Origin of the sequence: Leptolyngbya sp. CCNP1308 (assembly GCF_034932455.1) — a bacterium.
Lineage (GTDB): Bacteria > Cyanobacteriota > Cyanobacteriia > Phormidesmidales > Phormidesmidaceae > Nodosilinea.
Map to the genome: position 1 here is coordinate 1 of NZ_JAYGIH010000008.1, position 56,777 is coordinate 56,777.

Here is a 56,777-nt window from a genome sequence, read left to right on the forward strand (position 1 = left end):
AGAAGCTAGAGAATCACATTGGTGCGATCTGGACGTTCATCCACGACTACAATCGCCGCGTCAGAGAGAAGTTGGCAGAACGGGAATCGCCTACGTTTTCCTCTGTCCTTTACTAAAGTGCACTACCATCTCGGTTTCTAGAACCAGGGGGACATCGGTCTACCGTCCTAGTTTTTAAGATACAAGGGGGATCTCCACTTTTGCTACAAGAAATAGGACTTTTCAAACATCCTCTTAGGTTCATTCTTCCTCCTTCTGTTGCGCTTTCTTCTTAGCATAGATACTGCGCATGTGTTTTTTCACAGTATTTGGCGTAATGCCCAACTCAGCGGCGATCTGTTTGTAGGTGCAGTTGCTCTGCTGCAAGAGCCATACTTCCTTTTCTCGGGGAGTTAATCCGTAACGTTCCGCCTCTTCAATGACGAGATTAAGAATAGCCTGCTGTCGATCCTCAATGGTGATCAACAACCAGGGATGGCCAATGACATCGAGATTCAGCCAGCGGGAACAAATGTGAAGGGTTGTTACAGCGTTGGTGAAAATATCAAATTCAATCAACCAGTTCTGGTCAGGAAACAGGTGCCGACTCTGCACCAGCGATCTATAAATATGCCAGATTTCGTTGGGAATAGAATTCTGGGGGTTCTCCGACTGCTTTAATCGACCCAAGATTTGGTATGCCGCTTCGCTAGCATAAATTAGCTTTTGCTGATCGTCAAAAACTAAAATGCCTCCGATGAATTCTTCTGCAAAAGCCCTGCTAATTTGGTATTTACTGGCTCCTTCGTAATCAATATCGGGTAAAATTTTCTGCCCTAAATATTCATCAATTAAGACTCTAAAGTTTGGTTTGAGAGTAGATGATTCCATAGTTCTAGGGCTCAGATAAAACCTGCTAATGCCTACAAAATCTCTCGTATTTCCAGGAAATTTCTATACTCTGATTCCATCATGGTTTGAAAGGAGGGATAGCGATCGGCTCCAGGCAACCAATCGCCAAAAAACCAGGCTTCCCATTCCTGTTGACGGTCAACCACCCTTGGATTTAGAAGATAAATGGAAGACTCTCCCTTTTCGCTGATGCATAAACAAGCACTCAAATACTCGGCCCTGATCTTGCTACAATCTTGTTCCTGGCCGTAGGTAAAGTACTCGTCATCGGAAATAGAATGGCCACTCGATGCTCCATTGTATGGATTGTCAGATGGCATTAGAGATTGGCAATAACCAAATTTCTGATTGAAGGATATAATCCACTCAGCATGCCTCACAGCAAACCACTCAACCTCCTCTACGGCCAGAATGCGGTAGATAAAAGGGGTGGTTTGACGCCAGCCATTGCTGACTTTTAAAAACTCTCGATAAGAGGGAGGCAGCCTAATCGAGAGTCGGGCCTCCACCGCTGCTATCTGTACTTCAGAGGCCCCAGGGAAGCCAAGCCATTCAGACTCCACAACTTCTGAATCAAGATGATCTAATTCCTGGGTATGAGTTAGATAGTCTTGACTCCAGTTTTTGAGAAATCCCTGCCAATCGAAGCTACTCATGGCCAGCGCTCATAATATTTTTTGTCCGGCGGTTGAGCAGTTTAGATGACTTGAAGACGTGATATTTCATGGATAGCTAGGGGAATGTCAACGCCTTGGAAGGCAATTAAAATCTGTAACCGATAGAGGCCCGATGGCAAAGCAGTTGCCGCGATCGCAGTCTGATATTGGGTCTGGCCATTGGTCAGTACCCGAGGCGGGCTTTTGCCGAGGGGTATTGTGAGATGGGGGTAGTTTAGGGTTTTGGCAAAGCCTTCTAGGCTGTAGCTCACGTCAGACGGCAGAGTCCTTTGCACTAACTCAGGGAATTCAAGACCAACCCCGACTTGAAAGGGCTGGTTTGCTTGCAACGACCCAGGAAAGCCAGCATCTTCGGCAAGCGCCACGATTGGCAGGCTCGTTTCCGGTGGCTGTAGCAGCATCACCTGACGCACCTGTACTATCAGCTCCCGTTCCGGGGGTGGAAGTTGGGGTGGAGGTAGAGGTGGGGGTGGGGGTGGCACAGGAATCTGCTGCTGAAACCAGGCCCGAAGAGAATCGCTCACGTGCTCGTCTTCAGGGAGATGGAAGAAGACATGGCCAACATGTTGCACCCAGGCCCGCAGGGAATCGCTCGCCTGATCGGTAAGCACCAGGGAAGCCTTGGAGACTGGATTGAACAGACGCCAGCGGTGAACCGCTTCCTCTCCGTGGGTTTGAAATTCTAGCAGCACCGTGGCCTGGGTTTGCCACTCCTCGGCGATCGCGTCGGCAGACACCTTCTCCGCCTCCGCCATGGCCTCTCCTGCGGGAAGATGATCGGGAGCCGGAAAAATCGTCTTATCTGCCTGCTGGGTTCGGGGTTCAACCTGTTGCCGAGTCTCCGCCTCAATTAATTGACGGGCTTGGGCGATCCAGGCAGCCGCATTGGACCGGGTGATTGGGTACCCCGCGTCCCGGAAGGCAGATTCAATGGCTGCTGCTTCAGCTGCGGCCAAGTCGAGCACAGTAGCGATCGCCAGCAACGTCTGAAGCTGCTGCTGTCGGGTCGGGCCGATGCCCTTAATCTGATTCAAAGAATACTCGTTCGAGGGGGGTGAGCCGCTAGGGGGAGTCGTCATCGTTCGTTCTCCACTAAGGCCAGGCAAACGCAAGGTTGCCTGATATGGCAAGGGTCGAAGAAAACTGGCAGGCACTAGTAACCTGCAAGTGTGGGAAATTTGTCTGGGCACCTCAGACGGCTGTGCCAATCCAGGTCAGGGGGTAAGCCGGTAGGCCATCAGCGGCTACCCTGCCCCTAAAGCCGTTTAGGAAAAGGGCTGGTTGGCAATTTGTACCCGGCGCTCGCCAATGTAGCCATAGCCAAAGATAAACTGGCCGCAGCGGTGGGTCAGAGGGCCGACTTCAACCGTAGCCCCTACCAGGTAATAGCCCTTGGTCAAACCCAGATCCTGAGGTTTGAGGATGGTGCCGACCCAGTACTTAAAGACATCTTCTTGGGAGGTCGCCACCACCTCAAGGTCTTTTTCTGCGGAGGCAGCACCCAGCCCTTCAAAGTGGAAGTAGGCTTTGATAGTCACCCCCAGGCAAAGTAGCAGACGGGTCAGAGGGCTTTGATCAAACTTGATCACTAAACCCACTCGCATATCTTCGTCCAGGTCGATGATGTGCTTAGACTGCTCAGGGTGAGGGCCCCAGGGGGGGAGTTGCCCTCTCATTCCCGTGGCTTTGAGATGGTAAAGCTCAAACTGACTTTGGCCAAGAATTTCTCGACTATAGGTTTCGGTATCGGTAACAAGCCCCCCTTGAGCTGGCAACTTTAGGGCCATCTCTGTAGGCGGGTCAACAATTTCGACGGGCAAAACCACTTCTGATTTTTGCTCAATTGTAGGCAGGGTCGTAGTCATAGAGGTATCCTCTTTATTTCGACGTGAGGTCATCAAGCAAGCAAGCGGGAGCCGAAGCTCCAAACCGAAGGATCAGTTCAGCGATTGCTTGTACCTTAGATAGTTGCAAAGTGGCCAAGGTTTGAAAATTCCCCCCTATGGGTACCGTGCTACAAACCCTGGCAAATCCAACTGGGTCACAGGTCTAGGGTCAAAAGAAGTCTAATGATCGGTAAAAGTCCTACATACAAACGGCCAGAGCCTTGACTAGGAAATCCCAGTGCCCCAGGGTTTGTAGCAATTTCACCATGCTACCGCTGGCCTCAAATATCTCAGTAGTTACACGGATATAGTAGATATCGTTGGCTGAATGCGAGCAATATCCTCAATATTGGCTAGAGTCGCTACCTAACCTGGCGTGACTTCATCATGGAACTGAGGGGTAATCCTGCGGGCAAGGGCATCAATGTTAGCTTTTTGCCCGTATTTGATGATGGGGGCAATCGGCACTTAGGGCAGTTCATAGGTAAGTAGCGTAGGAGGCTTAGGGGCGTGGCTATGGTGCCATAGCTGTAATCGAGCGCCCTTAAGTGCATACACAGGTGAATCATGTTCAATAAAAATCCCTTTTTAGATCTGGATCTAGTCCTTGAACAGGCTCTCACTAACTATTCTGACAATGCCCAAGAACATGACCTATATCTGGTCTTAAAGCAAATTATCCCCAGCATTTTGGATGGGGTAATTTTGTTTGATGAACACAACCATATGATTTACGCCAACTCGAAAGCTACGGCAATCATCCAGAAATTTGCCCGAAATGCCCCGTTTTTAGAGGACATACCTGCGGAAATTGCTTACATTAAACGATTTATGGTAGAGGCTAAGGAGAAGTTTTCTCACCAAAATTGGCTTAACCAATTTACAATCTTTGTAGATTGTCTATCCGTATTTCATGTTCACGGTCGCTGGATTCAAGATAGCAGCTCTGGGCAAAACTACTTGCTATTAAAAATGGAAGATCAGAACCAATTCTCCCAAAATCTTGCTCTAGAAGAGGCCAAGCGGTTGGGTTTGACCCTAAGGGAACAAGAGGTTTGGTTGTTATATCGGGCCAACTATACCTATAAACAGATTGCTGAGACGTTAAATATTACACCCAACACCGTTAAAAAACATATGAAAAGCATCCTGGTTAAACAGCGATCGGTCAAAGGGTAGTCTCTAGGGTGACCCTATTGATCCAAGGCGGTTCACTAAAATCAAGGAATGTATTGATTTATACTTTGTCTTGCGGTGGCCTCCACCCCTAAGTTACCTCAATAACTACGTTGCCTGACCTAGAGCGCTGGAGAGGTGGGGTACCCAAGCAGGGTAGTAAGATCGCGATCGCTGATATGTTTCTTTACGTTTTTAGGCCCTAATTGGCTGTTTTCGCTCCTTGTTAATTGCGCCCAATCAATGAATACAGCGCGTTTTATAGGGGCGAGCATTCAATTGGGTTGGCGCAGGCGATTTGGAAAGTTAATGTACCATCCTCAAACATCTCCAAGATTAAGTAATTCGTCAGGATGAGGTTTGTGATGGGTGATGGGGGGTGCATCCCAGTCTTGCAAGACTCACCTTGAGAAGTAACCGTTCAGATACGCACACCGCTGTTGCAGCACTTGTTGTACGTTGCCTTCACCCCACTGAGACCCCGAAATCTTCAGGCGACGCCAATCTGCTTGACCGTTGACTCAATCTTCCCCGAGCCAATGGAAATGCCCTCGGCTTGATAGAGGCATAGTTAACGATGCGGGGTCGATGTTTGGCCAAGTACGCGATCAAGCGTTCTGCCCGCTCATGAGGCCAGTCATCAAACTGCTTGACGGCACCCTCAACACCGCGCCAGAGACAGGCTTCGACGGCGTTCAACTGCTGCTGTGACCCGCCAATATGGCCTAATTTTTCCATCAGGTGATACCAGACTAGAATTTCCAACCGCTTCATCGAGGCATCCACCTGGGCAAAGAGGTTCCAAATCCCGTCGTGACCGTCGCCTAGGCACACCAACGGCAATGCCAGCGGTTGCTGATTGACCCAGGCCACCAGCGTGTTATTGGCCTTCAAGAACGTGGCAACACAGTACTGGTGGAGGTTGACGCCCTTGTAGTCGCGCCATTCACTCGGTTGGCCTTGGGGGGCCGCAAGCGCACCTTACCGCCATCGATACTCATCTCTTTAACGCCACCATCCACTGCCTCAGAGGGGAAATCCTGGCGGTGCACTAGCCGTTGCTGGGTGCTCTTGGATACCGACAGGCCGGTGAGCACAGCTATATCCTCGGCCGTATTGTCATAGGACTCGTTGGCACTCAGCAGCAGGCAACACCGCTCGAGGTGCGGACTCCACTGGGTTCAGGCCTTGAGCCCTAGCCGATGTCCTTGCTGCTCACTTAGACTCAATCGGCCAATGACGCTGGTGATGCTTCGCTGACGGCCTCGGGTTGTGCCGCTGCTCGTGCGGATAAAAAACGGCCGAGTCCTGGCCCCACATGCTCCAGCAAGTGGCCACTCACTGCTTTCTCGATTCCCTCTAGAGTCTTCACCGCTTCTGGATCGGTCTCTTCGTAGAGCAATGCGGCTAACTCCTGCGTGAGTTCTTTCAGGCGGGCTTGTTTGGATTCATCCATGGGGCTGACCGGTAGAGCAAACGATGCCCAAAGCTTAGCGCTCGTACTACCGTTCAAGAACAAGCATTAATGCTCATTACATAACTAGGATGTACCCGACTCTATAGCTATAGTCAACTGGTTTAGGACATCCAACCCCACTAGAACCGTTCAAACGTTCGAACGTTCGTTTTTAGGGGAAATGTCTTACCCAGACTGGCTACAGCTACAAAACGTCGTTTATAGCCTCACAAGATACAGAATGGCGTTGAACACGGCCTTCAGGCAGAGACGTATAACAAATTTCATCACTCAAGTATTTTAGGCAATCACACTTTGCTACATAGCTAGCTGATTTGGGGTAGCGCTTGCTCCACTGGGCCAAAGATTCTATCTGTCAACTTCACATACCAAGCAGCGGCCTGCACCTGAATAATGTAGGCCATGGCAATAATCAGGGCAATTTCTGACCCCTGTTCGCCCCCAAAGGCGGTGATGGCGATCGCCAGCGCAATGGACAGATTTCGCATCACCGTGCCGTAGACCAGGGCGATCGCATCCCCCCGATTAAACAGCAGCTTGCCCATCAGAGTACTGAGCACAAAATTGCCCAGGTACAAAATCGCTAGCGGCACCAAAAATGACACCAAGATCATAGGTTTGCTCACAATGGCCTCGGCCTTCAGCGCCATCGCCACAAACACCACTCCCAAAACCCCCAGGGTCGAAAAGGCGGGGAACTTCTGCTTTAGGGACTTGTTGTATTTGTCTGCCCCCACGACGCGAATCAGCAGTAGGCGAGTGGCGACCCCCAAGAGCATGGGCAAAAACACAATCACAATGATCTGGCGAAAAATGTCGGCTAGGGGAATTTCAATTGCCGCCCCCATCAGCCATCTTGCATAAAAAGGAGTGGCGATCGATCCTAAAATTAGGCCGATCACGGTCATTTTGACCGCTGCGTTCAGGTTGCCTTTGGCAAAGCCCGTCCAGGAAATGGTCATGCCGCTGGTGGGCAACAGCGAGGCCAGCAGCAGGCCCAGGGCGACCAGGGGGCGATCGGCAAAAAAGAGCTGCCCTATGCCAAAGGCAAAGAAGGGCACAACGGCAAAATTGATCAGTTGAGTGACTAATTGGAGTTTGTAATCCTGCCCAGAAAATACCTTCTGAATTTGCAGGTTAATCATCATGGGGTACACCATGAGGAAAGTCAGCGGAATGATTAAAGCCTTCAGCGGGGCGGGATTCGTGATGTATCCCACGACAATGCCTAAAATCATAGAGGCCGGAATCGCCCAGATTAAGTTTTTCTGAATTTGATCCAACAGCTTCCACATCGAAAAAATCCTTTCAAAAATAAAAACCTAGGGACTGATGGCTGATTGAATAGCCTCTTTTACGTCGGGAATAAACACCGCGTACATGCCGCGCAGATCGCCCACGTTAAAGTCGTAGGCCAAATCTTGAGGATAGCCATCTTTGACAAACTGGGGCCGCCGATCTTGCTGGCCGTGGCAGGCCAGGCAACTGGCCTCGACATTGATGCGGCGGTAGTAGCGATCGCCGACCTGTCCGTCAATGGTGGCTGTTTCCCAAAAGCCCATGAGTTCGGGCTGTTGTTCAAATTGGGCCAGGGCCATGCGGGAGTGGGGCGTGTCGGGAGAATGGGCCGGATTGCGATATTTAGCGGCAATTTGCTTCACCTGCCAGCCGTTTTCTTTGCTCAGCTCCATGGCTTTCATGCCCACGGGGCGGCAGACTTCTTTCATGGTCTCCTTCGTGGGCACTTCGGTCTGGCCTTCTAAGGTGGACGCCAGGCCAGAACGCAGCAGGTCTAACTGTTCAATTTCTTGGACGGCTTTGGCCAGTTCAGCGGGGTTAACCGCCGCCCAGGCAGAGGCGGGCTGGAGCAGCAGGACGGCGATCGCCATGCCAATGCAAACAACCATTCGATAAAGTTGCGTCATAAATGATCTCCTGAATATTTCCGAGGTTTAGGCACTGGCGGGGGTCTCTTGGGGAGAGGCGGCGATCGGTTTGACCAAATCGACGCCAAAGATCGCCCGCAGCCCCAGCCGTTCGTACCAGGGCACGGCGGCCCCCAGGCGCATTTTGGTCATGAAGTACTGCTCAAACAGGGCCTTGCCCCAGACCACCCATTTCCCCTGAACGGCGTAGGAGTAGCGGCGTTTGCCGGTAGCGGGGTCAGGCAGGACTGGAGCGGCCACGTAGAGAATGCCGGTTTCGCCAAATTCGGCGAAACAAATGGCCTCTAAGGTTGGAGTCTGGAGCGGTTTTTGGATGGCCCCCAGCTGCACGGCGATGTTGTGGGCGACGGCCATGCCCATGGCTTCGGTCATTTGTCCACTCTTTGGTAGGCCAATCGGCACGCGGAACTGCTCGGGCTGAGAGAGACTGACGCCAACCCCCAGGGCGTAGACCGAGGGAAAGTCGGAGTGTTGGTAGGTGGGCAGCACTGGAATAAAGCCCTTTTGATTGCCCAGCCCTGGGGTATTTTGAATGAACGATGCGCCCCGAAAGGCGGGGAGAATCATGGCGTACTGCTGGGGCAGGATGCGGCCATCGTCGAGGGTGATGCTGTCGGGGGCGATGGCGGTAATCGCTGCATTGGCGATCACCTCGACGCCGCGTTTGCGCAGCAGGGCGACCGTGAGTTTCTGGGCATTTTTAACGCCGCTGATGCCCAGGTGCCCGACGTAGGGTTCGGGGGTGACCAGAGTGAGTGTGGCGCGATCGCCCAGTCCTCTTTTCCGCAAAATCTGCTCCGCCATCAAGATAAATTCGTAGGCTGGCCCAAAGCAGCCCACGCCGGGAGCAGCCCCCACCACTAGCGAGCCGGGGTTTTCTAAAAACTGGAGCCACGCATCCCTGGCTTCGAGGGCGTGGCTGGGGGCGCAGATGGAGTGGGTGTAGCCATCGTGGGGCCCAAGTCCAGGGATGGCGTCGAATGCAAAGCTTGGCCCCGTTGCGATCGCCCCATAGTCGTAGTCAATCGTTTCGCCAATGTCTAGGGTGATGCGCCGGGCGTGGGGGTCGAGGGCGGTGACCTTGCTCTTCACCAGGGCGACGTTGTGGCGCTGAGCCAGGGGCTCTAGGTCGAGCTGAAAGTGATCGAGTGGATCGATAGCCAACCCGACCCGCGCCAAACCCGGAATAAAAGTGAATTTAGGCTGGTCAGAGATCAGCGTGACCTGGTGCTGCGACGGCAACAATTTCCGCAGTTCGTAGGCGGTGGGCAGCCCGCCTAGCCCGGCACCAATCACAACAACGTGAGCCATGGGAAAACCTCGATACGATTTTCAATGTATTGAGGCTGCATCGAACTCTCTGACCGCTGGGGCAGTCTGCGCTGGCCAGACCTTAGCGGCAGCGGGCTTAGCAGAAGCATTGATCTTAAATCGTTAAATAACTATTTGGCTATATTGTTGCATGTAGATGTCCTTTCGGTAACCCCAGGGGTGCTAGAGGGCGGCAGCACTAGGCACCCCGCTGTGGTCTACTCGGTCAGCAGGCTCCTCAACATCTAGGCAGTCTTTTCGTGCACCTGCATGCGCTGGGTGAGCAGGTCTGCGGTCGGTTCATCGTGGGCCTGCTCGACGGTTGCAAAGAGCGATCGCGCCGTGCGCACCACCGCCTCCTGCCCCTCCACTAGTTTGCGGATCATCTCTTCGGCATTGGGCACGCCGTCTTCTTCGCCAATGGACGAGAGCGCCGCAAACTCTTTGTAGGTGCCGGGGGCTGGAAACCCCAGCGCTCGAATGCGCTCGGCGATTATGTTGACTCAGTGAGCGATTGCCATTCTTCAACCACCTCAGGCGAGACATTTAGCGTGATCTCAGCTTGGTCGAGCGTTGGCAGCGACAGCTGTAGCGGAATGCCTAGTTCTAGCTGCATCAAAATTGGCTGTAAGTCATACTCTGCCGCATTGAGTTCGATCTGGGTTTTATCCGCAAACATCTCCTGGGATATATCGGTGGCCGTTAAGGTTTTACCCAGCGAGTCGGTAAGCGTTAGCGGTTGCGAATGATCGAGTTCGGCTGTGCCTGGAAATCCAACTATACGCAGGTAGATAGTGGCTTTTTTGGCGAGATGAGTGCGTTTGAAGGCGATCGCCTGCCAGCTATTACCCTGCTGATCTTTGAGCGTTTGGCGCGACTGGTAGACGATCTGCCCTGGGGCTTCTTCTAACTGACGCAGGGCGGCCTGGGCGGGGGCGATCGCCACATTAGTGACCACCGTTAAAACGAGGATTCCGAGGAGAAATGCTGAACCGATAGAACGTAAAATAGTCTGCATATTTACTACAATCGGGATAACATCTGCATCAGACTTTTCTCCTGATATGAACTTAATCTGACCCAGGCTAAATCAAGCCAGGGCCTTTGTGACGCCAATCATGTTTCATGGTTAGTTTGCCGTCTTCATCTTCAGATAGCTCTTGCAACTCATGGGCACGTTCTGCCTCTTCTTGGGCGGCTTGCTCGCGCAGGTCTCCAGGCACATTGACGTACATTTCTGGCTCAATCGCGTAGTTATTGATCAAGCCCTCTTTGTCTACGGTGTAGCCATCTTTGGTGTGGATCGATTCTCCGTCAGGTTCGCCATGGGGAGTGTGGCCAAAATCCTTGCCTTCTCGATGCTGACGGGCAGCAGATTCAGCCGGAATCAAGTGTGCGGCATACTGGGGAATATGCTCTTGAGAATCATTTTGGGTATTCATTGATTGGCCTTTTGTAGTGTTTTTGACGCTGGTCTATAACAAGAAACAAGCCTTAAAATGCCTCCTTTTCTACAAAATTCTGACAAGCTACTGATTGATTTTTTGAGTGAATTGGATGAACTGATTGAGTTCGATATCAAACGTGATCAGAGCTGCTTGGTTATAGCGCTCTAGTGTAGAAGATGGGTCGTTTTCAAGGGCTAACGCGCCAGCGGACTGCTAGGCGATCGCCAATCCTCTTCCCCCTAGAATCCTTATGCATCAGAGGTTTAGCAGGATTGCCCAAATCTGTCTTGCTTAACTTTAGCACTTTATAGCTAATTAGCTATATAATGTTGATTAAGTTACAAAACTATGCCGAGTTGCCTGGAAAGTCAATGCTTCATGACTGATCCAGCGGCTTGAAATCTATTCAAATTGGAGATTTTGCTATGAAAACGAATGTCGGTTTGCTGGATCGCCTGATCCGCTTACTGGTGGCGTCAGTGCTGCTTTATCTAGGGCTGTTTCTCTACAGCGGTTCTGCCCTGGGCATTGGTTTGGTCGTGGCTGGCGGTGTGCTACTGGTCACCGGGTTGGTGGGCTTCTGCGGTCTCTATAGCCTGCTGGGCCTGCGCACTAGCCAAACCCGCGAACAGATCTAGGCTCTCATCCTCATAATTTTTGGAATTACTTGGAAATCAAGATGACTTACCACTTTAGCAAAGTTGTTAATGCCTCTTTTGAGCAGGCGATCGCCCAGGTGACCGAATCGCTCAAACAAGACGGCTTTGGTATATTGACCGAAATTGACGCCCAGGCCGCCTTTAAGAAAAAGCTCAATGCCGAGTTTCGCCCCTACAAAATCTTGGGGGCCTGCCACCCGCAAATTGCCTACGAAATGCTGCAACTCGACGACAAAGCCGGGGTGCTCTACCCCTGCAATGTGGTGGTGCAAGAGCACACCGATGGCCGGGTCGAAGTCTCCGCCATTGACCCGCTGAGCATGTTTTTGCCGGTCGATAGCCCTAAGGCAAGGGACATTGCGATCGCCGCCAGCGAGAAAATGCAGCGGGTGATCGATCGCCTCCCCGCCGCCCAGTCCAATGCCACGCCCCACGAATACGCCATCTAAGGCACAAGGTTATTTATGGATACAAGTCTTCCAATCGAAGGCCCCTCCCTATCGCGGCGGCAGTTGCTCAACTTTTTAACCGGGGCCACCGTTGCCGCCACTGCTGGGTCTGCCCTCTATGTCGCAGGTAACGTCTTCGTTCCCCCATCTGAGAAAACAGGGCCGGGGGGAGCCATTCTGGCTAGAGATGCGCTAGGAAATCTAATTCCTGCCTCTCAGCTCTTGGTCGAGCCACCGGGAACGCGCGCCCTGGTAGCCGGTTTGGCTGGAGAACCCACCTACCTAATTGTCACTGAAGACAGCACCCTAGACAACATCGGCATTGTCGACAACTGTACCCACCTGGGCTGCACCTTCCCTTGGAACCCATTGGATCAGCAGTTTCAATGCCCCTGCCATGGTTCGCTCTATGCCCCCGATGGCTCGGTAGTACGGGGGCCAGCTCCTCTACCGCTCAAGATTGTGCAGGTCAACGTCAGTGATAACAGTATTTTGCTCTCACCCTGGACAGCAACTGACCCCCGCACGGGCAAGCAGCCCTGGTGGGTTTAAGCTTGCCCGCTCGAACCATGTTCCAATTCTCTGGTGTCTCATGATCCAGTCTTCTCAGTTAATCCCAGCTGTGGTAGACCTATCTCCTACAGACCTGGCTCAAGCGCCCAATGCTCCTCTGGTGATTGACGTGCGTAGCGGGCTTGAATATCGCACTGGCCACGTTTCAGGAGCGCGAAACCTCAGTCTGCCTCGCATCCTACTCGGCTTGGGGGTATCGCGCTGGTTTTTACCGCAGTGGTTTCGAGAACTTTCCCCCGATCAGCCCATTGCGGTGATCTGTTTGACCGCTCACCGCAGCCCTATTGCAGCGAAACAGCTCGTTAAAGCAGGCTTCACAACGGTCTATAACATTACTGGCGGCATGGTGGAATGGCGGCGATTAAGTTTGTAGAAACGAACAGTGCCCGTTGGCACAATCGGTATAGACGGTTTTTGGCCTGGGGTATGGCCAAGGCTACTGAGGCCGATGAGCAGACTATTCAGCTGCAAGATTGCTCCGACTACGCCACCATGGCAGACCTGAAACAATCGCTATTGGGCCATTTGCAGGGGAATGTGTTAGAAATTGGCCCCGGAGCCGGGACGAACCTGGCCTATTTCTCTCCAGATATTCATTGGATTGGGGTAGAACCCAACCTGTTTACCCATCCCTACATTCGTCAAGAAGCTGAACGTCACGGACTGAAAGACATCGACTTGTATGGTCAACAGGCGGAGCAATTGCCGGTCGAAGATGGCACCCTGGATGCCGTGGTGAGCACCTACGTGCTGTGTTCTGTGACAGACATTGATGCGACCCTAACGGACATTCAACGAGTGTTGAAACCTGGCGGCAAGTTTGTTTTTATGGAGCATGTTGCCGCGACCGATGACACCTGTACTCGCACTGTTCAGGATGGCATTACGCCGATTTGGAAGACGGTGTTTGACCACTGCCATCCCAACCGAAAAATCTGGGTAAACCTGGAAAGCGCAGGGTTTGCAACAGTAGACTATCAAACCTTTCGACTATCCGTTCCAGTGGTTAGCCCGCATATTGCTGGGGTAGCAACCCGAGCATCAATCGACCCTGAGACTGAATTGGTGCACAGCCAGAGACAATCTAGACAACCTATTTCAGGAGATATCCATGATATTTAAACAGTCAGTGCGAGCCGCAATGCTGGCTCTCGTCCTGGGGGTTTGTCTGTGGTTGGGGGTGGGGCCAAACTTGGCTATAGCAGCACCGCTGTCAGGAGCTGAATCAAGCGTTCAGGATAGGGTACAAACTCTGCCTGACGCATCCCTGGAGCTAAAAGCCGCAGTCGATCGCACCCTGACTGCCATACCCGCTGGCTTCTACAAGGTGGATGATGTGGCGGGGCTCAAACGCCTGCAAGCCGATGCTCAGGCTCAGGTGGTGGATGTGCGTGAACCGGCGGAGTACGCAGCGGGCCACATTCCTGGGGCGATTAACATGCCGCTGCGCACCTTAGCTCAGCACCTTGAGCAGATCGAGCGCGATCGCCCCGTGGTGCTCTATTGTTCGTCGGGCTATCGTTCGGCCATGGGCGTGGTGACGCTGCACCTGCTGGGCTACGACAATGTTCAGGGGTTTCCGCCCAGTTTTGCCGGGTGGAAAACGGCTGGGGAAAGGATTGCCAAGTAGTCGCGTCAGACCTGTTTAGAAACCCGGCTTCTGGCAGCGGCGCATGTTTTGAGGAATGAGTTTTGGTGCGTTGGCTGGGGAGGGGTATTGCAGTTTTGCCGGAAATGTTGGCCAGCCGAACATACCCTACGGACTGCATCAGGCAGACACCTCGAAAGGATTAGGGCTCTACGGGAATGAGTATGCTGATGTAATCGCTACTATACCGAGTCGTTATGGTGCCTCTACTCACGGAACTACTGGGTCTATCTGGTGTTGATGTCGAGTCTTATGAGGCCAGTAAGGAAGCTTGATTCTCGATGTGGAAGTCCATGCAGCGTCAGTCGTTTGTCCTCGCTGTGGCACCGTCAGTCACCATCTGCACCAAAATCATTGGCATCTCGTGCGAGACTTGCCCATCAGTCACTATGGCCAGAACTGATTACGGGTTAACCGCCGCCAGTTTAAGTGTGCGGTGTGTGGTAAGCCGTTCAGCGAGGACTTGGAATTTATGGGGGATCGGCGGAGCTATACCGACCGTTATGCCGAGCGGGTGGTCGAGCAAGTGATCCACAGTGATAATGCTAATGTGGCCCGTCATCAGGGATTAAGTGAGGATATCGTGTGGTCGATGGTAGAGTATGTGGGCGAAAAAAGTCGATATCGACGTGAGTCAGTTACGGCGTTTGGGCATTGATGAAATCGCCCTACGCAAAGGGCACAAAGACTTTGTGGTCGTTCTGAGTGACCTCGACACACATGCCCTCATTGGGATAGCCCCAGCCCGCACCCATGCCGCTATTGAGACGGTGTTGCTGGCTTGGGGAGGGGAGGTATTATCGAACATTGAGGAAGTCAGCATCGACTTATCGGGCAATTATCGGGGGTTAGTCCGGCGATTAATGCCCCACGCTGAGATTGTGGCGGACCGCTTTCATGTGATGAAGTTGGTCACTGATGAACTCAACCAAGCGCGCAACGCGTTTCGGCGTCATCCCGAAGACTTGCCAGACGGCATTACTCCGGAGGCGGCGCAAGCGGCGCTCAAAAACAGCAAGTACGCCGTCCTGAAACCAGAGGAAAAGCTGACGGACAAGCAAATCGAAAAACTTGCTGAAGTGAAAGCGGTGGCCCCCAAACTCGTCTTGATGCATGAAACCAAGGAAGCTTTTCGAGCGGTCTTTGAGGCCCAGAACGGGAGTGACGCTTTGATCAGCTTGCTGGCCTGGATGGCGATGGCGCAAAGCCTTTACCCAAACTCAGTGGCGACCATGAAGCGATGGTTTGGCGAGATTCTGCAATACTTTGAGCACAGAACCACCAGTGGCGTCGTTGAGGGCATCAACAATCGCTTAAAGCTCATCAAACGCTCCGGCTACGGGTTCAGAAATTTTGAACGGTTTGAATTGCGCTGCCTGATTAGCTGTGGCATTTCCCTGCCACGGCTGCATATTCATCCCGGTAGAGCCAGGCCGTTTTTTAAGAAGATGTTTGAAAAGTCCTATTTCTTGTAGCAAAAGTGGAGATCCCCCTAAATCCCCCTTAAAAAGGGGGACTTTTACCCCCCTTTTTAAGGGGGGCAGGGGGGATCAGCAGGTGACTAAAACTACAGCAAATCACTTTTCAAACGCCCTCTAAGAAATCCTGAGACCTTCGCACCTGTTTTAGGTCTCGTCGCAGCGTATTTAATTCTTGGCGCTCAGTGGAGGTCAATGAACTTTGGGTGTCACCGGAGTGATCAATTTGGGCTTGTTTTACCCATTTGCGCAATGCACTTTTGGTCAGACCCATTTCTTGAGCAACCTGGCTAACCGGTTTACCCGATTGGCCCACGATGCGAACAGCTTCTGCTTTTTGCTCGTCTGTAAATGTCCTTCGCGGTTTTTGGGTCATCTGGACATTCTCCTTCGTTGTCGACTCTTCGGGAATGTCCACTTTTTTGAGATAAGGTCAGTGCTCACCGCTGTCGTTCGCTCTGCTCTACCCCGCAATCAGCGTTAACAGCGCCAGGGTGCCAATAACGAGCAGACTAATGGCAGTGATGAGAGCAATAGGAATCTCAGAACTGTAGCGAAAGTCGTTGCGGCGCAGGCGTTTTAGGATCTGTTGATGCTGGATCACGGCCACCAGCAGAGCGATGTTGCCGATCGCAATGAACCCGACGGCCAGCAGTCGCACGCTCAGATCAATGCGATCGCTGCCAGATAGCCGACTGCTCTGCACCGCCGCCACAATGCGATCGATGCCAAAGCCAAAGCCAATCAGTGACAGCGCTGTGCGAATCCAGGCCATCAGGGTGCGCTCAGCGGCGGCCCGGCTGCGCTCCTTGGCCAGTTCGTTGTTGAGGTTGTAGGGCTCAGGCGCTGACGGCGGGGAGAAAGGCGGCATGGGTTTAGGCGCTAAGAAGGCAACTTTAGGGGCGATTAGAGGGGTGATTAGGGCTGTTGGGCGAGATGAATAGCGGTTTTTTCGGCCTCTAGCTCACGGGCCAAAAACACATTGAGGAAAGTTCGGATCACCGCTAGCAGGGCCAGCTTGCCCAAGGCTTCTAGGGAGGGAGCAACGGTAGTGTTGGCGATGTCGGCCCCGAGCTGAAACTCTAGGGCCAACGAGAGCCATAGGCCAAAATTGAGCCTGACTCTGTCCAGAGAGAGTTCGGGATCGTAGGCAGTGGGCTGTTTGCGAAAATAGCGACTCCAACGCTGCTTGGCCGCCAGCTGCAGCGTGGTTAGCAGCCCCACCAAAATGCAGAATACCGAGATGCCCTCTAGAATCAGCGTTAACGACCCCGCCACATGGTCGATCAGGTACTCCAACGACTCCAGCATTGATCTCTTCCTTTGCTAGCACTAGAACGGTGGGCCGGGGCCACGCTCAGAGCGCAGCCTTTGCCCTGCGGCGATAGTTGTCGATCAGCACATAGACGCTAATCAACAGGATCCACAGGGGCAAAAACAGCACTACCCAGCCCAGTCGATCGATGTGGCCGACCCGAAACAGCATGGTCAGCGCCAGGCCAAAGCCCAAAAACGACAGCCAGCGAGGCAGTACCCCAGTGCGCAAAAACAGAGTGGCGGTCGAAATCATAAACACCCCAGCCGCCCTAATGGCGTAGTTGATCACGATCTCGCGGGCGAAGGTACGACCGATCGCATAGTAGCTGGCGGCAATCTGCGGGTTGGGCTCGTTGGCGTAGAGCACCAGCAGGCTACCCGTCACCGCCGCCCCGGTGAACAGCATGGCGATAAACAACAGCCCGCTGCCCAAAAACACCGTGGCAAAGAACTGGTCTTCGTTGCTGCCCAGGCGATCGCGCACCACCCCCATAAACCACAGAAAGGCGATGCCTGCAAAGGGCACCAGGTTTAACCCCACAGTCAGCGTTTGCCGATGGGCGTTAAACACCGTTGGGCTATCCATTGTGGCGGGAAGGGCCACCAAAAAGAGCACCAAACTGGTGATAAATAACCCTGAAAACACAATGCCTGCAACGGCGGCAGACTTGGGTGCGGTGAGCCCGGCGCGGCGGGGCAGGGGAGTGTCTGGGGTCATGGTGTGCTCCGTCGCACGATTAACCGAAAACTCAGATGGCAGGTGGAGGTATCCACTGGCTCGGCCATACGGGCGGGGGGCCGGTAGCGGCGGCAGTAGCTGGGGGCGCACAAAAACGAGCCGCCCTTAATCACCCGGCGAGGAATTTTGATCTCGGGGGTCTGGGGGTCGTAGCTGGCCTCAAGGTCGCCGCCGCGCGGGTTGATCCGTTCGCCACAGCAAGCGTCTGGCTTGATCTGGTTGTGTTCCTGGTACCAGTCGGTCGTCCATTCCCAGGTGTTGCCGATGATGTCGTAGAGGCCGTAGCTATTGGGGGGAAATACTCCAATCGGGGAGGTGCCTTCGTAGCCATCAGTCTTGAGGTTTTGCCAGGGAAACTCGCCCTGCCAGGTATTGGCCATCATTTTGCCGTGGGGATGCAGCTCGTCGCCCCAGACAAACTCAGCGTTTTTGCGCCCGCCCCAGGCGGCAAACTCCCACTCGGCTTCAGTGGGGATATCCTTGCCGATCCACTGGGCGTAGGCGGCCACGTCTTCGTAGGTAACATGCACTACGGGATGGTGCTCGCGGCCTTTGATGGTGCTGCCGGGGCCTTCGGGGTGTCGCCAGTTGGCTCCAGCAATATAGGCCCACCAGTTGTAGTGGCTGCCCTTATCTACGGGGCGATCGGGCTTGACGAAGACACAGGATGACGGCTCCAAAAGCTCGGCTTTCGCACCGGGGTAATGGTCGGGATTGGCGGGGCGCTCAGCAAAGGTGACGTAGCCCGTGGCTTTGACAAACTTTTGAAACTGGGCGTTGGTGACCAGGTATTTATCCATCCAAAAGCCGTCTACGGTGACGCTGTGGGCGGGGGCCTCTTCGGCGTAGTGGTGGTCAGAGCCCATGGTGAAGGTGCCACCGGGAATCCACACCATGTCTTTGGCGGGGGGGCGACCGGGCGGTTTGGGGGTAGCTGGGGTGGGCAGGGGCGATCGCGCCATAGGGCATCTCCTTGAGATCAGTTGCGCTGGTCTGAGTCTATTGCTAGGCAAAAATGCGGTTCCAGTCGTGCTGCATATCAACCACTACCCAATCCTGCTGAGGGGCTTCCACCAGAGCTTTCTCCAGGCTGCCCATGGCCGATTTGTCGTAGGCAAACTCGCGATCGCAGTCGGTGTGTCGCACAATCAGCCCCAGGCTGGCCCCGGTTCCGGCACTCGTCCACTGCAACATCTGCAAGTCGCCATCGGAGTTGCCAAAGGCCGCGATCGGTCGGCGGCCAATGTAGTGCTGAATGGCTGCCGGTTTGCCTTCCTTGTCGTCAAAGAACAGCAGCTCCGGCAGTCGCACAATCACCGGCTGGCGATCGCGCATCTCAAAGCGAGTTTTAATGCTGCTGCCAATCACCTGCTCGGGGGGAATGCCGTAGACCTGCTCGGCCCAGGGGCGCATAAATTCCACGCCGCCGCCAGAGACGATAAAGGTTTTGAAGTCGTTAGCGCGCAGATAGTCCAGCAGCTCCAACATCGGCCGATACACCATCTCGGTAAACAGCTTTTGGGTGGTGGGGTGCTTCGCCGTCGCCAGCCAGTCCCTGACGATCGCCGTAAACTCGTCGGTGGTCATGCCCGCGTGGGTGGCCATTACCAGCTCTACTAGGGCATGCTCCCCTCCGGCCAGCGCAGATTTGACATCGCCTTTGAGTACCGATGCGAACAGCTCTTGATCACTCCACTCCGGATACTGGGGGGCCAGCGCTTTGATCCGGTCAAAGACAAAGAAGGCTTGCACATACATCGGGTACTCGCACCAGAGAGTACCGTCATTGTCGAAGGTGGCAATGCGATGGTTGGGGGGCACAAAGGTGGAGCTGTGGGACGTAGTCACCTGGGCCACAAAATCGAGAATGGCCTGCTTAGCAGCTCCATCATTCCAGCAGGGAAGAGGATCGGTCATGGAAGAACATCAATGGGTATGGGGCACTCAGTGGTTTAGACCTCCGGGGTTTTGCAAACCCCGGAGGTCTTCGCGACTCAGGCCTAGTGGTTGCGGCTGCTGCCCGATTCCTCTAATTGCCGCATCACTGCATCCAGGTTGAACGAGGCAGGCTTTTGGCGGGGCGGAAACTTTTGGAAGGCCTCGATCTGCTGGGCTACCACCGCCTGCATGCCATAGACCAGGTAGGCGTGGGAAATTACCCAATCCCAGTAGGTGTTGGAGTTCTCATCGGCCCGCTCAAAGGGGTCGCGACGCAGGTTAAACATTTTGGGGGCGCGCAGCTTTACAAAGGGCTCAAACCAGCACTGCAAGGTCTTAGCCCGCTGCTCCATCAGCACTGTCTTCCAGTCGCCGACGCGAATGGCCAGAATGTCGCCATCGTCGCTGATGTAGAAGAAATATTTGCGAGGGCTTTCCTCCACTTCGCCCGTTAGGTAGGGCAGCATGTTGAAGCCGTCGAGATGCACCTTGTAGGTGCGATCGCCAATGGTATGACCACTCAGCAGCTTTTCTTTCACCTCAGGCTCACCCGCCGCCGCCAGCAGGGTCGGCAAAATGTCCTGGTGCGAAACAATGCCATTCACTACCGAGCCTGCCGGAATCTTACCCGGCCAGCGCAGAAACGCCGGCACCCGCCAGCCGCCTTCCCAGTTGGTGTTTTTCTCACTGCGGAAGGGAGTGATACCCGCATCGGGCCAGGTGTTGTAGTGAACGCCGTTGTCGGTGGAGTACATGACGATGGTGTCGTCGGCGATGCCCAGCTCGTCGAGCTTGTCGAGCATTTCGCCGATGTGCTCGTCGTGGGCCACCATGGCATCGTTGTAGTCGCCCTGGCCGCTCTTGCCCCGGTTTTTGTCAGCCACGTGGGTGCGAAAGTGCATCGCCGTGGTGTTGTACCACATAAAGAAGGGCTTATTGTCTTGGTGGGCCTGGTCGATGAACTTCAGGGCGCGTTCCGTCACCTCGTCATCAATGGTTTCCATCCGCTTTTTGGTCAACGGGCCGGTGTCTTCAATGGTTTGACCGCCTTTGCCATCGGCTAGGCAGTGCAGCACTCCGCGAGGGCCAAACCGCTTCTTAAACTCGGGGTCTTTGGGATAGTCCGGGTCTTCGGGCTCTTCTTCGGCGTTGAGGTGGTAGAGGTTGCCAAAAAATTCGTCAAAGCCGTGCATCGTGGGCAAAAACTCATCCTTATCGCCAAAGTGGTTTTTGCCAAACTGGCCGGTGGTGTAGCCCAGGGGCTTGAGTAGCTCGGCAATGGTGGGGTCTTCTTTTTGCAGACCCAAATCGGCCCCCGGCATGCCCACCTTGGTCAACCCGGTGCGAATGGGGTTTTGCCCGGTGATGAAGGCGGCGCGACCGGCGGTGCAGCTTTGCTGGCCATAGTAGTCGGTGAAGGCGACCCCTTCGTTGGCAACGCGATCGATATTGGGGGTGCGGTAGCCCATCTGGCCCCGGCTGTTGTAGCTGATGTTCCACCAGCCGATGTCGTCGCCCCAGAGAATGAGAATGTTGGGTTTACCGTTGGGCATGGATTTTATCCTTTTAGTAAGTGTTTTAAGGACGGGGGCTACCCTCGATGAGGTCTGCCGTGACCGGGATAGCGGCGATGTCAGATGCAGAATGGGGAATGGAGATGCAGCGCATACGCCACTATAGGAATCTTGCCTATTCGTGAATATCCGAAAATTCCAATCTGCCGTTCTTCACAAAGCGCAATCCTGGGCTAGGGCTCAAAATCGAAACAGGACGCTCAGGTAGGGGCCATGACTGGTGAGATCGATTGCCCTGGCCCCGCTATCTCCGGAGTACGTCACGTAGTTAACCTGGTAGCCCGCGTTGAGAGAGGTATTGCCCGAAAACAGCCACTCCAGCGCCGCCAGGCCCGACCACGAAAAGGTAAAGGCCTCGCCCAGACCAAAGCCAGAAACGCTGGTATCAAACTTGAGGGCTAGGGTGTCAGAGGTGTTCCAGCGCAGCCGCCCGCGAATGACGGGTTCGGCCACCACATTGCTGGTCGATGCACCGATTGACCTGCCCAAGCCGGTGGTGAGCGTGGTCTGCTGGGCCAGCCAAGAAAACCGTAGCCCCCCCATCAGATCAAAAGATACTGGCGGCAGATCAAACTTGGTAAACACCCTACCGTAGCCATTTTCGGGCTCGCCAGAAAAGCGATAGGCGTAGAGTAAATCAGCCGTGAGCATATCAAGGGAGGTGTTAGCCGTCAGGGTGCCGGGCAACACCCCTTGGAGCACGGGCGGCAGGGTGAAATTTCTGATATTGTTGCGGCCCGCCGCAAAGTACTCGGTGCTAAAGACAATGCCCTGGTGCTCGTACCAAGCTTCAAACTGGCCCATAAAGGCGAAATTTAAGGGGTCGAGTACCTGGCTGAGGCCCACGTCGATGGGGACATTGATGCGGTTGACCCGCAGGTTGCCCGTGGTGCTGACGGGCAAGGCAATATATGGCTCGAAGCTAAAATGCCACACCGTCCCCGAGGCTGCTGAGCCGTCATCCGTCAAGGCCGGATCGGCGGCGTCCTGGGCGAGTAGGGGCATCGCTGGTAATGCGACGTCAGCAATGGGCTGAAGATCAGTGGCGGTGGCACCTAGGCTCGCTTCGATTAGCGCATCGGCAATGGCCTTGCCTGCTGCTACCCCCTGAACCGAGTCGTTAGCTGGCACCGCCGCCCCTGCATCTTCAATAGGGTCGTCAGGCTCGGCTACCTCCATGGCGGGGATCAGTTCTAAATCTTCCGGCGGTAACTCAGCAATCCCGACGGTTACCTCTGCTTCGGGCACGACGTCTGGCACGATCGCTGGCAGCGGTTCCAAACTCGTTGGCGCAGGGGGGTGCGCATCAGCATCTTCTAATCGGGTAAGGGCGTTGGCCGTAGCCTGGGTGGGCAGCAGCGCGATCGCCACTGCAGCCCCCAGGCCGACAAAATTGATGTTGTAGTTCATGACAGTGCCTTCGCTCTTAGGCTATTTGGGGGTCGCTATATCAAGTCCAGAAGCAGAGTTTCCCTACCGGTAAAACTCCACTTCTGGACTGAGGCAAGGTTTAACTTGGCTACTGCGATTGATTAAAAAGACAATTTCAGATTTAGCGCTGATAATGGGGATGTAGGGCAATATAATGGCTTTTAATATCTGCAACTATCCGAAAATTCCAACCTGGCAATTAGTAACAAAGCGTAATCTCATTTAACAAAAGGTGTTCGCCGAATTGAAGCGTGAATTTGGGTGAGTGCAAACGGCCATTTGCACCTGCGGGGACGTTGAGTGCTTGATTCATACTCTTTTTGGTAATGCCTGAAAGAGAGCTGAGGGAAATTGTTGGAGTGCCCTGATTGATCGACTCATTGGTTCACGAAAGCGCAGTTTTGGAGTCCCCAAGTCCAATATGTTGAACACCTCAGAGCGGCCTAATCCTGTCCTGTATCGTCAGTTTCAAGATGTTGATGCCTTTGGCCAAGCCTTTCACGCCGAGGGGCTTTCCTTAACCCAGCTAGAATCTGGACGCTTTGAAGGATCCGTCACCAAAGTTCAATTGGAGGATCTGCAACTAGTGCGCATGATCACTAGCTGTAGTCTCTATACCCTAGGCCCAAAGCCACCGGGGCAAGTCCCGTTTAGCATCAGTTTGGCCCAGCCTCAAGGAACAATTGTCACCCATAAACAGGCGCTGCCTCCCCAGGCGCTATTTGGCTTTGACCCTGTCCGCGAGATTAGCTTAATTACTCCAGAAAACTTTCACATGGGGATAATTTTGGTGCCCCTGGCCCGTTTGCAATGGTACTTGCATGATGTAGAACGAGACGATGTAGATGCCCAATTTTTTCGACAAAACGCGATTCAAATTGAAGACCAGCGGCTCGGTAATCTGCGCGACTACCTCAACCAAATCTTTTACCTGGCGGTTAAAAACCCAGATTTTTTGGCGCGTTCTTATCCCCTCATCTTGGGCGATCTGCTACCTCTATTAGTCAACTGCTTTAGCGCCGAAGTTTGCCCCCGCCTCTGCACTCATCCCTTTCGCCGGGCAAGCCTGGTGCAAGAAGCCGAGGCCTATATGCTGGCCCACCTCGACGAACCCATTACCCTAGAGGCAATCTGCAAAGCTGTTAAAACCAGCAAAAGTGCTCTCTCCTACGGATTTCAAGATATTTTTGGCCTTAGCCCTATGGCCTACCTCAAAACCGCGCGGCTCAACGGGGTGCGCCGGGCGCTCAAGGCCAGTGACCCAACCCAAGCTACGGTGTTGGGCATCGCTAACCGCTACGGCTTTTGGCACATGGGCCATTTTTCCCGCGACTACCGGCAGATGTTTGGCGAGTCGCCATCGGAGACGTTGAAAGGACCTCTGTAAAAACTTTTATCGCGCTTCCAAGCGTCGTACCCCTTCCTGGAAGCCCTCATCGTAATTAGCGGTGGCACGAAAGTTGTCGTAGGGTAGACCATTCAGGGCATCCTGAAGTCCGCGAAAGAATTCCTCTTCGGGGGAGACGGTTTGCTGGCGCTCAGCCTCGGTGGCTCGTTGCTCTGCTTCAATTGCTCTGCGATTGGAATTGATGACGGCACTTGTCCCGGCGGCGGCCCCAACCCCCAACATAAAGTTGCCAAAGCTAGCCTGCACAACCTGGGCAGTCGGTGCCAGGGATGCGATCGCAGCAAAGACAGACAAACCAATAGCTATTGATCGTTTCATCATTTCGTCCTCGTTATTGCACGTTTCAAAGTTCAAATCATCACAATTCTAGAAACCCTGCTAAGGTCTTAATCCTGGGAAGGACGGGCCGAAATCCAGCCATCGACCGTCGCAGATGTGACCAGCACCTGACCATCGACTCGGCCCAATCGAAGTACAGTCTGACTAGCCGCTATCCAGGCTTCCCCCGCCGATGTTTCAAAGGTTTCCATCTGATAAATTTTTGCGAGGCCAAAATTATCGTCGATGATGTCGATAGTCACATAATTCTTCAGACTTTCCCGACTCTGAACCTGGCTAAATGATTGTTCCAGCATTTGTCGATGGGCATCCATCCCTTCCAGATGGGTGGTAATTGTTGAGAGACCATTGCCAGACTCAACCGTCACGACCGTTACCGCAAAGGGTGCCATTAGCTCAAGGGTGCCCTCTATATCTCTGTTGTCTCGCGCAGCTTGTAATAGATCAATGACAGCCTGAACATCCTCTTCTGTGAGCTGAGCAGTAGCCTGCGCAACTTCTATTGGGGGGGCTACGGGTATCGCCTTTGCAGAAAGAGGAATTGTTGCTGTCGTCAGGCAAAAAACCAGAGCAGAACAGGCTAGAAACTTTGACTTAATACTCATGGCTTCTATCAATGAAACAAACTTTACCAGAAAAACGATAGCATCTCTAGATCTACAGTAATGGCGTTAAGCTGTCGAATTCATACTTATTAACCCTTTCTGTCATGCTTGGCTCATAACCCAAAAAAATAAGATTGCTGTATGAAGAAACAAAATTAATACAGGCTACGGCACTCATGACTTGCCTTCATTTTAAACTTTGTATAAGGTTTGGGGTAAGATCTAGAGAGTTTTAACTCCAAGGTATTCAATAGTAAGTCAAGGCTCCGATCAGGCATCGTATTCTGAGGAATTTAACTAGAGGATTCCACTATGTTTTTTACCCGCTACCTATCAAAGATGCTCTTCGTCATGGGGTTGGCTACAGCTAGTGTCTTTATCTTTGCGATCGCGCCTCAGTGGGCGATCGTCAACATATTGAGACTCCCTTATAGCGAAACTTTTGCGACGAACTATTTCGATCAAGGGCACTATCTCATCTATCAACATTGGGGTGTCATGGTTGGCTTTATGGGCGTGGTGATGGTCGTAGCTGCGTTCAAGCAATCCTGGCGAAACTCGGTCGTGTTTTACTCTTTTGCGGAAAAATTCTTAATGGTTCTGCTCTTTGTGGGCTCTCGTGGGTTTGCCAATGAAAATACCCACGGTTTTTTCCCGGTCATCATTGTCGATACTATCGTTTCGGTCTGGACGATTGGCTACTGGATCGAGCAGCGCTCCATGTTTCCCAATCCGGCGATCAAACAGCAGCCTCGCGTTTCTGGTTTCAAGAGTTGATCTTCCTGGGCTGGCCTTCCTGTCCGTCCAACAGAGCGATCTGTGTTAGCCGGACAGGAAGGCAATTGTGATTGTCTTGCTTACGCCGCTCGTGTCGCTGCGGGCAGTGCCACAGGATCAGCCAATTCGGCTAGGATCTGCGGCGAAATGCTCGACTGGGTTGGCAACAATTGGATGGCGGGGACGCCGCCCATGAGTTCAAAGGCTCGCCGTAGGGTGCGATCGCGCCAGATATCCGATCGCTTTGAATGTTCTATGCCCTGGGTGCTGAGACCCCATTTCCAGCCGCGCAACATACCAGACACCGCGCGGTTGGACAGGTTGGCCACAATCTTGTTGCTGCTGGGGTCGCTCAAGGCCTGTTTGTTAAGCCATGGGGCCTGACGCCTGACCTGGATGCCAGATTTTTTCGCCAGAATGCGACTCAAGTGGCCGGTCTGTAGATGAGCAGATGAGCGACTTGCGCATTTACCTCAACCAATGAAACGATGCCGTCGTGTTGTTGTGGTAGACCAACAGTCCAGATTGGGTGCGTCACTGCTCAGTGTGAGGCACCCGACCATCCTTGGGCTTACTTACTTAGTTTTGGCAGCCACGGACGTTAATATTGTAGGCGATATTATTTTCGCCACCAACGCTGGTATTGATCAGAAAAGGCCGCTCACCGGTTGGAGAAACAAATCGGCGGGAGTAGGTTCGATCTTTCTCAACCGCCGCCGAGGCAGAAAAGACGTTTGCCTGAGACCCATCGGGATATCTAAAGTTGACGCCTAGGTTGTAGGTCGCATTGTTCTCAGGTACAAACGTCACTTCGTAATAGTCAATAGTGCCATTGGGTGGCACGGCAAAATCTAAATGAATGTTGCCAGGTCCAAAGAGAGAGAATTTGATTACTCGGCGAATCTGAGCTTGACCAGTCGTGACCTCTAGCAAATTAATACAGGTATCGTCTTGACTGGCTTGGCTCATAATTTGAGCTGGCATATCAGCCTTGACATCGGTCCCCAGCATACCTATTGACGACCCCAGACTAGCGAATAGCAATAGCCTGAGCAAGTAACGTTTTTTCATAGTATTTTCATATCCTTTTTGGCTACTTTTGGAGTGCATCTGATCGAAGTCAGAAGTTTTTCGAGCATACACTTCAATAAAAATAACCGGCCTTCCCACCGGGGAATATCCCAAAATTCCAACTTGCGTTCTGGGTTGAGCGGGATGATTGGGGCTAGGTAGCCGGTGTATCCCCCAGACAAAACTTCAGATATTTCTGCTATGCATGTCTGTATTTCTTCGTCCTCGCATCCCCTGATCTACGGCTATGTTCTCATCTGCCCCGTCGACGTCTATGGCACATCGCTTGACTCGCCGCACTAAGTTGGCCTACGGCATAGGGGAGGTCACCCGGGCGGTGATTCAAAATATTCGCGTTGTTTTTCTGCTCTATTTTTTGACCAATGTGGCGGGGCTACCGGCGGCTCTGGCGGGCACAGTGCTGCTAGTCGGCAGAATTTGGGATGGGGTCAATGATCCGATTGTGGGCTGGCTGAGCGATCGCACCCGCTCTCGGTTTGGTCAGCGCTATCCCTGGATGGTGGCAGGGGCCATTCCCCTGGGGTTGTTTACGGTTTTGCAGTGGGTGGTTCCCCCCTTTGCAGAGACTGATCCCCATTACCATCTGTACCTGTTTTTGTATTACACGGTGGTAGCGCTGTTATTTGACGCCGCTTTTTCGGCGGTGATGGTGCCCTACTCGGCTCTGGCCCCCGATCTAGCGCAAGATTATGACGCGCGGGTTGACCTCAGCAGCTTTCAGACTGGATTTTTGATCGCGGCGGGTATCGGTGTCCTGCTGCTGGCCCAACTGATTTTTGCCGGCGTGCCCAGCTTTGCCCAGGGGTATTTGATCCTGGGCGGTGTCTGTGCGGCGATCGCTATGGCAGCAATCTTTCTCTGCGTTTGGGGCACCTACGGTCAAACGCTAGCCTGGTCTCCGCTGGCGTTAGAACGGCAGCCCCCAGGGCATGCCGCTCCAGCACCCAGGGTCGCCCCTGCTCTGGTGCCCCAGTTGGCTACCATCTTTCGCCATCGCGAGTTTCAGCTAGTTACCGGTATCTACGTGCTGACCTGGGTCTCAATTCAGGGCATGGTGGCGATTTTGCCCTACTTCATCCAAAGCTGGATGAAGTTGCCCATGCAGCACGTCACTCAGATGGCTATTTTGATGCAGACTGTGGCGTTGGTAACGGTACCCCTGGGGCGTTGGTTTAGCCAGCGCCCCAGGGGTAAAAAAGGCGTGTTGTTCCTGGGGCTACCAGTCGCTATGGGCGGCCAGATCAGCCTCTCACTACTGTCACCCGACCAGGTTGGGCTGATGTACGGCTGTGCGATCGCCATTGGCATCGGGCTATCCACGGTTTACCTGATACCGTTCTCGATGCTGCCCGATGTAATTGACCTGGATGAGCTGCGCTACGGGCACCGCCGGGAAGGGCTGTTTTACGCGCTGATGATGCAAATGCAAAAGTTTGGTCTGGCGATCGCGCTTTTTTTGCTTAGCCAGGGCCTGAGCTGGGGCGGTTTAGTCTCCACCACCGGCAATGCCCCCAATCCGGTGCAGCCCAGCTTAGGGGTGTTGATCGTTCGGCTAGAGATTGGCCTGCTACCAGCGCTGGTTATGGGGCTGGGCTTGGTGCTGGCCTGGCACTATCCGATTAGCCGCGATCGCCACCGCTCCATTCTGCTGCAATTAAACGATCAAAATCCTGAGGTGTTCTAGCCCTTAACTACGCGGGTGGTAACCAGTGCTAACTGCCTAGGGTTAAGGGTTTCAGGTGTAAGGTACAGGGTTTACGGCTGGGCAATGGTCTCTAAAAGAATGGGCGATATTGCCCTTAAACCCCTATTCCGAGGTAGACAGTGTCCAGTAAACTGCTGATATGTTTGTGCGGCGAGTGACCCATGGATGCGGGTGAAATTTTAGAGCGCTATGGCCGGGGCGATCGCACCTTCTCGGGCCTCAGTCTCACAGACATTGAGCTACTGCAAGCTGACCTCAGCGGTGCCGATTTCAGTCACAGCGATCTGCGCCAGGCCCGCCTAGGCCGCACCCACTTTACCCACAGCAAGTTTGCCCAGGCCGACCTTAGCGAAGCCCTGCTGTGGGGTGCTGACTTTACTGCAGCTCAGTGCCCCCAGGCCCAGCTGCGCGATGCCGACCTCAGTGGTGCCGTGTTTGTGGGCGCTGATTTGAGCAACGCCAATCTGATTAAAGCTATTCTCTGCGGCGTCAACTTTCAAGGGGCCAATCTTGCTCACGCGCTACTGATCGATGCCGATCTGCGCCCTGGCTCTGATCAACAAACCAACCTAATGAGAGCCAACGTAGAGGGTGCTAACCTGAGCTACGCCCAGCTCAGCGGGGCGCAGATGGCCCAGGTAAATTTGAGCGGGGCCAAGCTCTGCCGTACCCAGCTAGGCCAAGGATTTCGTCGGGAATTACCAAGAACAGACTTGAGCGGGGCCAATCTGCAGGGGGCCGACCTCAGCTATGCCGACCTCACTGGCGTGATTTTGCGCGGGGCCAATCTGGCTGAGGCCGATCTGACCGGGGCAAATTTGGCCCAGGCTGACCTTACCGGTGCTACCTTGCCAAATGGTTGAGTTCAGACAAAGAGTTGAGCAGTTCCGGGCCACCCATGCGGTACTACCAAGCATAATCAGCAGAACCTTATTCTCATCTACCGAATTGTGCCTCGCAGCGCTTCGGCATTCAAAGGGTTAATCAGATAGAGGCGCAGCAGATCGCCGATGATGCCCAGTACCAGGGGCAGTTTGCGGATCTGCTTAACCCATCTAGGGGCTGAGCTTTCCATCAGCTGATTAATTTTTAGGTTGCGAGCGGCGGCCCGTTCCAGACGCGGAAAAAATTCGGGGTGTTCGACATTTAGATAGACGGGGAAGGCGCAGGCGGCGGTGTCGTTGGTTTTACGGACAACTTCTTTGTCGAATTCAGTGGCGTCTAGACCCAGCATTTCGTAGAATTTGGCCCGTTCATGCACCGTCAGGCTATGGGTAGCAAAGACTGAGAGCAAGAAGAAGCGGCTCCAGAGGCGACCCTGCCAGGTTTGCCACATGTGAGGCTGCGATCGCACCAACGCCTTAAAGATATCCCCATGGCGGTTTTCATCCTGGCACCAGCTCTCAAAATAGTTGAACAGGGGGTAGAAGCTGTGTTCAGGATGCTGCTCTAAGTGGCGATAGATGAGAATATAGCGCCAGTAGCCAATTTTCTCAGACAGGTAGACGGCGTAGACAATCCACTCCACCGGGAAAAAGGTGTACTCACGGGTTTTAGTCAGCTTGGCCAGGTCGAGGGAAATGTGGAAGTCCTGCATGCACTTGTTGAGGAACCCGGCGTGGTGAGCTTCGTCGCGGGCCATGAGGCTAAAGATTTCGCCCAGCACCGGGCTGCGATCTTTGATTCGCCGCGACAGCTCTTTGAACAGCAAAAAGCCCGAAAATTCTGAGACGCACGATCGCTCCAGGTAGTCGATAAACGCCTGCCGATCTTCCCCTTGTATCTGATCCCACCCTTGCTTGAAGGAATCGTCGCGGCTGAAATGGTGTCGGTTGTAGTCGGCCCGCATCTCCTCCAGCATGGTCTGGAGCTCTTCTGCCTGTAGCGACAGATCCATCGTGGCGGCCTTGTCAAAATCGGTGGTGTAGAACCGGGGCGACAGCAGGTTTTCTTCAATAGCGGCTTTGACCGAGTTGTCACCGGGCTGGGGTGCGGACTTGGGGAGGGCAGTCACCATGGGAATTTACGGGTCTAAAGGATTGAAAAGCACTTTATCACTAGTTAGTGATTGATTGTCAATGGGCGATTGATTGCGGATTAGGACAGACCCATGCTCAGGCCTGACGCTCTATATCCAAAGAAGCTAGGGAGTCAGAGCTCTTGCTGAAAGGGAGAAGTAGGCGACACTCGAAAGACACAAAACTTAAAGCAGAAAGGTTGACTATCCGCTTCATAGCTGTATAGTGATGAAAAGATTTTTAACCGCTCACCCAGGTAAATTCCTATGACTGACCTAGCTCAACGGCTGCGCGAAGGTACCCAAATCTCCCATACCCTGTCTGAAAACACGGCGTTTATGAAGTGCTTTTTGAAGGGTGTGGTCGAGCTAGAGCCCTTTCGCAAGCTCACCGCCGACCTCTATTTTCTTTACAGCACGTTAGAAACTGAGATGGCTAGCCATCAAACCCATCCCGTGGTGGGGCCGATGGTGTTTACCGAACTGCTGCGCACCGAGGCCCTAGAGGGCGATTTGGCCTACTACTACGGCGATCGCTGGCAGCACGAAATCAGCGCTACCCCAGCGGGCCAGCGCTATGTCAACCGCATTCTTGAAGTTTCGGCCACCAACCCGGCGCTGCTGGTGGCCCACGCCTACGTGCGCTACATGGGCGATCTCTCGGGGGGCCAGGGGCTGCGGCACATTGTGCGATCGGCGTTGAATCTGCCGCCGGATAAAGGTACCGGACTCCACGAGTTCGATGCTCTGCCCACGGTCGAGGCGAAGCGCGACTTTAAGCTCAAGTACCGTGAAGCGCTGAATGCGCTGCCGGTGGATGAGGCGCTAATTCAGCAGCTAGTGGATGAGGCGAACCTGGCTTTTGCCCTGAATCGCGATGTGTTCCACGAGCTGGAGCCGGATGTGCGATCGGCGGTGGGCGATCACGTGTTTGACTTGATTACCCGGCAGGATCGCCCCGGCAGCACCGAGCCGCACCCCCACCACGGCATGGTCGCCCTGGTGGCGACGGAGTAACCAGAAGAGAGAAACCGGGTTTTTGGACAGATAGGCGACTAACTTTGACTAATCGCTAAAGAAACCCGGTTTCTGAAGAAACGCTTGATCTCGCTAGCTTTGCCTAACCCTAAAGCATTCCAGCAACTGATTCTGGTGGGCAGTGCCCACCCTACAAATCCTTTTTGCATATCCCTAATTACTATGCTCTCCCTTGCCAAGACCGTTGTGTTTGACCCGGCGCTGCTGCATAAGTACAACCAGCCGCTGCCTCGCTATACCAGCTATCCTCCGGCGACGGAGATGACTGAAGGCTTTAATCCGAGGGATTTTGAGGCGGCGATCGCCGTCGGCAACTACAAGCAGACGCCCCTGTCGCTCTACTGCCACATTCCCTTTTGCGAGTCGGCCTGCTACTTCTGCGGCTGCAACACGGTGATCACTCGCCACAAAAAGGTGGCTGATCCTTACCTGGACTATCTGGAGCGCAATATTGCCCAGGTGGCCCAGCGGGTTAAGCACCGTCGGGTCAACCAGCTGCACTGGGGTGGCGGCACCCCCAGCTACCTCACAAAGGCCCAGGTAGAACGGCTGTGGAACGTCCTGCATGAGCACTTTGAGTTTGAGCCCGAGGCGGAAATTTCGATTGAGGTGAATCCTCGCGACTTGGATCGCGAGTACGTGCACTTTCTCAAAGACCTGGGTTTTAAGCGGGTGAGCTTTGGTCTACAAGACTTCAACCTCAAGGTGCAGGCGGCGGTGAATCGCATGCAGCCCGAGGCGATGCTGTTTGATGCCATGGGCTGGCTGCGGGAGGCGGGCTTTGAGAGCGTGAACGTGGATCTGATCTACGGGCTGCCCTACCAAACCCTGGCCACTTTTCGCGACACCATCGAGAAAACCCTGCGCCTCGACCCCGATCGCATTGCTGTTTTCAACTTTGCCTACGTGCCCTGGCTCAAACCCGTGCAGAAAAAACACATCGACCCTGGTACTCTACCCGGCCCCGCCGAAAAGCTCGAAATCTTTCACATGACCATCGATCGCCTGACGGCGGCAGACTACCAGTTCATTGGCATGGATCACTTTGCCAAGGCGGGGGATGAGCTGGCGATCGCGCAATCTCAGGGCCAGCTGCACCGCAACTTCCAGGGCTACACCACCCTGCCCGAGTCCGACCTTCTGGGCTTTGGCATGACCTCGATTAGCATGCTCCACGATGTTTACGCCCAAAACCATAAAGGGCTGCGCGACTTCTATAAAGCAATGGATGTTAACGAACTTCCCCTGGAGCGGGGGGTAGTGCTAAGCCAGGACGACATTCTGCGGCGGGCGGTGATTATGGAGCTGATGTGCCAGTTCGAGCTGTCGAAGTCAGCCATTGAAGAAAAGTATCACCTCAACTTTGACCAAGACTTTGACGACTACTTCGCCCGCGAACGTCAAGATCTCAAAGTGCTCGAAGCCGATGGGCTGGTGCATCTGACGCCCAACCACATTGAGGTGCTGCCCGCCGGACGGCTGCTGATCCGCAACATCGCCGCCGTGTTTGATCCCTACTTGAGAAACCGCACCATTCGCCAGTTTTCCCAGTCGGTGTAAGGGCAAACAACCCCGCATGGGCGAACAATCGTTCGCCCCTACCCATCCACCCCTCTCCCCCACTAGGAGATCTCCATGCGCATCCTGATGATTCAGCCCAACTACCACGCGGGCGGTGCAGAAATTGCGGGCAACTGGCCGCCGAGCTGGGTGCCCTACGTGGGCGGTGCCCTAAAAGCGGCCGGCTTTAACGAGGTTCGCTTTATCGACGCCATGACCCACTACATCGACGACGAGCCCCTGGCGGCGATGATCGCCGAGTACCAGCCGGATGTGGTCATGGCCACCGCCATTACCCCGATGATTTACAAGTCCCAGACCACCCTGCGGATTGCCAAGGCGGTCTGCCCCGAGGCGGTGACGATCATGGGGGGCGTGCACCCGACCTTTATGTATCGGGAGGTGCTGGGGGAAGCACCCTGGGTGGACTACATCATTCGGGGGGAGGGGGAGGAGATCAGCGTCAACCTGCTGCGGGCGATCGCCGAGGGGCGAGACCACCGCGATCGCGAGTCCATCCTTGGGCTGGCCTACCGCAATGACGTGGGCCAGGTGGTAGCGACACCGGCCCACCCCCCCATTCGCGATCTCAACACCCTCAGCCCCGACTGGACCCTGCTGGACTGGGGCACCTATATCTATACACCGCTAAACGTGCGGGTGGCGGTGCCCAACTTTGCTCGGGGCTGCCCCTTTCGCTGCCGCTTCTGCTGCCAGTGGAAGTTTTGGCGCAAGTACCGCGCCCGCAAACCCAAGCTGTTTGTCGATGAAATCGAACGCCTGGTGAACGACCACAACGTGGGCTTTTTCATTCTGGCGGACGAAGAACCGACCATCAGCAAGGCCCGGTTTGTGGCCCTGTGCGAAGAACTGGTGGAGCGCAACCTGCCCGTCCACTGGGGCATTAACACCCGCGTCACCGACATTCTGCGCGACGAGGCTGAGCTACCCCTCTACCGCAAAGCGGGCCTGGTGCATGTTTCCCTCGGCACCGAGGCGGCAGCCCAGCTCAACCTAAACGTGTTTCGCAAAGAGACCACCATTGCCGACAACAAGCGGGCCGTCAAGCTGCTGCGCGACAACGGCATTTTGGCGGAGGTGCAGTTTATCATGGGGCTGCCCAACGAAACCCCTGAAACCATCGAAGAGACCTACCGTATGGCCCGCGACTGGGGGGCCGATATGGCCAACTGGAACATGTACACCCCCTGGCCCTTTGCCGAGCTGTTTCAGGATCTCGAAGACAAGGTGGAGATTCGCGACTACTCCCACTACAACTTTGTGACGCCGATTATTAAACCGGACAACATGACGCGGGAGGAGGTGCTGCAAGGGGTGCTGCGCAACTACGCCCGCTTCTATGGCTGGAAGTTTTGGGAGTACTGGTGGGAGCGCGACGCCTTTAAGCGCCGCTACCTGCTGGGCTGCCTCTGGGCCTTTGTGCAAACCACCTGGAACAAGCGGTTCTACAACCTCAGCCGGGTGAAGCGCAAGGGCATGCACGCCGAGATCGACTTCGGCTTTGACGACGCCCGCATTCTCTCGGCGGAGGCGATGGCCCAGATCAAGGCCGCCAAGCTGGCGGATGTGGAGTTTACCGAAGTCGCTGCCTGTGGTGGCCCCAGTACGCTCCCTACCTTTACCGAGGAACCGGCGGAAACCGACATTCAGGTGGTGATTGTGGATGGCGACGAACACAGTCGTCTGGCCCTGCGCCAGGGGTTGCGATCGCAGCCCGGCCTGGAGGTCGCCAGCGAAGCCACTAACGGCGAAACTGGCCTGGTCTTGCTCGACTCGATCGGGGTGGATGTGGTGGTGGTGACGGCGCCGCTGCCCGATATGGCGATCGCTGACTTTATCGGGCGGGTACAGGCCCAGAAACCCTGCCAGCCGATCAAGCTGGTGGTGCTTACCGATAACCCCGCCGTTCTTGACGGGCTAGGGGTAGCCCACTGCCCCCGGCAAAGCCCCATGATCACCCTGGCAGAACAGATTCGGGATCACTACCCCAACACCCCGATGCCTGCCGTAGCGACTACCCCCTAGAGCGACGCCATCCCGTGAAGCATCTAAGCGCTAGCCCCAACGTCTCCATCCTGACATCACTTTATCCACTGACCTATGAACACCCTTCCCTCCCTTCGTATCGGATCGCACACCGCGCCTTACCCCATCATCCAGGGCGGCATGGGCATTCGCGTTTCCGGCGCTGGCCTGGCGGCGGCGGTCGCCAATGCTGGCGGCATCGGCGTGGTCTCTGCCGTCGGCCTGGGGATGCATTCTCCCTATTTCGATATTGAGGAGAAGAATCCTAAAATTCGCCAGACTCGTTTTTTTGAAGCCAACCGCCTGGCGCTGATTGACGAGCTACAAAAGGCCCGTGCCCTGAGTCCAGCGGGCATTCTCGGGGTCAACATTATGGTGGCGGCGCGAGACTATGAAACCCTGGTGCAGACCGCTATAGAGAATGGCGTCAACCTGATTTTTTCTGGCGCAGGGTTGCCCTTGACCCTACCTGCCCTCACCGCCAATCATCCTGAGGTGGCCCTGGTGCCGATCATCTCTAGCCTGCGGGCGGCCCAGGTGATCTGTAAAAAATGGCAGCGTCAACATAACCGTCTGCCCGATGCCTTTGTGGTCGAAAATCCTCAAGCGGCGGGGGGCCATCTGGGGGCTAAGGCCGAGGACTTGGGCGATCCTGCGATTGGCCCCGAGGCCGTGATTCCAGCCCTGGTGAGCTATCTGGCGGAGAGTTTTGAGCAGCCCATTCCGGTGATTGCGGCGGGGGGCGTGTGCGATCGCCCCTCTCTGCTCCACGCCCTATCGCTGGGAGCCAGCGGCGTCCAAATCGGCACCCGATTCATCCCCACCGAAGAGTGCGACGCCGACCGCCGCTATAAAGAATTTCACCTCAAGGCCGATCCCGCCGATATTGTGCTGGTGCCCAGCCCCGTGGGTCTGCCCGGTCGCGCCCTGCGCAACGCCTTTGTGGATCGGGTCAATAGGGGCGAAATTCCCGGTGCCAAGGATCAGTGCTTTGCCAACTGCCTACAGGTGTGCAAGTTTCGCGATCGCCGCGAGACCTACTGCATTCTGCGCGCCCTCGATCGCGCCTGTCGGGGCGACGTAGAGAACGGCTTGGTGTTTGCGGGCAACAGCGTGGGGGGGAGTAGCCACATTCAGCCGGTGGCAGAGGTAATGGCAGAGTTGGTGGGTGTGACGGGGTAAAGCGTGGATGGGTAGGTAGGGGTAGACCTGTGTGTCTGCCCTATGGGTGGGCTGGTGAATGTTCTAGCGGAAGGCTCTTGGCAATGGCTATTCTCAACCTCATGGGCTACGTCAATCGTTCAGAGGTCAACGGGCCTGGCAAGCGGGCCGTGGTCTGGGTGCAGGGCTGCCTACGGGAATGTCCGGGTTGTTTTAACCCAGCCTCTTGGCCCTTTGAACCCAACCAAATTATGTCGGTAGATGAGGTGGTAGAGCAGATTTTGGCCGACCCCGCCAATGAGGGGGTCACCTTTTCTGGGGGAGAACCCTTTTGGCAGGCCCCGGCCCTGGCGATAGTCGCTTACCGGGTGAAGGCGGCTGGGCTCAACACCATGTCGTTTTCGGGATTCACCCTAGGGGAATTACAAGGGCCTAATGCACCGCCCGGGGCTCAAAAGTTGCTCGACCAGCTCGACATACTGGTGGATGGCCCCTTTGTGGAATCCCTCGCCATCCACGACCCAACCTCGCCGGTATCGTCGCGCAACCAGCGGGTGCGGGTGTTTAACCCGGCGCTGCAAGACCGGATTAACTGGGCCAGCGACCAGGTTGAGGTACACATTTTCAAAGACGGCAGCCGCTTGGTAACGGGGTACCACGGGCAATTGGGGCTGGGCGATCGCGACGGATCTCAGCCCATAGATAACTAGAACCCTCCAGGTACACCGAGCTGAGCAGAGGATTCAGGGCCAATGCAGGCTAGCCCATTGACCGGCCATCCCTAAGGGCAGCCGTTCTCTACGCCAGTGCGCCACTCTAAAAGAACAGCCCGACACTGCAAGCAAGTCAGCTCGTCAAGCAATTGGCCCACACCAGTTGCAGTCGCAGGGTAAGTGATTGCCGTCAATCCCAGCGGCGGCGATAGGTCTCCCTCAAGGTGAGCGACGAACCCGTAGAGCTTTTGGTTTGAGAAAGAGCTGTTGATGGCCCACCCATCCGGGTTGAGGGGCGTGAGCTGGGCGATCGCAGTTGCCTCTAGACCCAGCTCTCGGTGAAGGATCGCGATCGCAGCCTCCTCTGGCGTTTGCCCTGCCAAGCGTCGTCCCCCCGGAAAATCTAGCGTCACCTGCCCTACCCCAGGCCGAAAGCTGGCGGGGGGCAACACAATATGAGATTGGCCCAGGCGATCTCGTTGAATGGGCAACACGATGACAGAATCGGCTTTCTCAATGCGCCAGTATTCTAGCCGTTGCCCTTGGGAATCTTGCCAGTACTCGCCAATCAGCGTCATCCAGCGAGAGTGAATTTCTAGAAAGCGGTCTTGTACCTGCCAAGGGGGTTGGGCGTCAGGCGGTAGGGTAGTCATGGGTTTGGGTTGAGCGTCGATATCGGCGGTGCGGCTAGCGGCGCATGGGGTCAGAATTGGCGCACGGTAGCTGCCCTGGGTGTTAGGCAAGCTATGTAAATTGAGGTGCTGCCTTTGCCAGTATTACCCGCGATATGTCTCCTCCGGCGCTGGAGGGGTGGGGCAGCGATCGCCACCCTCGGCTGATCTACTCAGCAGGTGGCAGCACAAACTCGGGAAACAACTCAGAGGTGCAGCTCGTATCGGGGGCGCGATCGGGATCATTCACAAAGGCCACGCCGATATCCTTAGCACACTGGGAGGCGACGATCGCCCCGTGGCCCGTGCTGGGAAACTCCACAAAAGTGCCGTTGCGCAGCCCTTCCATCACGCCGATGCCCATTTCGGTGTTGGTTTGCACGTCGTAGCGGCCTTGCAGCACCAGGGTAGGGATATTGCTGTTGATGGGGGCGTGTTCACTAGCCGGGGCCGCCTCTACGGGCCAGAAGGAACAGAGGTTGTAGGCTTGCTGGGCGGCCACCACTCGCCCCGTGCCGAGCTGGGGCATCAGCATGGTTTCATAGTTGGTTTGGGTTTGGGCCGGGTCGCTAAAGGGCACCAGTTCGCGGCAGTCTAAACTGCGAAACATGCCTGTGGTGATGTCGGCATCGACCCCAGAGAAGGAGTCGGTGAGAGCCGATACCACATCGTACACGTGGCGCACCTCAACGTCAGACATGGCCTGGACGGCGGCAGTGAGGCTGGCGGCGGTGTCGTCCTCAAATTCTTCTGCCACAAAGGCGAGCAGGGTCTCCCGGTTGCGGGGCGTCTCGGTGTAGCCCACACCCAGGAGGTTGACCAACAGCAGCACCCCCTCCGATTCGGGCAGGGTGTCGGCAACAGCCTGGATCTGCTGTACCCAGCGGCTGGCGGGGCGGCTGGTTTCGGCGGCCGCTGCCCTGGCCCGCAGAATATCCTCTGCCTTGGCCTCAAAATCTCGCGCCTCCAGGCGGTATGCCTCTGGCGAAGCTTCAAAGGTTGGTGGGCTGGCTTCGCTGCTGAACAGCGCCCCGGTAATCACCCCGGCAAAGGTGGTGGTGATACCCTGCTCCAGCTCTTGGACAATCAGCGGCACGTAGGGGGCCATCTGGCCGGGGTAGTTGTTCATCAGTGTGATCAGCGTGGCAAACTCGGCGGCGGAGACACGCTCGATGGGGGTGGTTAGTGGCCTCAGGGGGGTGATTGGTTCGGCCAGGGGTAGGGGAGCTTGATCGAGCTGGTTGAGCAGGGCGACGGTGCGTTCCGTCAGGTTGGGGTAGGCGGCCCCGCAGGTGGCATCGGCCTCGCAATCTTCCACCAGGTTGAGGAAGCTGACCTCCAGGTCGCGGACAATCGCCTCATACTTGTTGGCCTGCACGGGCACGGTAGAGTCGAGCACCGTGCTGCGTACCCGGTCGGGGTGGTTGGCCATAATCCGCTGGGCCAGATAGGTGCCGTAGGAAATGCCGTAGAGGTTGATCGGGCCGTAGCCCAGGGCGGTGGTCAGGTTCACCACATCCTGGGCGCTGTTGGGGGTGTTGTAGTTGCTGAGGTCGTTGCCGTGGTTTTCTAAAATGCGGGCACAGAGATCGAAGGCGGAATAGAGGTCCAGTACGTCGTCAATGGCGTCGGGAAAGCGCGATCGCATTTGCTCGCGCAGCGGATCGAGCGTGCCCGCGTACGAGCTATTGGGGTCTAAAAGCACCTTGGTGGTGGCCAAAACCGCCGGGGCACAGCCCAGCCGATTGGAGAATTGGGTGCCCCGCTGGTCGAGCACAATGATGTCGCGGGTTTGGCGCTGGGGTTCGTAGATTCTCGCCCGCATTTCCAACGCACTCGACGCTAGGGTGCTGCCCCCCGGCCCACCGCGCAGATCCATGATCGGGTCGGGGGCGGGGGAGAGGCTGCGGCTGTGCAACACGGCATAGGTGAGGTCGATCTGGCGACCGTTGGGCTCAGCGTAGTTTTCGGGCACGGTGAAGATGCCGCAGGTGATGGTTTCGCCTTCGATTTCGTTGGGGGGCAGCACCGTGGGGCAGGAGATGACGGTGAGCGGGTGGCGGGGAGCCTGGGCCAGCGCGGGGATCTGAGCAGCGAGGGCAGCGGCGAGGGTGAGGAGGGGTAGGGAGAGGGTGCGGTGCATGGGTTTATGGGGTGATGGGGTAGGGAGGATGGGGGAGATGGGGAGGGTGGGGAAGGGTGGAGGAGATAGGGATGGTGGGGAGTTTTAAGTTTTTGGAAGTGGGAAAGGGTTATTGGGGGCCGGGTACGGCGTGGTGGAGGTTAGTGAAGGTGGCTAGGGTCTTGTCCAGATCGGGGGGCTGGCGGGCTTGGGTGGCTTGCTCGATCGCATAGCCCACCGCCAGCAGATCGGGTTCACCCAGCGCTTTGCCGATCAGGTAAGTGCCCAGGGGTTCGCCCGTTTCTGCAAAATCGATGGGCACGGTGAGAGCGGGGTAGCCAGCGGCGGCGTAAGCTTGGGTGCTGGCGATCAGTACATCAATGCCCGCATCAGCAAAGAGCTGGTCGAGGGCGGTGCGGGCGGTGGTTTGGTGGGTTTCGCGCAGGGTGGTGTAGGCCGCCGAGGGGCTATCGCTGCGCTGGGCGGTGCTGAGGTGGTCTTGCCCGTAGGGAATACGGTTGGCGGGGTCGGCGTAGTTAAAGGAGACCACATCGACCAGGGCGACAACGGGTGGGTTGGGCAGGGTACTCAAAAAAGCATTGAGGGAGGCTTTGAAGCCGGGGGGCAGGGCGGCGTTGGCATCCGGTGCTGGGGGAACGGTTTCGCTATCTAGCTCGACGACGGCAATGCCCTGCTGGGTGAGGGCGGCGATCGCCGCTTTGGCCGCTTGATTATTGGCTTTCAGTAGGCTGATGACATTCGGCAAGGTCGCCCGCGCCTCCGCTGGCAGGTCTTCGGGCGGGTTGGCGAGGAGAGCTTCTAGATTTGCGATCGCACGTTCCGAAATTACCGCCACGCCCACCCGCCGCTGCTTGGCTCGATCTAGATCCAAAAACCGGGTAAAGTCTTCGCTCTGCAACTCTGCCACCTGGGGGTCGGGATTCTCCTCCGATCCTTCGTCGGTGTGGGTGAGGGCGCTGAGCAGGGTGGCCACATCGGTCACGGTGCGGCCCATTGGCCCCGGCACATCCATCCAGTCCACCAGGGGAATGACATAGTCGCCGCTGACCAGGCCGTGGGTGGGTTTCAGCCCCACGATGTTATTGGTGGCCGCTGGCCTGACGATGGAGCCCTCGGTTTCGCTGCCGACGCTGACGGCGGTAAGGTTGGCCGCGACGGACACCGCCGAGCCAGAGCTAGAGCCGAGGGGGTCAAAGGGGCCGTAAGGGTGGCGGGTTTGCCCGCCCAATGCGCTAAAGCCGCTGGGCATGGCGGGGTCAACGTAGTTAGCCCATTCCGACAGGTTGGCCTTACCGAGAATGACGGCTCCTGAGTTCCGCAGGTTTTTGACCAACTGGGCATCGCGATCGCCCCGCCAATCTTTCAGGGCATAGGCTCCGGCGGTGGTGTGCATCCGGTCGCCCGTGGCGATGTTGTCTTTAACCAGCACCGGGATGCCGTGCAGCGGCCCCCACAGATTCCCCCCGGCCCGTTCGGCATCCAGGCTAAAGGCAATGTTTAGCGCCTCTGGATTCAGCTCCATCACTGAGTTGAGCTGGTTGACGTCGTAGCGCTGAATGCGATCGAGGTAGTAAACCACCAGTTCCTCGGCGGTGAGGTCGCCGCTGGCCATGTGCTGCTGCAATTGGGGTATCGTCGCTTCCAGCACCAGGGCATCCAGGGCGCTGCGCCGTTCAGCTGAGAAATTCGCCAGCGCTGGCTCAAAGGGGCTGAAGTCGCGCAGGCGCTTGCTGGTGTAGTCGGGTTCTGACAGCGGAAACTCAGTGGGGTAGGCGCGAGCGGGGCCTGCGGGGGGCGGCGCGATGGCGTGGATGTGGGTGGCCAGGGTGAGGGCGATCGCCGCCAGGGCCAGCGGTAAGATGCGACGAAGGAATTTCATGGGGGCTGAATGTAGGAAAGGATAAGCTGACCGGTCTACTCGTACTTAAACCTGGGTTCGACGTCGGCCAGGCAGCTACTCTCGGGCGTCTGATTGGGATCGGCCAGGAAATCGAGGGCGATCGCTTCCACACAGGTCGCGGCTGGGGTACCCTCTGGTGCCAGCATCGAGCCGTGCCCCACACCGGGGAAGGTGTAGACATGGGCATTCTGGAAATTGCGGGCGACGGCGTCGCCGTAGAGTTGGGGCGTGACCGGGTCGTAGCCGCCATTGAGAACTAGGACGGGAATCTCGGTGTTGTCGTAGGCGAAGACTGGCTCTCGCTCAACCTGAAGCAGGTCGCAGAAGCGCTGATAGGAAGCACTCTCATTCTCCCCGATTGCGATTAGCTGCTCGTAGGGGGCAGGAAACACGGTAGACGGATCTACTGCTATGGAATCGACCCGCGAACAGAGCACCGCGTGATACATGCCTGTGGCAGAATCAGTATCCTTGAGCCTCTTCGAGAGTTCGGATACGGCCCAGCTAAAATCCCCCTCAGCCGCCTGGTAAATGTTCTGGGGCAGGGCTGAGGCATTACCACTGTTGGCCATATAGGGTTCAAAAAACAGCAGAAATTCGTCCCGATCTAGCGTAGTTTCGAGGGTTTCCTCGGTGTCGGGGATTTTGAGCGTCAGCGGCACGGGGGTTTGCTCTAGACGATCTAGCAGGTCCAAAAAGACAGTTTCCAGGTTGGGGTAGGTCTGATTACACTGGGCATCGGCGGCGCAGGCGGCAAACAGGTTGCGCAGTGCCCCGCTCAAGGTGTAGGTGGCGGCCAGGTTAAAGTCGATATTCGTCGTCACCACCCCGTCGATGATCGCACTGCGGAGCTGGGCGGTGTGTTCCTCCGCCTGCTCTAGCACGTACTGCCCCAGCAGCGTGCCATAGGATACCCCGTAGTAATTAAACTGGTCGTAGCCCAGGGCTGTGGCCACCGCATACATATCGGCGGCATTTTCGATGGTGTTGAAGGCGTTGGGGTTAATGCCTGCGGCCAGGCTGCGATCGCGGCAGGCCACCATCCACTGGGTATCGGTGGGGGCGATTTCGTCGCGGGCCACCGCTATATTGTGCTCAGTGTTCTCAGGGCAGCCAAAGAAGGGGCGTGAATGCCCAGTGCCGCGCTGATCGACAAACACGAGATCGCGCTCTTGCAGCAAGGCGGGCAACACCGGCCAGTTGGGCAACACGCCGACCGCAAAGGTGTCAATGGTGGTGCTACCGGGGCCACCATTTTCCATAAACAAGGGGTCTGGGGCAGGGGTCTTGCCCAGGCTGCGGGTTCTGACTACTGCCACCTGAATGGTCGGCCCGTCGGGCTGGCTGTGGCGTTCTGGCACGGTGACATAGCCACAGTCAGACATAGCGCTTTGCAGCGCGTTCAGACCAAAGGTAGAACAGTCGGTAGATTCCCAGGCAGGGCTGGCGGGGGGAGTGGCGATCGCTGGCATAGCCGTGACGACGGTAACGCCCAGGGCGGTGAATCCGATAAAACGAGTGAAGAAGTGAGTCATAGGGGTATTGCCTAGATGGATAGAAAAAGCAAATTAGGCGAGCATAGGCCCAGTGGGTCGAGATCCCAGGGTTCTTCTGGTGGGTAGGCCAATGCTTGGGGTTAACAGACCGAAGAACCCTGGGATCTGTGGGTTAGCTGCTGGTATTTCGGTTCGGCCAGTGTCTTGGCGGGCGGGCTGAGATTAGGCTCGTAGCATTACCTCACCTCCTGATTGGCTGAGTGCTTGGGCAATTCATTGGGGTGGGCGGCGGGTACCTCCAGCGCATAGGTTTGGGGAATACCAATCTCGATGCCGTTGGCCTCTAGCGCCTTCCGCACCCGCAGGCGAAACTCTCGCCCCACGGCCATTTGCTGCCCCGGCTCGGTCTGAATCCAGACGGTGATGGTCAGGCCAATGTGGGAGACATGGTCGATGCCCAGCACCGTGGGCTCGGCCAAAATTTTGTCGTGCCAGGCGGGGTCGCTGTAGAGGGTTTGGGCCACCTCGTTCAGCACCCCCAGAGCGTTGTCGGGGTCGGTGTGGTAGGCCACATCAATGGTGAAATTGACTCGCGACCAGTTGCGGGTGAGGTTTTTGACCTGGGTAATGCTGCTGTTGGGCACCGTCACCAGTTCGCCGCTGGCGCTGCGCAGTTGGGTCACTCGCATGGTGAGGTTTTCCACCAGCCCGGTGGCCGAGCCCAGGTCGATCACATCGCCGATCGCATACTGGTCTTCGGCCAAAATAAAGAAGCCATTCACCAAGTCTTTGATCAGGTTTTGGGAGCCAAAGGTAATCGCCAGACCCGCCAAACTGCCGATCGCCACCACCGACGCCGTAGGTAGCCCCAGGGCATTGAGGGCCGAGAGCAGGCCGAAGAGGGCGATCGCGATCGTCACCAACCCCTTGACCGCCCCAGCAATGGTCGAGCTGCGTAGCTCACGGCGCTGGGCATCGCCAAAGTCGAGAAAATCCACGCGATCGAAGGGTTTCCAGCGATGGATGACGATGTCGATCAGGCGGCGGCTGATGCGAATAGCCAGCCCGGTAAAAAACCAGAGCAGCAGCAGGGCCAGCAGCACATTCAAAAACTTAAACCGATTGCGAATCAGGTAGGGTGAAACGACGACGACCCAAACAAACCCGCTATACCAGGCCAAAATCATCAGCCAAAACAGGAGCCACTGGAGAAAGTCCAGGACCGCCAGCTGGCGCTCGAGGGTAAAGACCTGGGGGAGCCGCTGCAAAAAGGCAGTCCGTGCCTGGATGATGGCCTCATGCGGGGAATCGGTCGCCCCATCCGCCGCCTCAGCGATCGCCACCGCTCGCAGCGCTTTCTTCTGCCGCCGCAGCTGGGTTTGCCGTTTCCACAGCCCGTACTTGAGCGCCACGAGCCCAGCAGTCAGCAACAGCAGCCCCAGCAGAATGTGGTTCACCCGGCGCTGGTCGTCGGGCAGTTTGGCCAGACCGTTGCGGAGTTCGTCTTCTAGCGTGTCGCGCCACTGGTTCGCCAATACGTCGATGGGCTGGCCGTTAAAATCGGCATCAAACGCCGTCACCGACAGCAGCACCAGGGGCCGGGGAAACTGGTCATCCCGGACATCAATCACAGCAACGTTGTTGAGCTGCGACACCTCAAACACCAGGCTCTCAGCGTTCATGGGGCGCTTCAGCAGCAGCAGCAGTTTGGACTGAATCTCTTCGGCCCGCTGTTCGACGGTCTGGCGATCGCCCACGGCATCCGGCGATCGGTCATACACCGTGGGCGAGGCAATGGTGAACAGCGTGGTGGCGCTGAGGGGCGATTCGACGGCGATCGCCTCTATATTCCCGTAGCGAGTCACAGCCTGCGGTGGCCCCACTGGCCCCTTGCCACCAAAGCCATCGGGCAGCGAAAACTGGGCCTGGCTGGGTTGGCCTACCGCCAGACTCAGGCCCAGGGCGAGAGCAAAGGACAGGGCAAACGTGAGCAGTCGTTTTAACGGCGTCGGCATTCAAGTCGGTATAGGTTGAACGGCTGCTGGTAGCGACAGGTGGAGGTGCCTTTAAATGCACTCCAGGCTCATGTGCCCGTCTGTCTTGTCGGGGAGTACAGGGGCTAGACCGGCGTGGTCAGCCTGGCAGCTAACGCTGACATATTCCATGTCTTGCAGTTGTAAGGCCCCTTCGGTGATGACCGGGGCAACCACGTCGGTTGCGGTGGCATCAAACTGGTCAACACTCTGCACACAGCCCAAAACTTGGCTGTCTCCCGCCTGGGCTGCGGGGGAAATCGCGAGTACCCCACCGCCGCCGCTGCAATAGGCCTCTAAGGTGCTGCCACTCTCCATCACCAGCGCTTGGCCATCAACGCTCAGGCTTAGACCTGGGGGTAGGTCAGCGGCGGGCTCCGTCGGCGGGTTGGCAGCACCCTCAGGGGTTACCTCAGGCTGGGAGGGCTGGCTTTGGCAGGCGGTTAGGCTCAGCAGGGCGATCGCGGCCAGGCCGCTAAAGCATCGATTTTTCATAGGGGTCACTTTCTAGAGAACCGTTCATGACACCGGTTACGGGGCAATACTGAGGCCCCTCGACCGACTAGCACCGCACCGGTTAATCCACCCCAGTAACGATGGTGGCGTCGAGCTTAAAGAACTCCGCATCATTCACCGAAACCAGGTATTGCCCGTCTACCATCTGCACCAGCACCTGATCGCTGGGGTCAACGGAGTAGAGTGTTTGGCCGTAGTAATAGAGATGGAGCACATTTCCCGTTGGCCCCACTAGGGTTAGCGTTGAGTTGCCGGGGTCGCCATAAAGGGCCGCCGCACGGCACATGAAATTGTAGGAGGGTTGACCCGCGGAACAGGGCACATTCCCCCCACCCCGACGCGGCTCGCTAGAAACCGTACTGGCATCCCAGTAGACGTAGATCGACACATCGGCCAGACGATAAATCAGGCCGGCGGTGCCCAAATCATCTTCGATCGTTCCAGGGCGACCGTTTTGGTCGGTGAAAGTCGCTGCCTGGGTGGAGGAAGGGGTCAATTCGTAGGTGGTGCCGTCCTTCAGGCGAATAGTGACATAGCCCTGGCGCTGCGAAAAGGTGCAGGTGTCGCTAGAGGTAGCGGTGTCTTCGCCGCGCGGATATACATTGCAGCGGGCGGTGGTGGTGTCGGCTTTGGCGGGGGCAAGGGCGATAAGGGTGGCGATCGCAGCCCCTGAAACTAGCGAAAAAAGTTGTTTTTTCATTGTTATTTCTAAAAGTGGGCACCGCTGCTGATTGAGATTGATCTCCCCAGGTGCTAGCGGTAAACGTTTCTCTCGATAACCCCCCTTTTTAAGGAGGCAGGGGGGATCCTCTCCTACAGCGCCCCCTCGTTGGCCGTGCTGTAGACGTAGTTGTAAAACTCGGTGCCCGTGACCACGTTGATAATCACAATGCGACTGGCACTTTGGTCATACATCACCCGCACGCGACCGTCTTCGCCCACGTAGGTATTGCCCGAGGTACGGGTCAGCGCCCCGCTAAAGGAAAACTCGCCATCGGTGATGTAGGCCGAAAGTTGACCGTTGCCAATGGGCGTTATCGTCGTCGATTCTGGGGCGTTAGAGCTAGAGCTGAAACTTGTCGGTGCGGGGGCACGAGAGGCTTCGGTGAAGATGTAGTTGTAGAACTCGGTGCCGGTGACAGAATTGAGCACCATCACTCTGCCCGTGTCGCGGTCGTAGGTGATTTGCACACCGTTGGTATTCAAGATATAGAAGTTGCCGTAGCTGCGCTGCATGATGCCGTAGACGCGAAATTCGGCGTCAGTAATGTCTACGGCGATTTGGTTGGGGTCGCGCTGGGGGGTCATGTAAGTGCGCTGGGGCGTTTTCGACTGGGCCAGCAACAGGGGAACGGCGGGGATGGGTGCGGCGGCGACAGGCAGGCCAATCCCGGTTGCGACGAGCAAGGCTGTCGCCAGAAAAATAGCTTGAGGTTTCATGATTAATCTCACCAAGGAATGAATGGGGAAATAGGGGGTAGGAGGAGGCAGGCCAATGTATTAACGGTGGGCAGTGCCCACCCTACAGACAGTCGAGGCGGTTCGGTCGCCTACAGAGCACCGTCGCTGGGGAAGATGATGAAGTCGCTGCGAATCCAGCCGTTAGCACCCGATTCCACAAATTGCACATTGCACCAGTTCAGGTCGCTACCGGGGGTATCGGTGTCTGGTTGGCACAGATAAATTCGGACCCGATCGCCCGCCAGCCCGTAGCCTAGAGGGCGCGATCGCACCGTGGGCTGGCTGCGCAGGTTGATCTGCGAGCCGCGAGTGTGGGCCACCAGCGTGCCGATGCGAGCACTACTGCCACCTATGCCTTGGGTGGCGGGGTCGGTGCCAATGCCTTGGGTGGCAGAGCTGGTGCTAAAGGTGCTCTCATCCCAATAGACCCAGAGTTGAGAGCCATCGACAAACTCAAAGATGGTGCCCACACTGCCCAGGCCGCTCTGGCGGTAGACCCTATGACCGTGCTGGTCGGTAAAGTTGCCTGAAGAAGCATTGGCCACCGGGGACAACTCGTAGCGCACCCCGTTGGATTGCAGGCTTATGGTGATGTAGCCCTGTCGTTGCGAAAAGGTGCAGGCGCTCGACAGGGAGGGGTAGTCTTCGCGCGGTGCGTACAGATCGCAGTGGGCGGGCACCGTGTCGGCCTTGGCCGCCAAGCCCATGCCCAGGGCAGCAAACGAAGTCACAGCAGACAGCAAAACAGTTTGAATTCTCATGGTCGCAATAGATATAGATATGACTTGAACGAGATGGATTGCCCCCTAGGGTGGGCACCGCCCACCAAAACCCTGGCTTATCGCCGTCCCCCCGCCGCGTGGGCTGGGGGGTTCGAGAGATCCATCAAGATGGGTGCGCCATCGACGGTCGATCGCTGGGGCACCCAGGCTCTGTTGCCGCCGTAGATGGCCACCTCAATGAACGATCGCCCTCCCTGCACCACGGCGGTGGGCGGGTTGGTGGTGGCGTAGGCAATGTCGCCCACGGCAAAGCGATCGCCCGATGCCGCCCCCGTATTGGGCCGCGAAAACACCGCCGTCTCGCGCACGATGGCGTAGCAGTAAGGCACCGCCCCTGATGGCCCGCCAGTGGCCCCACCCCCCGCCGCGTGGGCCGGAGGATTGGTGCACTGATCGGTACTCAAATCGACAATTAGAGGGACGCCATCAATGGTAGAGAGCCGGGGCACCCAGGCTTTGCGCCCGCCGTAGATGGCCACTTCGACAAAGGCGCGGCTGCCGTCGAAGCGGGTGGTGGGCGGGTTGGTGGTGGCGTAGGCAATATCGCCCCGGTTAAAGCGATCGCCCGTAGCGGCATTGTTGGCAGGGCGTGCAAACACGCTCAGTGTGTCTTTAACCACAAAGCAGTAGGGGGTAGACCCTCGATTTTGGGCTGGGATCGGGATGCTTAGGGAGCCTATCAATGTGGCAGCACCGAGGCAGACCGAGAGACACTTAAAAGGGGCAAACCTAAACGTCATAAATTGAACATACCTCCTCGGGCGCTAATCATGAATGCCTCAGACTTGCTGGAGTACAGATATCAGAAAAACTTAGATAAATATAGATTTCACAAACCCAGTTAATGCAGGCAAATAATTGTAAAAGCACCATAATTAGACTGAAGTGGAGTATATCAGGCAAATTTGGTTTTCTACAATAAATCTAAAGAGCGTCTTAAAGATCTTTTTGTCAGTTAAGTTAACTGAGATTTCGGGTGAGAAAAAATAGAAATATGGTTTATGTAAGATCCTTTAAGAATAAGCATTTTGCACTCAATAAATACATTTTTAGTACAAAAAAATATGATTTCAATAAGAGAATCTCAAGTACCCAATAAGCAAGGCAAGCATTATTAATTGATTGGTTCTGGCTCGCGGTCAGTTAAGCAGACTCTTGGTCAGTTAAGTCAGAAGTATTCAGAGGCTTTGCCACCCTGGGTGGGCAGCCTTAGACGATGTAAAGTACACACTATGAACTCTGACGAACGGCAGATTGTGAGGCGTAAGCGTGGGGTGTTGCTGAGTGCTTCAGGACTCGAGCGCCTGCGAGGTGCGATCGCCGATCTCGAAACCCAACACAACAACGCCACCCCCTACAGCGCCGAAGAGTTGAGCAGCCTTACCGCCGTGTCACCCTCCACCATTCGGCGATTGCGGGCGGCCAAATCGGGCATTGACCAGCGCAGCTTGCAGCAGATCTTTAGCGCCCTCAATCTGGATCTACAGGAAAGTGATTTTCAGTGGGTCGATCGCACCGACGCGGAGCTTGCCGCCGAAGAATTGGCTCAGCCGTTCCCCGCCGCCCAAACCTACCGCTATCCAAGCGGGCCGCTGCCCCTAGCGTCGCCGCTGTATATTGCGCGATCGCCCATCGAAGAACTGGCCTTTCAAGAGATCACCCAACCCGGTTGCGTGGTGCGCATCAAAGCCCCGCCTCAGTTTGGCAAAAGCTCGCTGCTGCTGCGGATTGTCCACCAAGCTCAGCAGAGGGACTACGCCACCGCCCTAATTGATTTACAACAGTTGGATGCCGCCATCCTCAACGATGCGGATCGCTTTTTGCAGTGGTTTAGCGCCACCCTGGCCCTCCGGCTCGGCGTTGATGCCGACCCCGCCACCGCCTGGAACCAGCTTGTCGGTAGCCAGCTTAGCGCCACCCTGTTTGTGCGCGAGCAGGTGCTGCGCTCCGTCAACCGTCCCGTCTTGCTGGCGATCAATGACCTGGGCCGCCTGTTTGAGCATCCCGCCACTGCCCAGGGATTTTTGCCGCTGCTGCGATCGTGGTACGAAGAAGCGGGCCACGACGACCTGTGGCAGCATCTGCGCCTGGTAGTGACCTACTCCACTGATAGCTATCTGCCGCTGGATATCAACTATTCGCCCTTTAACATTGGCCTGCCCCTGGCGCTGCCAGAGTTTACAGCGGCCCAGGTGCTAGAGCTGGCGGGGCTGTATGGGCTGGAGTGGAGCGATCGCGAAGCCGACCCACTCCTGGCTCTGGTGGGCGGGCACCCCGCGCTGGTGCATGGGGCCATCTACCACCTCCGTCAAGAACTGTTGACATTTGACGAGCTGTTGCAAAGCGCCAGCACCCAGGGCATTTACCAGGGGCATTTGCAAAAACTGCTGGCTGCGGTCAATCAGCCCCAGTTGGTTGAGCCACTGCGATCGCTGGTCATGGGTGAAGGGGCGATCGCCCTCGCCCCAATGCTGGCCTATCAACTTGAAGGAGCTGGCTTGGTCAAAGGTTCAGCTGAGGGCTGGCAGGTCAGATGCGAACTCTACCGTCAGTATTTTCAGCACAAGCTGTTTGGCCAAACCTGCTAAGCAACGATTTCAGGGGCTGTATTTGTCAGTCAGATTAGCGTGAGCGGTAAGCCAACTAAATGACTGACCTCATTGCATAATAGAGCGATTCTATTTGGGGACGCCCCTGCCCGTGCTCACCCCCTCCATTTACAAAGTTGGTGGCTGCCTCCAGGCCGAGGCCAGCACCTACGTGGTGCGCCAGGCCGACGAGGATCTGCTGGCGGCCTTGCAGGCCAGGGAATTCTGCTACGTGTTTAGCGCCCGGCAGATGGGCAAATCGTCACTGCTGGTGCGGGTCAAGGCCGCGCTGCAAAAAGCGGGGGGCCACTGCGCCTACCTGGATATGACCCGCCTGGGCAGCAACGGCCTCACCCAGCCCCAGTGGTATACCGGCGTGGGGGTGAGTCTGCTGCAAAGCCTGAATTTGCTCAGCCAGACTGACTTTCTCGCCTGGTGGCAGGCCCGCGAAAGCCTGCCCCTGGTGCAGCGCTTAAATCAATTGGTCGATGAGGTGGTGCTGCCCGCCACCGGGGATGACCCGGTCTACATCTTTGTTGATGAAATCGACGGGCTGCTCAGCCTCGACTTTTCCACCGACGACTTCTTTGCCTGGATGCGATCGGGCTACAACCTGCGCGCCCACGACCCGCGCTACCGCCGCCTCACCTTTGCCCTGTTTGGTGTCGCTACCCCCGCCGACCTGATCGCCGACAAACAGCGCACCCCCTTCAACATTGGCCAAGCAATTTCCCTGGAGGGCTTTACCCTGGCTGAAAGTGCGCCGCTACAGCAGGGGTTAGAGGGGCTGGTCGATTGTCCCCAGGCGGTGCTCAAGGCCATTCTCGACTGGACGGGTGGGCAGCCGTTTTTGACCCAAAAACTGTGCCAAATCGCGGCGAAAAACGCCCAGCAGTCGGAGACGTTGCCCCTGCCCCTCTCCTCTGCCATGGCCAACTTTTGGGTGGAGGGGTTGGTCAAAGCCGCTCTGCTCGACCACTGGGAAGCGCAGGATGAGCCGATTCACCTGCGCACCATTCGCGACCATCTGTTTTGGCACCAAAACCGCACGGCGAGAATTTTGGGCCTGTATCAGCAACTCTTGCAGGGCGAAGCGGTGCAATCCGACGACAGCCGCGAGCAGAGCGACCTGCTGTTGTCGGGGCTGGTGGTGCGTCGGGGCAATGAGCTGGCGATTAAAAACCGCATTTACCAGCAGGTGTTCACCGCCGACTGGGTGAGCCGTGAGCTGTATCGGCTGCGTCCCTACGCGGCGGCGCTGGAGGGGTGGATGGCGTCTGCCCGACAGGATGCCACCTACCTACTGCGCGGTCAAACCCTATGGGAAGCCGAAAGCTGGGCGCGGGACAAAAGCCTCAGCGATGTCGATTACCAGTTCCTCGCCGCCAGCCAGGATGCCGAGCGGCAGGAGATTCAGCAAAAGCTGGATGCCAAGGCCGAGAGCGAGCGGTTCTTTCGCCAGCTAGCCGAGGCTGTGCCCCAGATCGTATGGATTGTGGAGCCGGACGGCAGCCTGTCTTACAGCAACCAGCGGGGAACCGACTTTTCGGGGATTGCCCAGGATGGTGTTCAGGGGCTCCAGCGCCTGGAGGTGATCCACCCGGAGGATCGACAGACCAGTCTGAGGGCCTGGGAACAGGCGTTTGCGACGGGCAATCCCTACGAAGTTGAGCTGCGCCTGCAAGATGCCGACGGCCAATACCGCTGGTTTTTGAACCGGGCGGTACCCATTCGCGATGCCGCCGGGCAGGTGGTGAAGTGGTTTGGTACCAGCACCGACCTGGATGAGGTCAAACGCAGCGAAGAAGCCAAGCGGCTCAAAGAGCGGTTCCGGCTCCAGCGGTGGCTGCTGGGCGCGGTGAGTGCGGGGTTTGCGATCGCAACCTCCCTTGGCCTCTACGCCTTTGCCCAGCGCCACCAGGCCACCCTGCGAGAAATTGAGGCGATCGCCAGCCTTTCCGATGCCCAGTTTGCCTCCGGCAATCGCCTCGATGCCCTCGTCACCGCTCTCCAGGCCCAAACCCGGCTTGACCAGCTGCGCTGGGTGCCTGGGGAACTGAGCGCATTGAGCGATCGCGAACTGCGCCGCGCCACCTTTCAAGCCCTGGAATGGAACCGCTTCAATGGCCACTTGGGCCGCGTGCGCGGCCTAGCCGTTAGCCCCAACGGCGATCTAATCGCCGCCACCTACCAAAAAGACACCACCCTGCTCTGGGGTATGGATGGCACCCTGGTGGCCCGCCTCCCTGGTGCCGCCCGCGAATCTGCCTTTAGCCCAGACGGGCAAACCCTGGCCACCGCTGGGGACGACGGCACCGTGCAACTCTGGAGCCGCGACGGCAACCCTTTGGCAACTCTGAAGGGCCACCAAAAACCTGTCAAGGCCGTTGTCTTTAGTCCAGACGGGCAAACCCTCGCCTCCGCTGGCAGCGATAATCTGATCAAACTCTGGAGCCCCAACGGCCAGCTGATCCGCACCCTGTCCGGCCACCGCGGCACCATTTGGAACCTGGCCTTTAGCCCAGACGGGCAGCAAATTGCCTCCGCCAGCGACGACAGCACCGTCAGAGTGTGGAATCTAGATGGCACCCTGGTGCGCGTGTTGCAGAACCCCATCCCCTCCACCGAGGGCGAAAACCACCTGCAGAGCGTGGCCTTTAGCCCCGTTCGCGAAGCGTCCCCAGAGGGGAACGGCCAAACCCTGGTAGCAGGGGATTCCTACGGCAACATTGTTTGGTGGAACGCCGACGGCACCCTGCAAAGAATCACCTCAGAGCATCGCAAAACCGTGGGTCGCCTCGCCTTCAGCCCCGATGGGCAAACCCTGGCCTCCGGCAGTTGGGATGACACCATTAAACTCTGGAGCCGAGATGGCACCGTCCTCCGCACCATTGCTGCTCACCCCAGCGGCACCCTGGCCCTGGCCTTTAGCCCAGACGGGCAGCGGTTGATTTCTGGCGGCGAAGACGATCTGGTGCGCCTCTGGCAGCTCTCTTCTTCTTTGCTAACCACTCTGCAAGGCCATCGCGCCTCGGTGTGGGATGTGGCGATCGCCCCAGACGGCAATTCCATCGTTTCCTCTAGCTCCGATGGCACAATCAAACTGTGGAACCGGGAAGGACAACTTCAGCGCACCCTGCCCCTCGACCAAGGCGAAATTTGGGCAGTCGATATCAGCCCAGACCAGCAAACCCTGGCCGCCGTCAGCAACGCTGGAGTCCTAAACCTGTGGGAGATGGATGGCACCCAGTTACATACCGTTAAAGCCCACGGCGATACCGCCTTTGATGTGGCCTTTAACCCCGACAATCGCGAAATCGTCACCGTCGGATGGGATGGCCAGGTGAAGCTTTGGCGACCCGACGGCACCCTGATTCAAGCAATGCAAAGGCTCCCAGATACCGATGCAGCACAAGATCCCAACTCTCCCCAAAACTCCCTCAGAAACCGCCTCAACGCTGTCGCCTTTAGCCCCGATGGGCAGTGGTTGGCGGTGGCTGGTCTAGACGAGATGATTCACCTCTGGCGGCGCAATGGAACCGGTGCGTTTCCCCCTCAACCGAACCAAGTTTTAAAGGGCCATGACGACACTATTTGGGATGTGGCCTTTAATCCAGACGGCACCCTGCTCGCCAGCGCCAGCGAAGACACCACAATTAAGCTCTGGTCCCTGGAGGGGAAGCTGGTTCGCACCCTGGAGGGGCATCGCGATCGCGTCAACGCCGTCACCATCATTCCCCCCAACGCTGGCCTACCCGCCGACTGGGGCACCGTCATCGCCTCCGCCAGTTGGGACCACACCGTTAAACTCTGGTCCCTCGACGGCACCCTGCGCCTCACCCTCGAAGGCCACGAAGAACGTGCCCTGGACGTGAATTTCTACCCTGCCACCAGCACCCACGGCCCCCTGCTAGCCTCCGGTGGTCTCGACAATGCAGTCATTCTCTGGCCCCTCGATCGCGTGGTAGAGCAAGAGCAAGTCCTCAATTATGGCTGCCAGTGGGTGCGCGAGTACCTGCAAACTAACCCACAACAGCAGAATCAGGAACTGTGCCGGGATTGAAGCTGAGATAACATCGCCCGTGGCCCAAGCGCAGCGGATCCTGTGGGGGGCGATGAGAGCGGCATCTGGCTCTCCAGTTCCCTATTCCCATAAAGATTACCTCATGCTCAATCGGTGGAATTCGGGGCAACACTTTTTTGCCGTCAACCCTTGGTCGCACTGGTCATGCTGCTGGCTTCGCTGTTGCCCACCAGCGGCATGACCATTTCTTGGGCAGACTTTGCTAAAGACAAGCAATTTTGTACTCAGTCCCTGGTGGGCAAGCTGCTGTTTAATCGGGAGGATGCGATCGCCCTGGTCTACGGCGCAGTGATGCGCAACCTGTCCATTGCGCTGGCGATCGCCATCACCGCCTTTGGGGGCGAACAGGGTTCAGAAATTGCCCTGATCATTGCTATGGCCTACATCATTCAGGTGCAGGCCGCCGCTTGGTACGTGAAGTTGACCGATAGAATTTTTGGCCCGGCGGAGCAAGCGCTGCCCCAAGCTAGCTAGCGGTGCAGCGAGGGGCGATCGCCTAACTGCCCTGACTACGGTTATGGAGTCAAGTCTAAGGCGGCTGCTAAAATGCCGGGTTCTGCCGTAGGCTTGAGCTGAAACCCGACCCGCTTGCACAGGTGCTGCATGCCGTGGTTTTCAGCCAAAATTTCCCCCGTCAGGCGCTGCAACCCCTCGGCGCGGGCGATCTCGATCAGGCGGCTCAGCAGCTCGGTGCCAAAGCCCTGGCCCTGGTAGGGGTCGGCCACCAGCATGGCAAACTCGGCTTCAGGCAGGCCGTGCTTTTGGGTGAGACGGCAGACGCCGATGATTTTGGGGTCGGGGGTGCTTACCTCGGCCACCAGGGCGATCTCGCGATCGTAGTCGTTAAAGCAGATGCGGGTGAGGCGATCGTGGGCGATGCGGGCACTGTGCTTGATGGCGTGGAAGTAGCGCAGGTAAATGCTGTGGTCAGATACCAGATCGTGGAAGTCGATAATCAGCGGCTCATCTTCGGGGCGAATGGGGCGAATGGTGATGCCATCGCGCCAGGGCCAACTGTACTGGGTGGGGTAGGGGCGAATGGCCAGGCGGGGTGGTGGGGTGGTGGGGTCGCGCAGAATCACTCGGGCATCGAGGGCCAGCAGCCCGTTGGGGGAGGCCAGCAGCGGGTTGATATCAATTGATTCAATCGCAGGCTGCTCGGCAACGAGCTGGCTAAACTGCACCAGCAGTTGCTCCAGGGCATCTAAATCTACCGCCTGGCGACCCCGCACCCCCTGGAGTGCGGTGTAGATCAAGGTGTTTTCCATTAGGCGGCGGGCCAGGGTGCTGGTCAGGGGGGGTAGGGCGATCGCGCTGTCCTGCAACACTTCGACCAGTTGACCACCGCTGCCAAACACCAGCACCGGGCCAAACTGCGGATCCTGGCTGCTGCCCAAAATCAGCTCGTAGCCATCGACGCGGATCATTGGCTGCACGGTGACGCCCTGGAAGTGCTCGGCCCCAGCTTTTTCGGTGACGCTGGTGAGGATGCGATCGAAAGCACGGGCCACGGCATGGCTGCTGTCGAGGTTGAGCTGCACGCCGCCCACGTCGGTTTTATGGGTGAGGGTGTGGCTGTAGAGCTTGAGCACCACCGGGTAGCCCATGGTATCGGCGGCGGCGATCGCCTCCTCTGCCGTCGGCACCACCTGGGTCGGCACCACCGGAATGCCGTAGGCCGCCAGCACCGCCTTTGACTCGGTCTCGGTGAGCAGGTCGCGTTTTTCGGCTTGGGCCGTTTGCAGAATGGTGGCGACAGTGGCGCGATCGATGCCGTGGTTGGCGGTCAAGGCCGGGGTCTCGTAGAGCCCCTTGAGGGCATAGCTGTGCCGCCACAGCAGCCCAAACAGCCGCGCCGCCTGGTCAGGGTAGCGGTAGGTGGGTATGCCCGCTCGGTTAAGAATACCCTCCCCCTCATCCACCTCAGCCCCGCCCATCCAGCTGGCCAGAATCGGCCTAGTAGAGCCGCTGTCACGCCAGGTGTCCACCACTGCCTGAGCGGTTTGGGCCGGATCAGTCATGGC

General features: G+C 56.5%; 55 protein-coding genes and 2 pseudogenes (1 of these 57 running past the window's edge). 22 read left to right on the forward strand and 35 right to left on the reverse strand.

Features of this window, described 5'->3' with window-relative positions:
- Nucleotides 1-240: 240 nt before the first annotated feature.
- From VB780_RS05525 to VB780_RS05540, 4 genes are all read right to left on the reverse strand, one after another.
- Nucleotides 241-870 (reverse strand): helix-turn-helix transcriptional regulator, encoded by a 630-nt coding sequence (locus tag VB780_RS05525; RefSeq protein ID WP_323350143.1) that lies wholly within the window; start codon nt 868-870, stop codon nt 241-243.
- Nucleotides 871-902: 32 nt separating this feature from the next.
- Complete coding sequence (locus tag VB780_RS05530) at nt 903-1,547, reverse strand: SMI1/KNR4 family protein (RefSeq protein WP_323350144.1); 645 nt, start codon at nt 1,545-1,547, stop codon at nt 903-905.
- Between the two features lie 41 nt (nt 1,548-1,588).
- A complete protein-coding gene (locus tag VB780_RS05535; protein WP_323350145.1) occupies nt 1,589-2,647 on the reverse strand; it encodes a hypothetical protein in 1,059 nt (352 codons plus the stop codon).
- Between the two features lie 186 nt (nt 2,648-2,833).
- Nucleotides 2,834-3,433, reverse strand: coding sequence for a hypothetical protein (locus VB780_RS05540; RefSeq protein ID WP_323350146.1), 600 nt, complete (start codon nt 3,431-3,433; stop codon nt 2,834-2,836).
- A 588-nt stretch (nt 3,434-4,021) separates the two neighbouring features.
- Between VB780_RS05540 and VB780_RS05545 the strand changes: the two genes are divergently transcribed.
- Entirely contained in the window at nt 4,022-4,633 is a 612-nt protein-coding gene (locus VB780_RS05545; protein WP_323350147.1) for a helix-turn-helix transcriptional regulator, read from the forward strand.
- A 398-nt stretch (nt 4,634-5,031) separates the two neighbouring features.
- Here VB780_RS05545 and VB780_RS05550 read toward each other — a convergent pair.
- The 7 genes and pseudogenes from VB780_RS05550 to VB780_RS05580 form a co-directional block, all read right to left on the reverse strand.
- Nucleotides 5,032-6,086: pseudogene (locus tag VB780_RS05550) on the reverse strand (ISKra4 family transposase).
- 326 nt (nt 6,087-6,412) lie between these two features.
- Entirely contained in the window at nt 6,413-7,402 is a 990-nt protein-coding gene (locus tag VB780_RS05555) for an arsenic resistance protein (RefSeq protein ID WP_323350148.1), read from the reverse strand.
- Nucleotides 7,403-7,429: 27 nt separating this feature from the next.
- On the reverse strand, nt 7,430-8,032 hold the full coding sequence (locus VB780_RS05560; protein ID WP_323350149.1) for a DUF3365 domain-containing protein: 603 nt from the start codon (nt 8,030-8,032) through the stop codon (nt 7,430-7,432).
- 27 nt (nt 8,033-8,059) lie between these two features.
- Nucleotides 8,060-9,364 carry an NAD(P)/FAD-dependent oxidoreductase gene (locus VB780_RS05565; RefSeq protein WP_323350150.1) on the reverse strand — a complete coding sequence of 435 codons (1,305 nt, stop codon included), beginning with the start codon at nt 9,362-9,364 and terminating at the stop codon, nt 8,060-8,062.
- Between the two features lie 245 nt (nt 9,365-9,609).
- Nucleotides 9,610-9,867, reverse strand: a pseudogene (locus VB780_RS05570) (Dps family protein); the annotation flags it as partial.
- Complete coding sequence (locus VB780_RS05575; RefSeq protein WP_323350151.1) at nt 9,858-10,382, reverse strand: DUF3122 domain-containing protein; 525 nt, start codon at nt 10,380-10,382, stop codon at nt 9,858-9,860. The gene VB780_RS05575 and the pseudogene VB780_RS05570, both read right to left, overlap by 10 nt.
- A 67-nt stretch (nt 10,383-10,449) precedes the next feature.
- Nucleotides 10,450-10,806, reverse strand: a complete 357-nt coding sequence (locus VB780_RS05580) for a hypothetical protein (protein ID WP_323350152.1) — start codon at nt 10,804-10,806, stop codon at nt 10,450-10,452.
- 431 nt (nt 10,807-11,237) lie between these two features.
- Here VB780_RS05580 and VB780_RS05585 point away from each other — a divergent pair, with 431 nt between their 5' ends.
- From VB780_RS05585 to VB780_RS05615, 9 genes are all read left to right on the forward strand, one after another.
- Nucleotides 11,238-11,450: a DUF2892 domain-containing protein gene (locus VB780_RS05585; protein ID WP_323350153.1), complete on the forward strand. Its 213-nt coding sequence runs from the start codon at nt 11,238-11,240 to the stop codon at nt 11,448-11,450.
- A gap of 41 nt (nt 11,451-11,491) precedes the next feature.
- Entirely contained in the window at nt 11,492-11,920 is a 429-nt protein-coding gene (locus tag VB780_RS05590; protein WP_323350154.1) for a DUF302 domain-containing protein, read from the forward strand.
- A 15-nt stretch (nt 11,921-11,935) separates the two neighbouring features.
- The gene (gene petC / locus VB780_RS05595; RefSeq protein WP_323350155.1) at nt 11,936-12,472 is read left to right on the forward strand and encodes a cytochrome b6-f complex iron-sulfur subunit; all 537 of its coding nucleotides are present in this window, start codon (nt 11,936-11,938) and stop codon (nt 12,470-12,472) included.
- Between the two features lie 70 nt (nt 12,473-12,542).
- Nucleotides 12,543-12,866 carry a rhodanese-like domain-containing protein gene (locus VB780_RS05600; protein ID WP_323350156.1) on the forward strand — a complete coding sequence of 108 codons (324 nt, stop codon included), beginning with the start codon at nt 12,543-12,545 and terminating at the stop codon, nt 12,864-12,866.
- A complete protein-coding gene (locus tag VB780_RS05605) occupies nt 12,845-13,615 on the forward strand; it encodes a class I SAM-dependent methyltransferase (protein WP_323350157.1) in 771 nt (256 codons plus the stop codon). Before VB780_RS05600 ends, VB780_RS05605 begins: the two co-directional genes overlap by 22 nt.
- Nucleotides 13,605-14,123, forward strand: a complete 519-nt coding sequence (locus VB780_RS05610) for a rhodanese-like domain-containing protein (protein ID WP_323350158.1) — start codon at nt 13,605-13,607, stop codon at nt 14,121-14,123. The genes VB780_RS05605 and VB780_RS05610 overlap by 11 nt, the downstream gene beginning before the upstream one ends.
- A 301-nt stretch (nt 14,124-14,424) precedes the next feature.
- Nucleotides 14,425-14,544, forward strand: a complete 120-nt coding sequence (locus VB780_RS31340; RefSeq protein WP_416349201.1) for a transposase family protein — start codon at nt 14,425-14,427, stop codon at nt 14,542-14,544.
- A 69-nt stretch (nt 14,545-14,613) separates the two neighbouring features.
- Nucleotides 14,614-14,799, forward strand: coding sequence for a transposase family protein (locus VB780_RS31345; RefSeq protein WP_416349202.1), 186 nt, complete (start codon nt 14,614-14,616; stop codon nt 14,797-14,799).
- On the forward strand, nt 14,744-15,616 hold the full coding sequence (locus tag VB780_RS05615) for an ISL3 family transposase (protein ID WP_323350159.1): 873 nt from the start codon (nt 14,744-14,746) through the stop codon (nt 15,614-15,616). The genes VB780_RS31345 and VB780_RS05615 overlap by 56 nt, the downstream gene beginning before the upstream one ends.
- Before the next feature lie 109 nt (nt 15,617-15,725).
- Here VB780_RS05615 and VB780_RS05620 read toward each other — a convergent pair whose 3' ends face one another.
- From VB780_RS05620 to VB780_RS05655, 8 genes are all read right to left on the reverse strand, one after another.
- Nucleotides 15,726-15,995 (reverse strand): transposase, encoded by a 270-nt coding sequence (locus tag VB780_RS05620; protein WP_323350160.1) that lies wholly within the window; start codon nt 15,993-15,995, stop codon nt 15,726-15,728.
- An 87-nt stretch (nt 15,996-16,082) separates the two neighbouring features.
- A complete protein-coding gene (locus VB780_RS05625) occupies nt 16,083-16,490 on the reverse strand; it encodes a YidH family protein (RefSeq protein ID WP_323350161.1) in 408 nt (135 codons plus the stop codon).
- Between the two features lie 47 nt (nt 16,491-16,537).
- A complete protein-coding gene (locus tag VB780_RS05630) occupies nt 16,538-16,930 on the reverse strand; it encodes a DUF1622 domain-containing protein (protein ID WP_323350162.1) in 393 nt (130 codons plus the stop codon).
- A gap of 46 nt (nt 16,931-16,976) precedes the next feature.
- Entirely contained in the window at nt 16,977-17,654 is a 678-nt protein-coding gene (locus tag VB780_RS05635; RefSeq protein ID WP_323350163.1) for a hypothetical protein, read from the reverse strand.
- Nucleotides 17,651-18,637 carry a formylglycine-generating enzyme family protein gene (locus tag VB780_RS05640; RefSeq protein WP_323350164.1) on the reverse strand — a complete coding sequence of 329 codons (987 nt, stop codon included), beginning with the start codon at nt 18,635-18,637 and terminating at the stop codon, nt 17,651-17,653. Before VB780_RS05640 ends, VB780_RS05635 begins: the two co-directional genes overlap by 4 nt.
- Before the next feature lie 43 nt (nt 18,638-18,680).
- On the reverse strand, nt 18,681-19,592 hold the full coding sequence (locus VB780_RS05645; protein WP_323350165.1) for an HAD family hydrolase: 912 nt from the start codon (nt 19,590-19,592) through the stop codon (nt 18,681-18,683).
- Nucleotides 19,593-19,675: 83 nt separating this feature from the next.
- Nucleotides 19,676-21,166, reverse strand: a complete 1,491-nt coding sequence (locus VB780_RS05650) for an arylsulfatase (RefSeq protein ID WP_323350166.1) — start codon at nt 21,164-21,166, stop codon at nt 19,676-19,678.
- 201 nt (nt 21,167-21,367) lie between these two features.
- Nucleotides 21,368-22,597 carry a hypothetical protein gene (locus VB780_RS05655; protein ID WP_323350167.1) on the reverse strand — a complete coding sequence of 410 codons (1,230 nt, stop codon included), beginning with the start codon at nt 22,595-22,597 and terminating at the stop codon, nt 21,368-21,370.
- A gap of 442 nt (nt 22,598-23,039) precedes the next feature.
- Between VB780_RS05655 and VB780_RS05660 the strand changes: the two genes are divergently transcribed.
- Nucleotides 23,040-24,005 carry a helix-turn-helix domain-containing protein gene (locus tag VB780_RS05660; RefSeq protein ID WP_323350168.1) on the forward strand — a complete coding sequence of 322 codons (966 nt, stop codon included), beginning with the start codon at nt 23,040-23,042 and terminating at the stop codon, nt 24,003-24,005.
- Between the two features lie 6 nt (nt 24,006-24,011).
- Here VB780_RS05660 and VB780_RS05665 read toward each other — a convergent pair whose 3' ends face one another.
- Together VB780_RS05665 and VB780_RS05670 are read right to left on the reverse strand one after the other, a co-directional pair.
- Nucleotides 24,012-24,320, reverse strand: coding sequence for a hypothetical protein (locus VB780_RS05665; protein ID WP_323350169.1), 309 nt, complete (start codon nt 24,318-24,320; stop codon nt 24,012-24,014).
- Nucleotides 24,321-24,412: 92 nt separating this feature from the next.
- Nucleotides 24,413-24,970 (reverse strand): hypothetical protein, encoded by a 558-nt coding sequence (locus tag VB780_RS05670; protein WP_323350170.1) that lies wholly within the window; start codon nt 24,968-24,970, stop codon nt 24,413-24,415.
- A 312-nt stretch (nt 24,971-25,282) separates the two neighbouring features.
- On the opposite strand from VB780_RS05670, the gene VB780_RS05675 reads away from it, so the two are divergent.
- The gene (locus VB780_RS05675) at nt 25,283-25,747 is read left to right on the forward strand and encodes a hypothetical protein (RefSeq protein WP_323350171.1); all 465 of its coding nucleotides are present in this window, start codon (nt 25,283-25,285) and stop codon (nt 25,745-25,747) included.
- 80 nt (nt 25,748-25,827) lie between these two features.
- Here the strand turns inward: VB780_RS05675 and VB780_RS05680 are convergent, their stop codons facing one another.
- On the reverse strand, nt 25,828-26,103 hold the full coding sequence (locus VB780_RS05680) for a hypothetical protein (protein WP_323350172.1): 276 nt from the start codon (nt 26,101-26,103) through the stop codon (nt 25,828-25,830).
- 223 nt (nt 26,104-26,326) lie between these two features.
- Entirely contained in the window at nt 26,327-26,917 is a 591-nt protein-coding gene (locus VB780_RS05685) for a hypothetical protein (protein ID WP_323350173.1), read from the reverse strand.
- Between the two features lie 175 nt (nt 26,918-27,092).
- On the opposite strand from VB780_RS05685, the gene VB780_RS05690 reads away from it, so the two are divergent.
- Both VB780_RS05690 and hetL read left to right on the forward strand, forming a co-directional pair.
- Entirely contained in the window at nt 27,093-28,523 is a 1,431-nt protein-coding gene (locus VB780_RS05690) for an MFS transporter (RefSeq protein WP_323350174.1), read from the forward strand.
- A 182-nt stretch (nt 28,524-28,705) separates the two neighbouring features.
- Nucleotides 28,706-29,407 carry a heterocyst differentiation pentapeptide repeat protein HetL gene (gene hetL / locus VB780_RS05695; protein ID WP_323350175.1) on the forward strand — a complete coding sequence of 234 codons (702 nt, stop codon included), beginning with the start codon at nt 28,706-28,708 and terminating at the stop codon, nt 29,405-29,407.
- 77 nt (nt 29,408-29,484) lie between these two features.
- Here the strand turns inward: hetL and acsF are convergent, their stop codons facing one another.
- The gene (acsF, locus tag VB780_RS05700; RefSeq protein ID WP_323350176.1) at nt 29,485-30,561 is read right to left on the reverse strand and encodes a magnesium-protoporphyrin IX monomethyl ester (oxidative) cyclase; all 1,077 of its coding nucleotides are present in this window, start codon (nt 30,559-30,561) and stop codon (nt 29,485-29,487) included.
- A gap of 267 nt (nt 30,562-30,828) precedes the next feature.
- Between acsF and VB780_RS05705 the strand changes: the two genes are divergently transcribed.
- The 5 genes from VB780_RS05705 to VB780_RS05725 all read left to right on the forward strand — a co-directional run bounded on the left by VB780_RS05705 (nt 30,829) and on the right by VB780_RS05725 (nt 37,076).
- Complete coding sequence (locus VB780_RS05705; protein ID WP_323350177.1) at nt 30,829-31,578, forward strand: heme oxygenase (biliverdin-producing); 750 nt, start codon at nt 30,829-30,831, stop codon at nt 31,576-31,578.
- Nucleotides 31,579-31,761: 183 nt separating this feature from the next.
- Complete coding sequence (gene hemN, locus VB780_RS05710; RefSeq protein ID WP_323350178.1) at nt 31,762-33,159, forward strand: oxygen-independent coproporphyrinogen III oxidase; 1,398 nt, start codon at nt 31,762-31,764, stop codon at nt 33,157-33,159.
- A 75-nt stretch (nt 33,160-33,234) separates the two neighbouring features.
- On the forward strand, nt 33,235-35,205 hold the full coding sequence (gene bchE, locus VB780_RS05715) for a magnesium-protoporphyrin IX monomethyl ester anaerobic oxidative cyclase (protein ID WP_323350179.1): 1,971 nt from the start codon (nt 33,235-33,237) through the stop codon (nt 35,203-35,205).
- Between the two features lie 75 nt (nt 35,206-35,280).
- Nucleotides 35,281-36,387, forward strand: coding sequence for a nitronate monooxygenase family protein (locus VB780_RS05720; RefSeq protein ID WP_323350180.1), 1,107 nt, complete (start codon nt 35,281-35,283; stop codon nt 36,385-36,387).
- A gap of 83 nt (nt 36,388-36,470) precedes the next feature.
- Entirely contained in the window at nt 36,471-37,076 is a 606-nt protein-coding gene (locus VB780_RS05725; RefSeq protein WP_323350181.1) for a 4Fe-4S single cluster domain-containing protein, read from the forward strand.
- 71 nt (nt 37,077-37,147) lie between these two features.
- On the opposite strand, the gene VB780_RS05730 is transcribed toward VB780_RS05725, so the two are convergent.
- The 10 genes from VB780_RS05730 to VB780_RS05775 form a co-directional block, all read right to left on the reverse strand.
- On the reverse strand, nt 37,148-37,822 hold the full coding sequence (locus VB780_RS05730) for an NUDIX hydrolase (RefSeq protein ID WP_323350182.1): 675 nt from the start codon (nt 37,820-37,822) through the stop codon (nt 37,148-37,150).
- Nucleotides 37,823-37,919: 97 nt separating this feature from the next.
- Nucleotides 37,920-39,893 carry an alpha/beta hydrolase gene (locus VB780_RS05735; RefSeq protein WP_323350183.1) on the reverse strand — a complete coding sequence of 658 codons (1,974 nt, stop codon included), beginning with the start codon at nt 39,891-39,893 and terminating at the stop codon, nt 37,920-37,922.
- A gap of 109 nt (nt 39,894-40,002) precedes the next feature.
- Nucleotides 40,003-41,772: an amidase family protein gene (locus VB780_RS05740; protein WP_323350184.1), complete on the reverse strand. Its 1,770-nt coding sequence runs from the start codon at nt 41,770-41,772 to the stop codon at nt 40,003-40,005.
- 35 nt (nt 41,773-41,807) lie between these two features.
- Nucleotides 41,808-43,328 (reverse strand): alpha/beta fold hydrolase, encoded by a 1,521-nt coding sequence (locus VB780_RS05745; protein ID WP_323350185.1) that lies wholly within the window; start codon nt 43,326-43,328, stop codon nt 41,808-41,810.
- A gap of 197 nt (nt 43,329-43,525) precedes the next feature.
- On the reverse strand, nt 43,526-45,304 hold the full coding sequence (locus VB780_RS05750; protein WP_323350186.1) for a mechanosensitive ion channel family protein: 1,779 nt from the start codon (nt 45,302-45,304) through the stop codon (nt 43,526-43,528).
- 51 nt (nt 45,305-45,355) lie between these two features.
- On the reverse strand, nt 45,356-45,817 hold the full coding sequence (locus VB780_RS05755; protein WP_323350187.1) for a hypothetical protein: 462 nt from the start codon (nt 45,815-45,817) through the stop codon (nt 45,356-45,358).
- An 82-nt stretch (nt 45,818-45,899) separates the two neighbouring features.
- Nucleotides 45,900-46,538 carry a hypothetical protein gene (locus VB780_RS05760; RefSeq protein WP_323350188.1) on the reverse strand — a complete coding sequence of 213 codons (639 nt, stop codon included), beginning with the start codon at nt 46,536-46,538 and terminating at the stop codon, nt 45,900-45,902.
- A 113-nt stretch (nt 46,539-46,651) separates the two neighbouring features.
- Nucleotides 46,652-47,278 (reverse strand): hypothetical protein, encoded by a 627-nt coding sequence (locus tag VB780_RS05765; RefSeq protein ID WP_323350189.1) that lies wholly within the window; start codon nt 47,276-47,278, stop codon nt 46,652-46,654.
- 110 nt (nt 47,279-47,388) lie between these two features.
- A complete protein-coding gene (locus VB780_RS05770; RefSeq protein ID WP_323350190.1) occupies nt 47,389-48,060 on the reverse strand; it encodes an SH3 domain-containing protein in 672 nt (223 codons plus the stop codon).
- Between the two features lie 77 nt (nt 48,061-48,137).
- Nucleotides 48,138-48,701, reverse strand: coding sequence for a hypothetical protein (locus VB780_RS05775; RefSeq protein ID WP_323350191.1), 564 nt, complete (start codon nt 48,699-48,701; stop codon nt 48,138-48,140).
- A 612-nt stretch (nt 48,702-49,313) separates the two neighbouring features.
- Here VB780_RS05775 and VB780_RS05780 point away from each other — a divergent pair.
- From VB780_RS05780 to VB780_RS05790, 3 genes are all read left to right on the forward strand, one after another.
- Nucleotides 49,314-50,669: an AAA-like domain-containing protein gene (locus tag VB780_RS05780; RefSeq protein ID WP_323350192.1), complete on the forward strand. Its 1,356-nt coding sequence runs from the start codon at nt 49,314-49,316 to the stop codon at nt 50,667-50,669.
- A gap of 112 nt (nt 50,670-50,781) precedes the next feature.
- Complete coding sequence (locus VB780_RS05785; protein WP_323350193.1) at nt 50,782-54,732, forward strand: AAA-like domain-containing protein; 3,951 nt, start codon at nt 50,782-50,784, stop codon at nt 54,730-54,732.
- A gap of 150 nt (nt 54,733-54,882) precedes the next feature.
- Complete coding sequence (locus tag VB780_RS05790) at nt 54,883-55,227, forward strand: hypothetical protein (protein WP_323350194.1); 345 nt, start codon at nt 54,883-54,885, stop codon at nt 55,225-55,227.
- A 41-nt stretch (nt 55,228-55,268) separates the two neighbouring features.
- Here the strand turns inward: VB780_RS05790 and VB780_RS05795 are convergent, their stop codons facing one another.
- On the reverse strand, nt 55,269-56,777 hold the 3' portion of the coding sequence (locus VB780_RS05795) for a bifunctional acetate--CoA ligase family protein/GNAT family N-acetyltransferase (RefSeq protein WP_416349206.1). It continues 1,065 nt past the right edge of the window; only the last 1,509 of its 2,574 coding nucleotides appear in the window; its start codon lies off the right edge, out of view; it ends in the stop codon at nt 55,269-55,271.

What these genes read in the sequence shown, in the direction of transcription:
- VB780_RS05525 (WP_323350143.1), bottom strand. Translation starts at nt 870, where the DNA reads ATGGAATCATCTACTCTCAAACCAAACTTTAGAGTCTTAATTGATGAA.
- VB780_RS05530 (WP_323350144.1), bottom strand. Translation starts at nt 1,547, where the DNA reads ATGAGTAGCTTCGATTGGCAGGGATTTCTCAAAAACTGGAGTCAAGAC.
- VB780_RS05535 (WP_323350145.1), bottom strand. Translation starts at nt 2,647, where the DNA reads ATGACGACTCCCCCTAGCGGCTCACCCCCCTCGAACGAGTATTCTTTG.
- VB780_RS05540 (WP_323350146.1), bottom strand. Translation starts at nt 3,433, where the DNA reads ATGACTACGACCCTGCCTACAATTGAGCAAAAATCAGAAGTGGTTTTG.
- VB780_RS05545 (WP_323350147.1), top strand. Translation starts at nt 4,022, where the DNA reads ATGTTCAATAAAAATCCCTTTTTAGATCTGGATCTAGTCCTTGAACAG.
- VB780_RS05555 (WP_323350148.1), bottom strand. Translation starts at nt 7,402, where the DNA reads ATGTGGAAGCTGTTGGATCAAATTCAGAAAAACTTAATCTGGGCGATT.
- VB780_RS05560 (WP_323350149.1), bottom strand. Translation starts at nt 8,032, where the DNA reads ATGACGCAACTTTATCGAATGGTTGTTTGCATTGGCATGGCGATCGCC.
- VB780_RS05565 (WP_323350150.1), bottom strand. Translation starts at nt 9,364, where the DNA reads ATGGCTCACGTTGTTGTGATTGGTGCCGGGCTAGGCGGGCTGCCCACC.
- VB780_RS05575 (WP_323350151.1), bottom strand. Translation starts at nt 10,382, where the DNA reads ATGCAGACTATTTTACGTTCTATCGGTTCAGCATTTCTCCTCGGAATC.
- VB780_RS05580 (WP_323350152.1), bottom strand. Translation starts at nt 10,806, where the DNA reads ATGAATACCCAAAATGATTCTCAAGAGCATATTCCCCAGTATGCCGCA.
- VB780_RS05585 (WP_323350153.1), top strand. Translation starts at nt 11,238, where the DNA reads ATGAAAACGAATGTCGGTTTGCTGGATCGCCTGATCCGCTTACTGGTG.
- VB780_RS05590 (WP_323350154.1), top strand. Translation starts at nt 11,492, where the DNA reads ATGACTTACCACTTTAGCAAAGTTGTTAATGCCTCTTTTGAGCAGGCG.
- petC (WP_323350155.1), top strand. Translation starts at nt 11,936, where the DNA reads ATGGATACAAGTCTTCCAATCGAAGGCCCCTCCCTATCGCGGCGGCAG.
- VB780_RS05605 (WP_323350157.1), top strand. Translation starts at nt 12,845, where the DNA reads ATGGCGGCGATTAAGTTTGTAGAAACGAACAGTGCCCGTTGGCACAAT.
- VB780_RS05610 (WP_323350158.1), top strand. Translation starts at nt 13,605, where the DNA reads ATGATATTTAAACAGTCAGTGCGAGCCGCAATGCTGGCTCTCGTCCTG.
- VB780_RS31345 (WP_416349202.1), top strand. Translation starts at nt 14,614, where the DNA reads ATGGGGGATCGGCGGAGCTATACCGACCGTTATGCCGAGCGGGTGGTC.
- VB780_RS05615 (WP_323350159.1), top strand. Translation starts at nt 14,744, where the DNA reads ATGTGGGCGAAAAAAGTCGATATCGACGTGAGTCAGTTACGGCGTTTG.
- VB780_RS05620 (WP_323350160.1), bottom strand. Translation starts at nt 15,995, where the DNA reads ATGACCCAAAAACCGCGAAGGACATTTACAGACGAGCAAAAAGCAGAA.
- VB780_RS05625 (WP_323350161.1), bottom strand. Translation starts at nt 16,490, where the DNA reads ATGCCGCCTTTCTCCCCGCCGTCAGCGCCTGAGCCCTACAACCTCAAC.
- VB780_RS05630 (WP_323350162.1), bottom strand. Translation starts at nt 16,930, where the DNA reads ATGCTGGAGTCGTTGGAGTACCTGATCGACCATGTGGCGGGGTCGTTA.
- VB780_RS05635 (WP_323350163.1), bottom strand. Translation starts at nt 17,654, where the DNA reads ATGACCCCAGACACTCCCCTGCCCCGCCGCGCCGGGCTCACCGCACCC.
- VB780_RS05640 (WP_323350164.1), bottom strand. Translation starts at nt 18,637, where the DNA reads ATGGCGCGATCGCCCCTGCCCACCCCAGCTACCCCCAAACCGCCCGGT.
- VB780_RS05645 (WP_323350165.1), bottom strand. Translation starts at nt 19,592, where the DNA reads ATGACCGATCCTCTTCCCTGCTGGAATGATGGAGCTGCTAAGCAGGCC.
- VB780_RS05650 (WP_323350166.1), bottom strand. Translation starts at nt 21,166, where the DNA reads ATGCCCAACGGTAAACCCAACATTCTCATTCTCTGGGGCGACGACATC.
- VB780_RS05655 (WP_323350167.1), bottom strand. Translation starts at nt 22,597, where the DNA reads ATGAACTACAACATCAATTTTGTCGGCCTGGGGGCTGCAGTGGCGATC.
- VB780_RS05660 (WP_323350168.1), top strand. Translation starts at nt 23,040, where the DNA reads ATGTTGAACACCTCAGAGCGGCCTAATCCTGTCCTGTATCGTCAGTTT.
- VB780_RS05670 (WP_323350170.1), bottom strand. Translation starts at nt 24,970, where the DNA reads ATGAGTATTAAGTCAAAGTTTCTAGCCTGTTCTGCTCTGGTTTTTTGC.
- VB780_RS05675 (WP_323350171.1), top strand. Translation starts at nt 25,283, where the DNA reads ATGTTTTTTACCCGCTACCTATCAAAGATGCTCTTCGTCATGGGGTTG.
- VB780_RS05690 (WP_323350174.1), top strand. Translation starts at nt 27,093, where the DNA reads ATGGCACATCGCTTGACTCGCCGCACTAAGTTGGCCTACGGCATAGGG.
- hetL (WP_323350175.1), top strand. Translation starts at nt 28,706, where the DNA reads ATGGATGCGGGTGAAATTTTAGAGCGCTATGGCCGGGGCGATCGCACC.
- acsF (WP_323350176.1), bottom strand. Translation starts at nt 30,561, where the DNA reads ATGGTGACTGCCCTCCCCAAGTCCGCACCCCAGCCCGGTGACAACTCG.
- VB780_RS05705 (WP_323350177.1), top strand. Translation starts at nt 30,829, where the DNA reads ATGACTGACCTAGCTCAACGGCTGCGCGAAGGTACCCAAATCTCCCAT.
- hemN (WP_323350178.1), top strand. Translation starts at nt 31,762, where the DNA reads ATGCTCTCCCTTGCCAAGACCGTTGTGTTTGACCCGGCGCTGCTGCAT.
- bchE (WP_323350179.1), top strand. Translation starts at nt 33,235, where the DNA reads ATGCGCATCCTGATGATTCAGCCCAACTACCACGCGGGCGGTGCAGAA.
- VB780_RS05720 (WP_323350180.1), top strand. Translation starts at nt 35,281, where the DNA reads ATGAACACCCTTCCCTCCCTTCGTATCGGATCGCACACCGCGCCTTAC.
- VB780_RS05725 (WP_323350181.1), top strand. Translation starts at nt 36,471, where the DNA reads ATGGCTATTCTCAACCTCATGGGCTACGTCAATCGTTCAGAGGTCAAC.
- VB780_RS05735 (WP_323350183.1), bottom strand. Translation starts at nt 39,893, where the DNA reads ATGCACCGCACCCTCTCCCTACCCCTCCTCACCCTCGCCGCTGCCCTC.
- VB780_RS05740 (WP_323350184.1), bottom strand. Translation starts at nt 41,772, where the DNA reads ATGAAATTCCTTCGTCGCATCTTACCGCTGGCCCTGGCGGCGATCGCC.
- VB780_RS05745 (WP_323350185.1), bottom strand. Translation starts at nt 43,328, where the DNA reads ATGACTCACTTCTTCACTCGTTTTATCGGATTCACCGCCCTGGGCGTT.
- VB780_RS05750 (WP_323350186.1), bottom strand. Translation starts at nt 45,304, where the DNA reads ATGCCGACGCCGTTAAAACGACTGCTCACGTTTGCCCTGTCCTTTGCT.
- VB780_RS05755 (WP_323350187.1), bottom strand. Translation starts at nt 45,817, where the DNA reads ATGAAAAATCGATGCTTTAGCGGCCTGGCCGCGATCGCCCTGCTGAGC.
- VB780_RS05760 (WP_323350188.1), bottom strand. Translation starts at nt 46,538, where the DNA reads ATGAAAAAACAACTTTTTTCGCTAGTTTCAGGGGCTGCGATCGCCACC.
- VB780_RS05765 (WP_323350189.1), bottom strand. Translation starts at nt 47,278, where the DNA reads ATGAAACCTCAAGCTATTTTTCTGGCGACAGCCTTGCTCGTCGCAACC.
- VB780_RS05770 (WP_323350190.1), bottom strand. Translation starts at nt 48,060, where the DNA reads ATGAGAATTCAAACTGTTTTGCTGTCTGCTGTGACTTCGTTTGCTGCC.
- VB780_RS05780 (WP_323350192.1), top strand. Translation starts at nt 49,314, where the DNA reads ATGAACTCTGACGAACGGCAGATTGTGAGGCGTAAGCGTGGGGTGTTG.